Below are 57,671 nucleotides of genomic sequence, written 5' to 3' on the forward strand. Positions count from 1 at the left end.
TATTGTTTAAATCATACTTACCAGATTTCAATGCTTCAATAAGCTGCCCTACGACTATTATAGAAGGAAAACATGCATCGTTATTGACATATTTAAGCCCTTCTTCAACAGCCGGCTTATCTATAGATGGAAGAACCTCCAAGTTGTACCCTGATACATTGAAGGCTTCCTGTAAAAATTGGAAATGTATTGGCGACATCTGCGGTGCCAGTATAGTGTGCTTCTTCCTCATTTCGTCCGTAAACAGTATTCTTTTCATCGTATATGAAGTCTTGCTTCTTTTCTCATCTTTTCTTTCATTGATAGCGGCTATCAATGACCTTATGCGTATCTTTATAGAGCCTACATTTGTACCTTCATCTATCTTTATAAGCGTAAATATTTTTTCCCGGGAGCTTAAGATCTCCTGAACCTGATCGGATGTGACAGCATCGATGCCGCATCCAAAGGAAGTAAGCTGTACAAGCTCTAAGTTATCGCTGTCAGCCACAAAGCTTGCCGCCGCATAAAGCCTTGTGTGGTACATCCACTGGTCAACTACTCTAAGCTTTCTCTCAAGTTTGCCTAAATGCGCTACAGAGTCCTCCGTCAATACTGCCACACCCAACGATGTTATTATTTCCGGTATGCCATGGTTTATCTCTGGATCTATATGGTATGGTCTGCCTGCAAGAACTATTCCTCTTTTTCCCGTATCTCGCAGATATTTTAAGACTTCTTCGCCTTTTCTCATTATATCTTCTTTTACCCTTTTATCTTCATCAAATGCTTCTTTTAAGGCATTTTCCACTTCACCTTTTGATACGCCAAAAACTCTCAATTCTTCATAAAGCCTTTTGGCAAGTTTTTCTTTGTCATCCAATGCCAAAAATGGATTCATGAATAAAATGTCTTTTTCCTTAAGAACATACATGTTATTTCTAATTACTTCAGCGTATGACGACACAATTGGGCAATTGTAATGATTGTCTGCATCTTCAAATACATTCTGCTCAACAGGTATGCATGGATAAAATATCGTCTTTATGCCTTTATTTATTAAGTTGACTATGTGTCCATGGACGATTTTCGCCGGATAGCATGCGGAATCTGACGGTATAGTATCCATGCCTGATTCATAAAGCCTTTTTGACGACCTGTCAGACAATATAACCCTGAATCCAAGCCTTGTGAAAAATGTAAACCACAGTGGATAGTTTTCGTACATGTTCAAAACTCTCGGTATGCCAATGATACCTCTATACGCCTCGTCTTCACTTAATGGCTTGTATCCAAATATTTTTTTGTACTTGTAGTCGTAAAGATTTGGTATATCATTGTTAGTTATCTCTTTTCCTGCTCCTCTTTCACAGCGGTTTCCAGATACAAATACTCTGCCGTCATTGAATTTATTTATAGTTAAAAGGCATCTGTTTGTGCATTTATTGCACCTGCCGCTTGACACTTCTACACTAAAGCTTTCGAGCTTGTCTTTCGTAAATATTGTACTTATACCGCCACTGTACCTTTCCTTTGCGATAAGTGCTGCACCGTACGCACCCATTAGCCCTGCTATCTGAGGCCTTACGGCATTTCTACCTGTAATAAGCTCGAAGCTTCTCAATATGGCATCGTTAAGGAATGTGCCACCTTGAACGATTATCTTTTCTCCCAGCTCTTTCGGATCTCTTATCTTTATGACCTTGTATAAGGCATTTTTTATGACAGAATACGAAAGACCTGCAGAAATATCACCTAACGATGCCCCTTCCTTCTGTGCCTGCTTTACCCTTGAATTCATAAAGACAGTGCAACGAGAACCTAAATCGACTGGGTTTTGAGCTTTTAGAGCAGCTTCAGTAAACTCATCAATTGACATGTTGAGAGACGACGCAAATGTCTCTAAAAACGAACCACAACCCGATGAACATGCTTCATTTAGCATTATACTGTCGATTATGCCATCTCTTATCCTTATGCACTTCATATCCTGTCCGCCTATGTCAAGTATGAAGTCGACACCAGGCAAAAAATGCTCTGATGCCTTGTAATGTGCAATTGTCTCAATCTCACCTATATCCACCATCAAAGCTGCTTTAATAAGGTTTTCGCCGTATCCTGTGACAGTAGAATTAGCAATAAATGCGCTATCAGGCATCTTTTCGTATATGTCTAATAGCACTTTTATGACAGAATTTAGTGGATTTCCTTCGTTACTGCCGTAGTAAGAATAGACAATTGCACCATCCTCATCTATCACAACTAACTTTGTTGTAGTAGAACCTGCATCTATTCCTAAGAAAAGACCACCTTTAGCATCTTTTATGTCTTTCTCCAAAATATCAATGCCTTTGTGCCTATCTTTAAATTCATTGTACTCATTTTCATCTACAAATAGCGGTCTTAATCTCTCCACATCATTTTTCACTTTGTATGGAATCGTATGTACTCTATTGTATAAGTCTCTTAATGCAATGATCTCATCATTTTTTGCAGATAATGCCGCACCTATGGCAACTGCCAATTGAGAATTTTCAGGAACGATGACCTCTTCATCTTTCAAGTTCAATGTTTCTATAAATCTCTTTCTTAATTCCGGAAGAAAATATAAAGGCCCACCTAAAAATGCCACATTCCCTTTTATAGGCCGTCCACAAGCCAGTCCGCTTATGGTCTGATTTACAACTGCTTGAAATATGGAGGCTGCTATATCTTCCCTTGCGGTTCCTTCATTTAAAAGAGGCTGAATGTCCGTCTTTGCAAAAACACCACACCTTGCAGCTATTGGATATATGACTTTGTGGTTTTTGGAAAGCTCATTTAAACCTTGTGCATCAGTCTTTAAAAGTGATGCCATCTGATCTATAAATGCACCTGTGCCGCCTGCGCAACTGCTATTCATCCGCTGTTCGATAGTACCGTCAAAGTATGTAATCTTGGCATCCTCGCCGCCTAATTCTATGACCACATCTACATCCGGGAAAAACTTTTCCACCGTCTTGGTACCTGCAATCACTTCCTGCACAAACGGCATATTAAGCCACTCAGACACTGCCATACCGCCAGAACCTGTTACAGCAGCAGATACAACAAGGTCACCAAATTTAGAATACGCGTCATCTATCAAGTTTACAATAGTATCTTTTATGTTAGATAAGTGCCGCTCATATCTACTATAGATGATCTCATCATTTTCATTTAAGATGACTATTTTGGCCGTAGTGGAACCTACGTCTATTCCTAAATAGTGCAAATTTCTATTCACTTCAATTTCTCCTTCAGATATACGTATTGTAATTATTATATAATAGATAGATTTAATTATAAATAATTCCTTAAATTTATGTTAGCACTATTTAGTTTAAAAACAAAATTCCTATTTACACATTAATCCAGGCTGTATCTAAAGCCCAAAATAAATGATGGGCTAATTATTTAACAAATAATTTTTAATGAATTGATCTTTTCCTATGCTTGCCTCCCATCACATCAGAAACATCATTGATAGTGACAAAGGCATTTTCATCTTTATCATATATGATGGATTTGAGCTTCGCCACTTCTAGACGAGTGACGACAGAGTAAATGATAGTCTTCTGGTTCTTCGAAAATCCTCCTTTTCCCTCAATAAATGTGACGCCCCTGCCTAACCGTGCAGTTATGGCATCTGCAATCTCCTCACCATATTCTGAAATGATAATGACCGCCTTAGCTTCGTCCAGTCCTTCTATTGTTATATCTATCACCTTAAACGCAATAAAATAAGCGATCAGAGAATACATTGCTCTGTCCCATCCAAAAACTAATCCTGCACTGCTTAGAATGAATACGTTAAAAAACATCACCATTTCTCCCACTGAAAATGCCGTACGCTTATTTATTATGATTGCAACCATTTCAGTCCCATCAAGGGATCCGCCGTATCGAATAATCATTCCTACGCCAATCCCCAAGATTACTCCGCCGAAAACCGACGCAAGCAAAACATCATTTGTGATACCGGGTATAGGGTGTAAAATTGAAACCCATAACGACAGAGATAATAAGGAAAACAAAGATGACAAGACAAATGTCCGACCTATCTGATTGTACCCTATAAATAGAAATGGAAGATTATAAACGATTATGAATAAGCTAAGCGGCAATTTGGTCAAATAGCTTGAGATTATTGATATTCCCGTGATTCCACCATCAATAATGTTGTTGGGTATGAGAAATATTTCTAATCCTACTGCTGCTAAAATCGATCCTAAAAAGAGGAAAATGTATCTAATCATTTCTCGCACAATTGGATGATTTTTCGTCATATAATCCCTCCTTAAAATTAAAATTTATCACTGTTTAATTTATATGATAATCACTTAAGAACATTTACTTGGCATATCTTGTGTATTAACTTCATTGCATGAAATAAGCACATTTTAATAAATAACTTTTCTCACACAAAGTGCTTTACATAAAAAACCCATATTATTATACTATAAATGCTAATCTAATTGAAACCCAACATTATAGTGGGCGCCTCATGTGAACAGAAGACACTTTACTTTCCCCTATTTTTACCGCATACCAAAATTGTACATTAAGTTTACACATTAATCCAGGCTGTATCTAAAGCCCAACTCTACTGTCTTTCTTATATAATATCCATTTTCACCTGATTGAAAAACATTAAACCCAGACTTATTTAAAAGCCCTACCGTAAATATATTGGCTTTCATTTCTATCGTTGCAGTACCGCTTGCCTCGATTTCCTTTGAAGGAAAGACACCTGTTGTAGAAATCGCAGCCGCATGTGGATTTTTCAACTGCCAATCGCCATCATCAGCTTTCTCCCAATACGTCTTATCAATGCTTTTTATCTGTCTTAAGCTATCGGAATAAACCGTCAAAACTACGTAAAGTCTCACTACGGCAGAATAATCTTTGCGCTCTTTGTAAATTGTCACTTTTGATGCTTTATTGGTAAAACCCGATACATTTAAAGGCTCTTCTTTTACACCATAAGCTTCAATGAATTTTCCGTTGTCTTTGTCATAAACTTCAATCCTTGAAAATCCATCAGAATCCAACTTTGACTCAGATATATTGATATTATCTCGTGACACATCTATATGGCCATATTTCAATTTGATTGTCTTTGCTGGCATATTATCAACGTTTGTACTTTCAGTATCTTTCTGTGTATTGACATTTGATAAATCAAAAGCTATGATGACAAACAAAACCACAGCAATAAATGACAAAACATATATCATTTTTCTCAATCATACCACCACCAAATATATATTGCCAATATAAAGACCCTCTACATAAAGTGGAAGGCCTTTATATGTTTATCTTCGAATTGTTTTTACTTTAGTCTAACCGTAAAATCGCCTGATATGGGAGAGCCAATCTGTGGTCCATCATTTACAAAAGAAATATAGTAATTGTATGCGGGGTCCAAATTGTAAAATCTTGTTGTCCACCAGCCAGTATTAGAATCTGTTGAAAATTGATCCGAGCTCATTACAAACTTATTCGTGCCAGCTTGATAAACATTAATGTGCCATAACACATTAGCAGTATAATCAGCTCTTACATTCCAGTCCACATATAGCTGCGTGGAACCATTTGTGAAAAAATAGTAGTTTGAAAAAATCTCCGTGTTGACTCCACTGAAAGCACCATCATAAGGTAGATTTGTTCCTTTAGTCGGCCGACTAAGGGACATTGGATTAGCTGCATTTAAAGAAGCTACCTTTTGTGATGTCATTTTTGTAGTTTCAGAAGCCGGTTTGGCATTTTCTCCAGTTGAAATAGTTATTTGGTTACTGATTATATCTACATTTGAAGGAACTTGCCTCAAATATGTCATTTTTGTCGTCTCAGACGATGGTTTAAGATTTTCTACAATTGGTGCGGAAATTTGTTTACTACCTGTATCCACATTTCCTCCTCGTAAAGCAAATGAAGTTCCACTTAAGCTTAAACTTAAGATGAGTATCAAGATTAAACATATTGATATTCGAATTGATTTTCTGTTCACTTTAATTTCACCTCCTTTCGGTATTAAAATATTTCGCAAACATCATCAGTAAATCTTTGGTTTTATTATATGCTAATAATTTATATCTTCCCGGCCTGGAAAGTACATCAAATCTGCACCAAACTCTTTATACAGGTTTTTATCTTTTACATTGATTTCAGATGTGACTTTCTTATCAGGACCAATTACATCCCACGTATCATCGCTTTTTAGATGTATCGCACCTAATAGCTTATTATCTTTAAAGGCGCATATTAAAGGTTCTACATTTGTATCTGTACTTATAGGAAGGTTTAAAATCAACACGTCTTTATACTTTCCAACAGGCGTTATATCTTTAGAATAGTCTGGCTTAAAACTTCCCTCTTTCACGATGCTTCTACATTCTTTCGCAACATCATCAAGCAAAGTTGCTTTTTTGGTCTTAAGATCGACTTCACCTAAAGTTTTGAAACATTGGATGTAGTATTTAGAACCTACAAGCATTGTATTATTTGGACAAGGTGTATAAATAGCGCCACCTCCGGGAAGCCTTATCTCATCCCAGCTTATCTTGTCAATGTTGTCTACATTGCACTTGGCAACGTATATATTGGAATGTGTCTCAAATGGATAATAAAAGATAAATGTTATATCGCCTGTTTTGCTGTCATAATCTATAAAGCATGGTTGATTATATTCACCTACTGTAATATCATTGCCTTTGTCATCCTTCGTTTTATACAGAAATGATACATTCTTTTCCATTACATCGCTGCCATTGTGTAAGTATAATGTATAGTTTTTTACTTTTTTAATTGGTTCAGGATTGTCATCCACATTCCCTTTAGCCTCAATGTCCTTGCCGTATACCGTACCCACATCATTGCCTTTGACAAAATCTACTTTGTCTTTATATTCATCTGTTGGATAATACGTCTTCCTCAATACTATCCTGCCATCTCCATCCCAAAATAAAGGTGTGACAAAATTGGGGTCTTCTGAGATATAGACCGTCTTTTCAGTTAAATTTACTTTAGAATTATTCAAATCCCAATAAGCTAACATTGCCGAATGTTTATTATCTGGCTCATTTGTATATATCAAAAAAGGTATTTTTATCTCTTCAATGGCGCTTTTAGGGTTTTCTTTTTCTATAACTTTAGTATTGTCTGCAGTATAACAACCTGTAGCAATAAATATAAGTGCAAAGACCATCAAGAAAAACTTTTTCATAAAGAACAAAAACTCCTTCCTTAAACACTCATTAATCTTAATTCCAAAGAACATAATATTCATAGCCTGATACATTTGAGTAATTTACTTGATTCCTATCATTTGTATGTCCACTAAATTCCCTTGTTAAGAAGATTTCCAATTGATGATAAAGACAAACGACAAAAACAAAAGATTTAAAACTAATACAACCAAAATGATAGATAACAACCATTTGAAGAATTTATCCAAACCCATTCACCTCAGTTCTTCCAGACATCGCCGTTTCGAGTAACGCTTACTCTTAGATCAACATACTCATCTTGTATTCTGGAAAAAGCGTTTTTCCAAATCTTTTAATTTCGACCTTAAAATGCTTTCATCCATATGTTTTATCTCAGCAATCTCGCTAAATGTCATTAAAGACATGTCTATACCCCAACGCATTTTTAATAATTCTTTTTCTTCCTCAGAAAATTCTTTTGTTATCTCAGCAAAATTTTCTTTTATAAATTTCAACAAGTTTTCAAATCTATCCTTTTCATATGGTTCTATTGGCTGTTCATCTTCAGTTATAACTATATTTTCTGCTTCAATACCATTTTCTATTTTTTGAAGCATTACTTTTTTCCTTCCACAACCCTTAATCACGACTATACACCGCCTACATTTTTCATGGCCAAATATGTATTTGACTTGAGTACATAGTTCCTATAACTTCAGCATGTCCTGGTGCTGAAAGAACATAATAATTTCTACTCATATACGAGCCTATTGTCTTATCTAAATATAAATATAGAGGTGTATATATCGCAGTTCCCGTTCCATAATACGGTTTTTGAGTGGCTACTTGTTGCCAACTACTACCAAGCGCCCATAACAGACTCATAGTTAATTGAGCATTAATGGGGTAATCTGCTGTAACATCACCATTATAATATAAAATACCAGAACTTGTTAAAGTGACATAAGCGTCTACATACGCTACAACCGGAGTAATATCACTTGGAGCAATTTCACTATTATTAAGTGAATTATCTATTTTATCCAATTTGATGTCATCGTCTTTAACGTTGCTGGTAGGTTCAGGTAATAAGCATACTTTCACGCAATTCATAGCTAGTATATTCTTGTCATTATAATAGCCAGTAATCAATAAATTATTTTCATCAATAAAATTAAATTTAAGAACATCTATTTTTATTTTTTGTTTTTCTATTATATTATTTACTCTATTCATGCTCAATTTTATTTGCTTCTCTATATCTTTATTTATCTTTTTTTCAAAATCATCCGGTATATTCAAAGTTAGTGTGCCATCCTTTTCTTGCAAAACATATTTCGATAATTCTTCAACAATTTGTGTTTGATTATCTTCAACTGGTACATTCGTGTTTTGTAATTTTACTTTTGATGGATTTTTGTAAGAAGATTGGATAGCAGCAAAAGATGTAATACTAGCTGTTATAAATAAACATAGAGTTAATAATAACACTGCTAATTTTTTCATTTAAACCATCCTCTCATCATTTTTAATTTAAAGTAGCAATCCAAGTTTCAAATACCACCTCCATTTTTTATTCGTTCTGACACTTCTGCTGCTTTAAGTTATTCTGAAAAAATTGCCAGTCGATATTTGATTTCATTATATGTTTCTTCCAAAATTGTGTCAACTGACCAAAAGTACTAATTTTTTTAGTACGAAAGTACTAAAGCATATTACACCAAGTCCATCTTTGCCGCTTTGTATATACAGTCTTTTACATTTTTCACGTTTAATATTTCAAAGATCTTATTCTTGTGATATTTTACATTGCTTATTGATCTATTAATCATTTTTGCAATCTCTTCATCTGTCTTTCCTTCCGCTGTCAGTTTCAAAATCTTTAGCTCTACTTCTTCCAATTTTTCCTCTATCATTTCTTTTTTAAGTAATATAAAATTGTATTCTGTATATTTTGCCATCAAAAACGCCGTAAACACACATTCATCAAATAATCCACATTCAGATGATATGTCTACTATTCCTATTAATTGACAAGTATTGTCAAAGACAGGTACAGCTATGCAGTCTATCCCACTGAGGCACTTAAGATAATGTTCATTCTTTTTGACAAATGCAGTTTCTCCTTCATTTAAAGCAATCGATACTGCATTTATTCCTGCAAATTCTTCTTTTAACTGAACACCTATATTTAAATAAGAAAAACTACTTTTGTTAGGCACAATCAAATCTATTATGATGCCGTTTTCGTCTGTCAATAGATATGTATATTTTTTAAATTGGCCATTAATCTTAGATATTTCATGAATGCTTTTTCTAAAGGCTTTGATTAGCAACTTCTTCTCATCGGAAATGTAAAGATCTGATACAAACATAAATGGCTTTACATCTTGATTAAGTTCTCTTTTTATACACCTTCTCCTTGCCTCATCAAACAAAAATTTATGAGTATCATATTTTATGACTTCATACTTCATCTTGATCTCCCTTATTACAACAAAGTTAAAATATTAACAACTTTCAAAATGTCCAAGTTTATTATTGTATTTTTTCTATAATCATATTTCTACAAAAACTTTTGAATTCCTTTTTATGTAACCAAAACTTAACATTTCTTAATAAATTCTTAATGTTTTTAATAAATTTTTTAATTTTTATCAATAATAAACAAGGGACAGATTAATATCTGCCCTCCGGGAATAAGCATTAATTGTAAATCATATCTGATTATTCAATTTTATTTGCAACATTATTAATATAGTTCACCATAAAAGATACTTTTCTAATTCCTCTTTGAATCATAAACCCCAATATTAATCCAATAATATTCAATATAACATCATTGATATCAGATGTATGATTGGGGTATTTTGTCAAATAATCAATAGTAAATTGAGCGATTTCTATAAATACTGAAACACACAAACCCAACAATAACGTATAATTAAATTTGTTCATATTTCTATATATTATCGGTACAAAAAATCCAAGCGGTATAAAAAGTATAATATTCCCAACCACATTTTTTATAACTATATTAATTGGTTGTGATCTCATAAAAATTATTATATCTTTCATAGGAACAATATTTACATTTGGAGTATAATTAGGCATAGGTGGATAAAATGTGATCGGGAAAAACACTATACTTATTAGTTCAATTGCATATATAATAAACCCCGTCATAAATGTGACTATAACAATATTTTTTGTCGACTTAAATTGTTTTATAATAAGAGGAATGAAGAAAATAAACAAAATAGCTTTTAATCCTATCGGAAAATTTATCCCCAAAATAATCCATCTCCCGAATATAACTTAAATTATTTAGGCTCGATATTGTTTCATAATCTCCAGATGAAGACACAACAATAAAAATCTATTCTTAAATGCTTTTTAATTATCTCCTAAAACTAAATTACATAAATATGGCAGAACGTTCTCTCTTCTATAGCATTCGAAGAGAAAGTTTAGTTCATTTTTTCTTTTAGGTAAACGTCTATTAAACTCTTCAATAAATTCTTCTTTACTTAACTATAGATGAGAAAAATTAATAACAAATATTACCATCAAATAGATACACTCTGCCTATGCTAATTTTAGTTGTTCTAAAATTTCATCAATAGGTACATAGTTTTTAGCTTGTTCATATAGCCATTGAACATGCTGCTTTTGTACTTCTTTACGAACCATTTTTATTCCCTGCCCAAATTTGTAATATTCGTCGCCCGAAGTCGTACAATAAAGGTATGTCAATGATATAAGCCATAATAATCTATCTATTGATTTTGTTGAGATTTAGTCCAAGATTATTCTTTGTCTGTCTAAAAAATATTTCTATAGGCCATCTCTGACTATAGTATTTTAGAATAGTCTCAGTATCTAATTCAGTATCAGTACAGATAAATGCATGTAGAGCCTTCTGATTTTTAAAAGCTTTCTCAGTCCAGCACATTAGAACTACAGCATTATCTATCCCATTTAAGGCTCCTTCATAGCGATATACCCAGTACCTAGAACCATTCACTGTAACGAGGTGAACTTCGTTCTTTTCGATATATTGGGCAAAGTCTTTTATCTGAATTCTAATGCCTTGTGGATAGATAATTCTATTAGTTTTTAGTGCTCCTATGAGATGGTATCCTCTTTCAAAATGCGCTTCTATTACTTTCTTGTTTATGTACCATGAATCACATAGTCCATATGCTGGTCCTTTAGGTATTGGAAGCATAGATACCATTTCACATATTCTTTCGATTTTGCTTTTGCCACCTTTTTCATAGCGTTCGATGTAGTAAGGCAATACTACTTTGCCGCATGATAGCATCATGGTAAGAAGCTGATGTCCCCAAACTTGCTTCCCTTTTAAATGTGATTGATGGAATCCTGTTGCCTGGATAGTATGTTTAGCCTGTGACGAAGGCTTTGTCTTTTCAGCAATAGTATCATCAAAAATCACAAATATCGGCTTTTTGCAAGTTTGGGATAATTCAAGTATAATGCGAATAACTTCTCGCCTTATAGCTCTCCATGCATACTCTATATTCCAAACACCTTGGCTTAAGAATTTACCAAAGGTAGTTCTATGGCAGTTAGCAAAGCTTAAATTAACTATATCAGTAACAGTACCACTATAACCCTTTTGAGTGGCAGCAATTATAAATTCTACAATATGGCGAATAACAGGTTTAGTAAAATATAATGCAAAATTTAATTTCATTAAGTACTGGATTATTGATGAATTTTCTGTTATTCTTTTATTATGAGACATTTGCTCCACTCCTACGGTTAATATTGTTATAGTGCAACAACATATTAATACCATAGAAGTGAGCATTTGTCTCTATTTTTTATTAAATTTTTTCATGTAAGTTTATTATGGTAATTTATGTAAGCTAATTTTCTCATCTATAGTACTTAAATTATTTTCAATGCTTTTATTAAATGCCCACTTTAACAATCCCTCAAGTTCTTGTATTTCATAAGCTGTATATTTATTGAGAAGAGCATATGTATTTTAGACCAAGCCCTATTCCTTTTGCAATGCTATAAGGTACACCTAATCCATTCAGAAGACCCATTACTTGATCTTCAATCGCTTGAAGTGCCAAATCTCCCCATGTAGAAAACTCATCCAATTTATTTGCAATCTTGATAGAATATTTTCTTAGATATTTTGCAGCTTCTTTATTAATATAAGTTTCCATCCATCCAGCTATTTTATCTATCGCACTTGACCTTAACATTCCAGCAATTCTTTTTACAGATAGTTTTAAAGCTTTACCTTTTAAACCTTGTGGTTTAATATTGCCACTTTCTTCTACACTTGTGTCCTTTTGTTGTGCATATTCTGCAGTCATTGATCCATTCTCAACTTTTTGTTTGTCAATTGGATCATTTTCAATAGTTGTATATGCGCGGTTGTCATTAATTGATTTCTTTAAATTTGTATCATTGAACGTTGGATTAGCAGCATAAACTGAACTCAAAGTTGAAATTGAAAGAAGTGTTACAACTAAAAACAATGAAACGAATTTTTTCAAAGTTAAAAACCGTTTTATCATATATTAACATCTCCCTCCCTTCCTTTTAACATAAACTGTTATATGCTACCAGTAATTCTCTTAGCTTCATAATATATCCACTTCATAAATATGTCAACTGACCAAAAGTACTAATTTTTTTAGTACGAAAGTACTAAAACGGTACTTGTCGCATGAAAAAAGTTGTAATGACCTTATTATTATAATAAAATAGATGTGTAATAAACAATTTTTTTGCGAAAAAGCTTGTAAAATAATAGTCCATATCCTCATGTTAAAAACACTGTATTAATATGAAAAAAGACAAAAAAGAATATTATATATGAATACACAAAAACACACAAATATAAAAAGATTATTGAGGGAGATGTTTTTATTATGAAAATTAGATCTTTTTTAGTATTTGTTTTGATATTATCAATTATTATTGTTTTTGCAGGATGTAATTCGAGCCAAAAAATTACAACAACTAATCCTTTAAAAATTACTCAAAATGATAAAAAAATTATATTAAATTATCTGGATACAAAAACAAATGACATTGCTTATCCAAGTAAAGGAAAAATGTATAGTGCATTCGAGCTTTTAGGGACAGACAAAGACAAAATTTACATCTGGTTAGTTAAAGAAGAATATATAAAGACAGGAACTAATCTTGAAAGGGGGCAAGGTGTATCATTACCTGTAGTTCTAAAAATTAAAAAAAGCAGTAAAGGCATTTCAATTATCAGCCATGACTTTCCTAAAGATGGAGTAAACTATAATAAAGATGTAAAAAAATTATTTCCGGCTAATATTAGATTCCCAAATAATGAAGAAATCAAAAATCTTGTAAAAGTTACTGAAACTCGGGCAGAAGAAGGTTTGAAAAATAGTCTTACAAAATAACCGAATATAAGAATATTTTCTTATATCCGGTTATTTTTGGTGTATATAATATTTAGGTATGTTTCTAAAGACCTATAACTTAGCTCTATGCTTTTAATATTTAATAAGAAATAAATTCTATCTCGCTATAATTTGAGATTGCACTAAGTAATGGATAATTACGTCTATTATTTGAGTGTCCTGAAAGTAAAAAATCTTTATTTGTTGTATCATACCCAGAAATAATCATTGCATGTGATGGATAAGTAATCCAATTTGCTATTCCTGAGTAAAATATAACAGAATCCCCACGATATATTGGTAAGTTATAAATTGTTTCATGCCGAGTTACATAATCATCATGTGAGTAATAACTTACATTAGCTTTAGGAGTCCAAAATTCTGCAAACTGTCCAACACTGATCCAAGGGCTTGGATCAGATACGGACCAACTATAATTCAATTGATCTGCATTAATTGGACTCGGGTACGTAGAATTCTTCTTATAACAGTACCAATTTCCCTGCATTAGCATACCACCACCCACATGCATAGCTTGTGACACAAAATTTGTGCAGTCAGAATAACTGCCGTTTGGATTATTAAATGCTGGATAATCAGTGCTATATGTGTTGTAATGATTGTAAGCCCAATCAGCCGCTGCTCCTCCTGAATATGATCCAGCATACGATGAAGCAGTGATTGCCGAATTGGCATTTACAGACTCTTTATTTTGTTTGAGTAAATCTTCTTCTTTTTTTGTATTAGTTGATTTTATTGGTTGAATAAGTTTATTCAAAAATGAGATTGATACATTGTCCTTTGAATCCCTTGCGTATCTTTCTAAATATGCTACTAATATTTTTTTCTCATTTAGATCATTAACGGAAGGATATATTTTTTGTATAGCATGCATTACATTTATTTTGTCATTTTTTATTAATGATGTTGTTTCCTCAATTAATTTTGTATCCTGACAATATTTTTTTATGATATTAGCTACTTTTATATCTTCATTATAGTACTCGGTTAAAGTAGCTATAGATGTCTTTTCTTCTAATTGCGGATCAACCAATGTTTCCGAGGTTGCATTTTCCTGTAGCGACACATTTTCCGTTTTTTCTTTAAAGTACTGCTGTACATATGGATTTTGAGGTATATTTTCCAATGAACTTGCCGCTATGCTTATTCTTGCAGAAACAAATAAAATTGCAACTATTAAAATACTTCCTAAAATGTATCCGATTTTTTTCATACTAACCCACATTCCTTCCTTTTCACTCATGCACAAATAGTAATGTTAGTGTGCTACTAAGTGATATTTTCTGATACATTGTCATTATTAAAATTTTCAGAAATTTCATATGATGCTTTTTTTGTACGCGTAACGAGAACTTACCGGTGATTCTCTTGACTTCATAATATATCCAATTCATAAATATGTCAATTGACCAAAATTACTAATTTTTTTAATACGAAAGTACTAAGATGGTACTTGTCGCATGAAAAAAGTTGTAACAACCTCTTTTTCATAGTAAAATAGTTGTGTAATTATGAATTATGTTTAGGAAAGGGTCATTATGAGCGATCTTTTATGGGTACTTGAATCAACAAAAAGTGATAAATTTCCATACAGGCTTAGTATCAAAAAAGGCGATACAACACTTTTATCATTGTTTGTACAGAATAAATGGCCTGGTGCGGGAAGTCAGATATTTTGCCTTAAAGATACAAGCGAAGGTTCATCTGACAATTATGAAATCGTAGAGAAAGTTCCAATTATATCAATTGATCGATATGGGAAGCGTCTATCTGTAGTTTTAGACCGCGGTTTAAATAAAAGGTGCGAATTTCTATTCCTTAAAAAGAAATACAAAAATAAAGAAGGGTAATACGAACAGATATTTTGGAGAACACAGCAAGGCTTAAAGGAGCACAAGCCTCGTGTTAAATTGACTGCAAAAGGAAGCAACAACCTTCACATATTGATTGATGCAAATGAAAAATACCCCTGGAAATTTACCAATTGCATTGTTGAGAAAGTACAGTTGCCAGCAGGTGATTACGCATTATTTTACAATAATGAAATAGAGGCCATCGTAGAAAGAAAAAGCTTTGAAAACTTTAAAGCCGACATCGCCAATTTGCCAATTTTACATCAGAAGCTGGGTGAATTGGAAAAATATAAGCATTCGGCACTTGTCATTGAAGCCAACTACTCTGATTACTTAAATCCAGACAAATTAGGCGTCTATACGCCATCGTATATGTCAAAGGTGATAGCTGAGATTTTTGCATTTCATCCAAAATTTCAAATTATATTTGCTGGCAATAGAAAATTGGCCAATGAATGGACATTACGGTTTTTCCAAGCCATTGTATCACACGAAAGCGAATCTATACCTGATAGAGTCGCAGAAGAAATATCAGATTATCAAACGAAGAATGACTTTACAGGCGGAATTTACTACGCCATTAGAAAAGAAATTCTTGAAAACATCGATGGAGATTTTACAATAAACGATTTAAGAAATAGATTTGTTAATACAAAAGACTCTACAATTAGAAAGGTACTAAATGACCTTAAAAAAGAAAGTTTGATAATTAGTCATGGCAGAGGTAAAGGCAGCACTTGGACAAAAGTACCGTAAAAAGTCTATATGTACCTTAAAGTAAGCTTATCAATATTCTTTTAAGTTTTTGTCAACTTCAGCAATATAAGAAAAATCTTTGTCATCATGTAGAAGGTATAGATTATTTTCAATTGCAGTCTCTGCTATAAGCAAGTCAATGGTACTACGTATTGTAATTCCTTTCTTTCTGCAAACAAAATAAAGTTTTGCTGCTGCTTCGTAAGATTTCATACCATTTTTTAAATCATAAAACCTCTGTGTACTTAAATATTCTTTCAATAATTTAAATTCTCTATCTGATTTTGCTCCTTGCAAAACTTCCTGGTATATAAAAAAATTTATACCAAACGGCACACCATTTTTTATTACGTCTTCTAATTTTTCTACTTGCTTATTATTTATACCTTTAAAAAAAGCTATCAAAACTGATGTATCAACTAATATCATGATTTTCCCTCATCTTTTTATAATCATAGTTTTCGTCAAATTGTATTCTCCCTTTTAAATCCATTAGATTCTTCTTTTTATGGTTTTCTATTAACTCTTTTAAAGCTATATTGACAATTTCTTTCTTTGTCTTTATCCCAGTTATCTTCAAAGCTTCTTTAATAAGTTCATCATCTATAATGATATTTGTCCGCATAATAATACACCTCCATATGTGTATTATAATACACATTATGCTTTTATGTCAATTGCACAAAAATATTTATAAAATCATTTATATTTGAGGGTTTTATAACATTATTATATGTTTAAATCCTTTAAAAGATAGCAAAAAAATAAGATGCTAATGTAGTAACTGCATCTTAACTATTTTATATATGTAACCAAAAGTTTTAATATTTCTTCTGCAATTTTACGTTCCCTATCTGTACATTTATTAAGCAATTCTATTAGTGCATCCTCTTTTTCTCCATCATTTTTATTTTCTACTTCTCTTATCCCAAATAAGAGATAATCTGTACTTACATGGAGGCTCTTTGCAATACGCACAAATGTCTTTAAACTCATTACTCTTTGAGCACGCTCTATATGCCCAATATACATAGCAGAAACACCTACTGCTTCTGCAAACTGCTCCCTTGTCAAGCCCATCCTCTCTCTTTCCGCTCTTATACGCATTCCTAATTCTTTTAAATCAAAATCACCATTCACCTTTTCATTCACTCAACTTCCACAAAAATTTAATACATATATATATTATTCTGTATTACTGGCTTTATAAATAAACTAAAACGCACATATTTTTATTGCTTAATAGTTTACTTTTTTCTATAATTGCCTTATAATTTTGTATAAAAGTGTGTAAGGGAAAGGTGATATAATTGAAAATTATAGATTTTTGTATCATTTTTTTATTATTTTTAATTACTCTGATTACCTACTATACTGCCAATAGTATTGTTTTTATACTAATACAATTCTTTATCTGTATCATAATATGTATTTATACATATGTACTTAAAAGCAATGCAAGAATAGACAAGTTAACCAGTTTATACAACAGAAAATATTTCGACTATATTTTATCAGATGAATTAAAACGCTTAAAAGGTGGGACTAATTTGGCTCTTTTGATTTGTGATGTTGATAATTTTAAATTAATTAATGATACGTATGGACATGTAACAGGTGATACTGTACTTGCAGAATTAGCAGATATTCTAAAAGTAAATATAAGAAAAAGTGATACTGCTTATCGTTATGGAGGAGAAGAGTTTGCTATAATTATGCCTAATACAAATTTCAATGAAGCAAAAGTTGCAGCAATGAGAATTAAAAACGCAGTAGAAAAACATTATTTTAAAACAAATGTTACTGTTACAGTTTCTGTAGGTGTGGCAGTCACACATTATAGAGTAAGTGCTATAGACATTGTTATAATAGCTGATAAGGCACTGTACATAGCCAAAAAGCAAAAAAACACTGTTGTATGTTTAGAAATGTAAAAAAACATCACTTATGGTACGTCTCACCCTTCATTATCTTAAATGCCCTGTAAATTTGTTCTACCAATATAAGCCGCATAAGCTGATGTGGAAATGTCATCTTTGAAAATGACAGTTTCAAGTCTGACATAGATTTTATATCGTCGTGTAAACCTAATGACCCTCCTATCACAAACGTTATATTAGAATTGCCCGCTGTCATAACATCTTCTATATAGCGGGCAAATTCCACCGAATCCATTTGTCTACCTTCTATGCAAAGGGAAATTATAAAGCTTCCCTTTCTCATCTTATCGATGATCTTAGAGCCTTCTTTCAACATAATTGCTTCTTTTTCCTTTTCGCTTAGGCCTTCAGGAGCTCTTTCATCGTTTACTTCAATTATGTTTATATTGCAGTATGGCTTCAATCTTTTGACGTATTCCCGTATTCCATCTTCTATAAATTTCTCTTTTATCTTTCCAACTGCAATTACGTCTATATTCAAAATTCTCCCTCCATTATACGACAAGGTACTTAGGAATGTCATCGCAAAAATCGCACTTATGAGGTGCCAACCAATCAGTAAATGATACATCGTCAAGCATGTATATATCTGGCGGTTGCTCATATACATCTACAAACTCTTCAATGGCATCCTCCAAATGTTTTTCACAAACAACATACATAACAATATTCTCCTCATTTTCCTAACGTTATTGTAGTCATCCCGATATTCCCCGTCAATGTCCTGTATTTCACACTTACTTTGTCACCTATATTTTTCGAATATATTACAGTTTTAAGCTGTACCATTGTATCAACAGGTTTACCATCGACCTCTAAAAGTATATATCCTTTTTTGATACCAGCTTTTTCTGCCGGCCCTGCAGGATCTATGTCAGCAACGTATATCCCTTCCGCTATAACTATATCTGCATTTATATAGCTGGCTATCTCTCTGTCATATCCCACTATTCCTAAATAAGGTGCTTTAAATGTACCTGTTGCAATCACTTTTTTAATGATAGGCTTTACAATATTGATTGGTATGGCAAAGCCCAATCCTTCCGCTGTCGTAACCTTCGCCGTATTGATGCCTATTGCATTTCCTTGAGCATCCACTAAAGGGCCACCGCTATTGCCAGGATTTATCGACGCATCCGTCTGTATCAAATCCTCCATGATTTTTTGTTTGTTATTTTCCTCTATTGGCAAGCTTCTGTTTAAAGCGCTTATTATGCCAGATGTCACTGTCCTTTCAAAGCGAAGCCCTAAAGGATTGCCTATGGCTATCACCGTCTGACCAACTTGAACTTTATCTGAATCTCCCAAAGGTATGGTCGGAAGATTTTTGGCGTTTACCTTGACAACCGAAAGATCCAATGTAGAGTCAGACCACAAAACTTTACCAGGAAGCGTACTTCCATCGCTTAAATAGATGGTAAGTTTCTTCGACTCAGGACTTGCCACATGGTTATTTGTAATAATGTACCCGTTTTTGTCCACAATAAATCCGGATCCTACACCTTCTACCTGTTTTTCCAATATGTAATACTGCCTTTCATACTCGATAGACGATATTCCAACGACGGCCTGCGTATCTTTTTTCGCCACAGCTTCTGCTATCGTAGAAGGCTCTGCTTTAGGTATTATAACTTCTTTCTTAAGCGGAGCAGTATTTGTATATGGTAAAGGTATCACCTTCCCCCACAAGAATTTTGGAGCAATGTATGTAAAAACAAGTGAAGTAATCACAGCTATTATTACAACTGTCGTGAGATACGACGGTCTTTTTACATTTCTATCATCGCCGCTTTGCATCATATCACCTCACAATTATAATGTGTATTATGAGGTGATTTATTCTATATTTATGTACAAAAATAAGTCCTAATGAGGACTTATTTTACCCTTTTTATGTCTGCGCCTAATTTTTGCAGTTTTTTCTCCATCGACTCATATCCTCTGTCGATATGGTAGATATTCTTAACCTCTGTAGTGCCGCTGGCCGCAAGTCCAGCTATCACCATAGCTGCGCCAGCCCTTAAGTCAGTAGCTGTAAGCGGCGCACCAGTAAGCTTTTGAGTTCCTTCTATGACAGCTATGCGACCTTCCACCTTTGCATTGACGCCCATCTTCTTAAGTTCATCTAAGTATTTAAACCTGCCTTCATACACATTTTCGGTTATAACGCTGACCCCATCCGCAAGAGCCAATAATACTGCCATCAGTTGTTGCATATCTGTAGGAAAACCTGGATATGGCTGTGTCTTAATGTCTACTCTTTTCAACCTGCCATCTGTGGTAACTCTCAGTTCTTCATCATACTCCTCGATTTTCACACCCATTTCAGACATCTTCGCGATTATGGACTCTAAGTGTTTCGGTATTATGCCTTTTACAATGACATCCCCATGTGTTGCTGCCGCAGCCACCATATACGTACCAGCTTCTATCTGATCAGGTATGACTGTATGTTTACAGCCATGAAGCTTGTCTACTCCGACGATTTTTATGGTGTCTGTACCAGCACCTTTTATGTTAGCACCCATTGCATTTAGGAAATTTGCCACATCAACGACATGAGGTTCTTTCGCACAATTTTCAAGTATTGTAGTACCTTCAGCTTTACAGGCAGCTAACATCAAATTTATAGTAGCACCTACGCTTACAACATCAAAATATATATGATTCCCCACTAACTTATCTGCTTTTACCCTTATTATTCCGTGTTCTATAGTCGTTTTTGCGCCCAATGCTTCAAATCCCTTTATGTGCTGATCGATTGGCCTCACGCCTATATTACATCCGCCAGGCATGGCTATAGCAGCCTCTTTAAACTTGCTTAAAAGTGCACCTATAAGGTAGTACGAAGCCCTCATCTGACTTGCCAATTCATGGGGAGGGCAAAATGAGTTGATGCCTGCCGGGTCTATCGTCATCTCGTGTTCTTTCTTGATGGTTTTCCCACCAAGATACTGAATCATTTTGCTAAGCAATTCTATGTCGTTTATCTCCGGCAAATTGTCAATACTACTGGGAGTATCTGCTAAAAGAGCAGCAGGAAGTATGGCAACAGCAGAATTTTTCGCCCCACTAATCTCAACTGTTCCTTTAAGAGGTATTCCTCCATTTATAACAAACTTATCCACTGTTTAATCTTCCCTTCAACGAATCTAAAAAACTTCACAATCATACATATATACTTTAATACAATTTCAACAATTTTACAAGCGTTTTTGCAAAAACATCTTGCACAAAAGGAGAGGTAATTTTTACCTCTCCTCAAAGTTTCCCGTATACGCATTTATGTAGTACACCGTATTTTCCGTCGTTATCCTCCATGTAGGTATTGCTTCGCCGGTATCGGCATTTCTCCAGCTAAAAAAGTATACTGGCCTTATGTCTTTTACTACGATGCTTTTGCTGCCTTCATTTACATCTAAAAGCTTTAAAAGTGCACTTATTGGAGGTATGATCTCTTTTTTATCCTTCTCCTCTCTCAAAGGTATAAGCCATGTTGATTCAAAAGAAAATACATCTCCTGATATGACGCCTTTCATGTAGCTTACATCGACGTTAATGCCATTGTATTTTTCCGTATACTCAACAGTGTATTTGTCCCCATCTGTGTACTGCCTTAATGTTGAATACTCCTCTTTAAGTTTCTTGTCATTTACAAAGGATATTATGTAGTGAAAAGCTTCATCGCTACTCATCTTGGCAAACTTTTCGTCTTTAACCTGAAAATATAAAAAGCCGTTTTTAACTTCTAATGAGCCATTGTTAAATGTGTAAAGTGAACCATCGCCATTTGACACGTACTTTAAGCCTTTCAAAAAATTTTCCTCTATGTACCCTTTGCTGTAGTTTTTAAGCTTTACCAAAAGCATAGGCATAGGCTTGTAATCATCAGGTATTTTAGCATTCACCACAATGTTGCTTTCTTTCAAAATCTCCATCATTTTACTCATATCGGCAAAAGATGGAACAGAATTGTTAGTTTCTGCTATGCTTAAGTTTCCCATGTAAAGTATCAAATTTAGTACAGCAAATATAATAATCAAGATCGTTTTCGCCTTTGACCAGTCCATTTAAAACACCATCATCACATTATTTTCCCATCCAAAGCGCTGAAAAAATACTCATCTGTCTGAGTTTTTACATGCCAAGCGGGTATAAGCTCATTGCCGTCAAAAACATATACCATACTTACAAACTGTACGTCATCTACTTTGTGGTCCTTCAAAAGTTTGCCTATATCGTAAAATCCGCCATTGTATTCACCTGCGTAGTAAATATCCATATAGTTTACAATAGCAGATTTGATTGTCCCATTTGATACAGATACATATATTGGCTCTTTGATATCACCGTTTCTTAGTGCATACACATGGTAATCATAATCGTAATTGAAGGCAAAGCTGTAATCTCCGCTACTACCGCTGACTCCTGTCAAGTAAACATTTTTTTCATCTATGCCTAAGGCTTTTATGAATTCCACTGCTTTATCTAAAGACTCTACTCTGCCAAAAGTGAGTTTCGACGATGCGGTGGTAGTGTCAAAATATTCTATTAATCCATTTTTGTAAAGCCTCAATCCTCTCACACCATCGGTGTATATGTATGAACCACTGTTCTCTTTTATCTCCCGCACTACAGATATATTGACAAACACATTTTTGGTAATAGTCCTATATACTGTGTCATTTTCAAAGCCTCTATTTACATATCTTTTTAACTGAAAACTTTTTACCGCAAATGTGTTTTCACCGTATACATCGCCTGAGGTAGTGATAGAATAATTTATAGAACTTTGAAATTGCTTGCTTATAAGGCTTAAAAAATAGCTGGGATTTTTAAGATCTATGGCATAGTAACTGCTGTAATCCGTAAAGATAATTTGAGGCTTTACACCTAATTTTATGACTATCTCTTTTATCAAAGTGTCTTGCCCTATTTTCAAGATAGGTGAATCACTTAATTTTAAGGCATTTTTAAACAAATCCTCTGTTATGCCTTTCCCAAAATAAATATGTACAAAATCACCTTTGTGGTTTAAATCATTCTTTGAAAGTTGTGAAAGTGTTGTATCTTTAATCTCTTTTAAAATTTTTACCGTATTCATCCACACTGAATTTATATCGTTTGACGACGTTACATCCATAAATGTGCCGCTTGACTCTACAATGATAGAAGAAGGCCTCAATATATCAGAAATATCTACACTTACTGGTATAGACTTGGTCATAAAAAAGCTTTTCTGAGGAAAAGATGTCCAAAGCGTGTAGCTAAAATAAAGGCTTGTAGAAACAAGCAATATGAGTACAGCAGTCTTAATATGCTCTTTCATAATCACACCGCTTTATTTAAAAAGCTTATTCCACAAGCCTTCCAACGTATCAACCGTAATCTGAATAATGCCATTGTTGCTTTGCAATACAATATGACCCTTTACCACCTGCACCTGTCCGTCCTTGACAGCCTTTAAAGTTACATAGTTGTCCCCTAAAGCCAATGTTATAAGCTTGGCAAAGAGGCCAGTATCACCTATAATCCACTTGTCATTCAAATTGTCGTTTAATATAAGCTCCACGTAAGTATCCGGCTGCCCATTGCCTGATATGACAAAGTATTTGTTGCTTGTGGTGACATCGCTTATATCTGATTTTACAGTTATCAGATCATCAGCAAACCCGTAAGTCATAAAAAATGTCATAAACATCATGGTGGCAATAACAAGGGCTAAAACCTTTTTCAAAAGTACCACTCCTCATCATGAACTGACATAAATATATAAAATTTTACACATGATACCTAATATAACCATTATTCTATAAATTGATTATAGAGCATCATTATTACAATAATGTTACACAAATATTAAAATATAGTTACGGTTTGACTAATATTTAAGCTTTACGGTTACGGTAGTACCTACTCCAAGTTCGCTTTCTATGTTTATCTCCCCTCCATGGGCGGTGACGATCTCCTTTGCAATGGCAAGGCCAAGCCCAGTACCTCCAAGCTCTCTTGACCTTCCCTTGTCAACTCTGTAAAACCTCTCAAATATCCTCGGAAGATCCTTTTTGGGTATGCCAATCCCATTGTCAGTCACCACTATATATGCGGAATCGTCAAAGTACTTTGTAAAAACTCTAACATATCCCCCTGGATTCGTATATTTTATGGAATTTGACACTATATTTAAAATCACTTGCTCCATCTTGTCTTTATCTATGCTTACGCTTCTTATTTCTTCACCTGCGCAGAATAATAGTTTCTGATTCTTCTTCTGAGCCTCTATCTTTATTTTGTACAAAACCTCTTCCACAAATTCATTGAGATTTGTCTCAGATAAATTTAACTTTCCATTTGAATCCATCCTTGATAAGAGAAGAAGGTCTTTCACCAGCCTCGTCATCCTGTCAACTTCTTTATCTATTATGTACAAAAACCTGTTCCTCATTTCATCGTCAACGCCGTCATTGAGAAGGGTCTCTGTGTAGCTTTTTATGGTTGTAAGGGGAGTCCTCAATTCGTGTGAGACATTTGCCACAAACTCTTTCCTCATGTTATCAAGGTTTTGCTGCTCCGTTATGTCGTGCAGCACAAATACATTGCCATCTATGTTTTTGTCTACTTTTATAGGACTTACAAACGACTTTAAAATCTTTCCATTGCAGTATATAAGACTTTCAGTATTTTTTAACTGTCCCTGGGCTATCTTCTCTAAAGGCTCATCCATAGCTAACTTTTCGCCAATCATCTTTTCTGCAGCATCATTGAAAAGTATGATCCTATTTAAGTCATTTGTAGCAATTACTCCATCTGACATGTAGCTTATTATGGCTTCTACTTTGCTTTTCTCATTTTCCATCTCATTTAGAGTAGTCTTAAGCCTTTTTGACATGAAGTTAAACATGCTGCCAAGTTTGCCTATCTCATCATCAGATCTTATGTTTATGTGAACGTCGAAATTTCCTTCCGCCATCTCTTTAGCGTACTTCGTCACTTCTTTTATGGGATCTGTGATGGTCTTTGCCAATATATATCCTAAGATGACTGTTATTATCACCGCTATAAATGTTGCACTTAATAAGATGAAATTCACATCAGACAGCGTATCATATACGCTTTTTAAAGAACCGCTAACATACACGACTCCTGATATCTTCCCATCGCTGTCAACTACAGGCATGGCGATGCTTCTTAATTTACCGTTTGAATTGTTGTCATTTGTGGTCTCCATCCCTTGCTTGCCAGACAATGCTTTTATGACTGCAGGAGTTAGCATCTTGCCTTTTTCTCCTGTGGAGCTGGCTAATATGTTGCCGTCTTTGTCAAGTATGTACAAGTATTTTATGTAGGCATTAGGACCTAAATACATGTTTATTATGTTGTCTAAGCTTGTTTTGGAATTCATGTTGTCTTTCAATGTGAAGGCGATGCCTGTAGCTTGTGCTTCAATGTAGTTTTCGAAATTCGTCATGTGATAATTTTCTAAAGATTTGAAAAGGTATACCCATATTATCTCCATCGCCACAAGTATCAAAAGACCATATATGAGTATTATCTTCCACTGTATGCTTTTATAGTTCACTTTCTTCGCTAAAATAATAACCAACCCCTCTTTTGGTATGTATATACCTTGGGTTTGCCGGATCATCCTCAATTTTTTCCCTAAGTCGCCTTATTGTAACATCAACCGTCCTTACATCGCCAAAGTATTCATAACCCCAAACCTTTTCTAAAAGCATCTCTCGCGAAAATATAAGCCCTCGGTTGGCTACCAAAAATTTTAACAGGTCAAACTCTCTCGATGTAAGCTCGATGGGTTTCCCATTTTTCTCCACTCTGTACTTTGACAAATCGATGTTTAAGCTATTTACACTTAAAACATTTGACATAGTCTCACCATTGCTTATGCCGCTTCTTCTTAAATTAGCTTTTACCCTGGCAATAAGCTCTCTCATAGAAAAAGGTTTCGTCACGTAGTCGTCGGCACCCAGCTCCAATCCTAATACTTTGTCTACTTCCTCTTCCTTTGCCGTAAGCATCAATATGGGTGTAGTCATAGTCTGCCTCAATATCCTTAAAACCGTAAAACCGTCCATTTTTGGAAGCATGACGTCGAGGAGGATAAGGTCAGGATTTTTTTCTTGAGCCATCTTAAGACCTTCCTCCCCATCATATGCCTCTATCGTATTGAATCCATTTTTTTCTAAATTGTACTTCAATATCTCCACGATCGGCTTTTCATCGTCTACTATCAGGATTCTGCTCAAATGCCATCACCCCTTAACATTGTTGACAAATGTATCAAGCTTTAAGCCAGTTTCTTTGTAAAAGCTTGACTCTATACTCATTCCGCTTCCCAAATCTCTAAGCATCTCTCTTATAGTCTCCATGCCAAATTTATCGCTTATAGCCTTTGTCACCTGAAAAGCCCTTTTATACGCCAGCATCTCATCAAGTGAGTCAAAATTATTTTCCAATTGGTCAAAAGTATATGGTTTCCCATTATAGCTTAAGTCTTTGCCCCATTCATATCCATCTTGTCTGTACTCCTCTAAAAGGGCTATGCCTTCTGTAAACCACGTCGGATAATTGCCTTTAGCGATGTCGTCTACAACAAGATGCGTAAACTCATGCACAACAGGACCTTCGTATTGAAAAACTTTCGTCACATCCTGTCCTGAAGGTATCCAAAGGGCTGGAGATTCTATGCTTATTACACCATTTAGATATATTCCCATGGCATTTTCTCCTTTTGCAAGGGAAAAATCCTTATTCATTTCATCAGGATTGCTATAAACTATGATAACCGATTTATCTTTAGGTGCATATCCTAAATCTTTTATGACGCCATAATAGTGCTTTTCAGCCGTATCTATGATAAGCGAAACGTATTTGCTATCTGAATCTTGATATCTAACAATAAAATGTTTGCTTTCCTTAGTCTTAAAATTTTTTACGCTTTCTTCAATCTTGTCTTTGCCAATCACCTTATAAACCGGATATGCCTTTGTCAATATGCTTTCATTAAACAATAAAGCCAACACAAAAACAATAAAAACAATCGCCACAATGATTTTATTTTTCTTCATAGTGTATCACCTCACAAAATACTAAAAATATGTATATACTTAAATATATGAGGTAATACAATTACATTATAACCCAATGTCAAGCACATTGCAAAGTAAATTTAAGGAACAAAAAAGAGCCGTATTTCGGCTCTCATTTTAAGTACATCATAGGGTTTACTGGCACACCATTTTTTCTGACTTCAAAGTGGACATGTGGTCCTGTAGTATTTCCTGTCATGCCAACTAAGGCGATTTTCTGTCCTTTATTAACTTTGTCTCCCTTTTTCACCAAAAGCTTGCTGGCATGGCCATAATACGTCACATATCCGTTTCCATGATCGACCTCAACAAGATTTCCATAGCCATTTTCCCATCCTGCAAATACGACTGTGCCTCCATCCGCTGCATATATAGGATCATTCATAGATGCTGCTATATCTATGCCTGCATGAAGTCTTCCCCACCTTTGCCCGTACCTGGACGTTATCACTATATACCCTCGTATTGGATAATCAAGAGCGATTGTGGCTGAAGGGGTCTTAGTCCCTACAGATACAATCTCATCTGCTGGATCTTTTACCACCTCTTCGTTTATCACATCTTTTTCGGATATTTGCCCATTGTAATACTTCAAAACGGCAGTAACTATTTTGACACCATCTTCTCCATTTGCTACAACTTTGGAAGCGCCTGCAAACATGTCACCATCTTTTTGATAAACGGTTTCATGCGGAATGTCATCCATGTACACGATTTTTCTCTCTGATACTACAGTCAAAACAGGTTTAAGCTCTTTTACTTTTAAAATCTGCCCTTTAAAAATTGTAGTGGTAACCATAGGATTTAATTTATATATGTCGTCTAACGAGATGCTAAATTTTCTCGAGATTGACCAAAGAGTGTCATGGTCTTTTACAGTATAAGTCTCAACATCATCACCTTCCAGCTTTTTTAAGGCTTCTCCAACTGTCTCGATTTTAACTGTAGGGCTATCTACCTCAACCAGTTTTACATCATTTTTGAAATAGACTTTCATAGACCCGTTTTTGTACTTGTCAAGGATATCATTAAGTACCCACAATGCGTCTTCTCTATTCTTTAGCGTCACTACATTTAAGCCATCAACTACAATCGCTGTGGGTCTATCAATGCGCACAAATCTTCCCTGTTCTACGTTATATGCAAAATGATTTAAGCTTTGATCTTCCGTACTGAAAAATGCACTTTTGTCGATGCCCATGTAGAAAACTACGGCAAACAAAATCGTCAAAGTAGCAGTTAATATAAATCGCCTTTTAATTGAAACTTTTTTGATCAGGTTGCAACTAAAAGGGTTTGACTTATCTTCGTTATCCATCGTCTTCTCCTTTCATTTGCGCATAGATTGCATACAAAAATGCGTTATTATTTTTTGTTTTTTTACAAATTTTATGCATATCAAACTTAAAAAATAGACAAATTTGTCGTAATATATATTATATTCTTTTAAATTGATGGTTATGACACATCGTGTTATAATTAAACTTGAGGTGGTGTACATGAGCAGATGTAACTTTTCTAATGATTTTGATGATATGGGAAGCACCCCCGTTAGCAATTTTTTTATAAATCATTATATGTTGGAAGCACCAGGTGAATACGTGAAAGTATACCTTTTAGGACTTAAATATTCATATTACAACCAAAGCTTCTCAATGGAAGAAATGGCAGATAAGCTTTTTATGTCAGAAGATGACATAGACAAAGCTTTGAAATTCTGGGAAAGATCTGGCGTAATCAGGCTTAGGTATTCTGACAACGAATATTACATAGAATATCTTCCACTTGTCAAAAAATCTGATGATGTACACACATTGTCGATTGACGACACTGAAGTCAAGCAGATGTTTGAAACGGTAGAAAAGATGATAGGCAGACCTCTTTCACCAACTGAGATGAACACTTACCTAAGCTGGGTAGATGAGTACGGATTCTCTCTGGAGATTTTGACGATGCTTATAAGTTACTGTGTGTCGAAAAACAAGACGTCTCTTAAGTACATGGAAAAGGTAGCAATTGCATGGCATGATGCAGGGCTTAAGACAGCGCTTGACGTAGAAGCATACTTAAAATCAGAAAGCGAAAAGTGGATAAGATACAAAAAAATCTTAAGAGCGCTGGGATTAAAAGATGACGATGTAATGGAAGCCCACAAAGCCATGATGGACAGGTGGATGGACGATTTAGGCTTTGACGTCGATGTCATCATAAAAGCATGTGACGAATGCGTTTTAAAGATAAACGAACCCAGTTTTCCGTACATCAATCAGATACTCATCAATTGGTACAACGATGGCATAAGAACTGTAAATGACTTAGACAAAATAAAGAAAAAACCATACACTAAAAAGACTGCTCCCAACTACAAAGTCCCTAAAAATTACTTCAATGGATACTCTCAGAGGACATACGATGTAGACGAGCTGGAAAAGAAACTTTTAGCCCATTCAAGAGGTGAATTTAGTGAATAACTTGGTTCAAGAGGTTTTAAGAGAATACGACATGTTAAGGGACAAGTCCTTGAAAGAAGCCCTCAGTAGGCGGGAAGAAGTCTACAGAAAGATACCGCAGATATCGCAAATAGACGATAAAATAAAGGAAATCGGCATAGAGATATCGAAAGCCATTTTTCTAAATCCCCAAAACCAAAAAGAATTTTTAGAAAACTTAAGGCATAAGCTTGTTCACCTGAAAAAGGAAAAGGCTGAACTTCTTAGGCTTAACGGTTACCCTGAGACATACATGGAGCAAGAATATGAGTGCAATATCTGCAAAGATACAGGCTTTGTAAACAACAAAAGGTGCAGATGTTTTGAGCAAAAACTTATCAATATGTACTACAAGCAATCCAGCATAGAAGAAATAACTAAGATCGAAAACTTTGACAACTTTGACTATCACCTATACTCAGATAAACCATACAAAGGAAAAATGTCTCCGAGGGAAAATATTAAAAGCATAGTAGAAGTAGCCAGGGACTTTATCGACTACTTTGATGATGAAAATGAAAGTTTGTTTTTTTACGGAGATTCCGGACTTGGCAAGACTTTTCTTTCCCACTGCGTTGCAAAAGAACTTTTAGACAAAGGCAAAGTAGTCCTATACAGGACAGCTCCAGACCTTGTGGAAGGGCTAAGGCTTAATAAGTTGAATTCTGACAATGATTCGTACTATGAGTATACAGATTTGCTTAGAGAATGCGACTTGCTCATAATAGATGACCTGGGGACTGAACCTATTACGCCATTCAGCCTCCAGGAAATCTTCAGCATCGTCAACGCAAGGCTTTTGGCCAACAAGAAATTCATTATATCTACAAATTTGCCATTATCAGAAGTAATGAATATTTACCCAGAAAGACTGTGTTCAAGAATACTTGGGAATTTTAAACTTTTAAACTTCTACGGAGAAGACATAAGGATTAAGAGAAAAACTATAAATTAATCAAGCCATTCTTCGAAAAATCCTCCTGTATCCTTTCCAGTCACACTGTCCACTACGTCTATAAGGTTCTGCGTAGTGGCATTTTTATATTTGTACTCTGAATAGTACTTATCTAAGACCTCTTTAAACTTTTCATCTCCTATAAGGTTCCTGAGTTCATTGAATACCATTGCCCCTTTGTTGTACACGATATTTGTGTAATCATTCCAATCCTTAAATTGTCCTAATGTCTTCACCATTGCATCATCCTTATTAGTCTTGGAAAACTTATAAAATTCTCCTGAGATTATGGACTTAAACACCGCATCTGCCGTGGCTTTTCCGTAATACCGCTCAATATACATTATCGTCGTATACTCTGTAAGCCCTTCATCAAGCCACGCTTCCCTTACCTCATTATTCCCAACGACGCCATACCACCATTGGTGAGCCGTCTCATGTGCTATAACGTATTCTAAATTAAACAAATTGTCTTTTGAATAGAGATCTTTTGATATAAACACTAAATTGGGATACTCCATCCCACCCATGTAAAAATCAGACTCTACTACGCTGTACTCTTTGTACGGGTACTTGCCTATGTAACTATTGTAAAATCTTATGGCATCCTGTGCGTACTTTAAGGCTTTTAATCCTGAATCTTCATCAAAGTAATATGATTTGACCCTTATGCCGTCAACATCTCCTTCTGCTACTTTAAATTTAGAGCTCATGACGACAGCAAAATCCCTCACATCTGGAGCATCTATATTTAATACATCCATATCGCCTTGTCTTGTCTTAGACTTGACGACACCTGTTGTTGCAACTTCCATTCCTTTCGGCACAGCGAGTTTTACTTTATAATTTGATACATCGCTGTAAAATGGATCACCTAATGCGTAGTATGGATCATTGTTCCAACCGTTTTGGTCGTACACTGACAAAATAGGATAAAAATTTGTCACCTGAATGGTATTGTTGCCATAGCCGAATCTGCCGCAAGATGGAGGAATCTGAACTTTAAAACCTATAGCGAAGCTTATCCTGTCGCCTTTCCCCAATTTTTTAGGAAGAAGTATCTTTAAAATCTCGCCTGTTTTTTGATCAATGCTGTATGTAGCTTTTTCATTTTTGCCAAAAGTCACTCCATTTATCTCTATATACCCTGGCTTAAATCCATTTGGATATGCCAAGCCCATCTCTTCTTTTGTAAATGGAACCTTGCTTTTATCTTTAAATGCGTTGGGATACAAATGCATGTACACTTCACTTAAATTCACATCATCTGTGTTTATAAAATCTACAACTTCTGTTCCTATAATGGTCTTGTCTTTGTCGTTGTACTTAAGATCCATATTGTACACCGTTCTGTTGCTGTTTTTTATAGGCGCAAAATAGATGAGAAGCCCAATGGCAGCAACAAGGATCACCAGCCATATATATTTTTTGTTTTTCATTAAATCAGCTCCTCCATATTATTGTTCACTATATATTAATACGAAACCACAAATATTAGAACATAATTTGATTAAGCAAAACACATATTTACTTTCTCAACATATATTGATTATGAATCTAAAATAGGAGGGACAAAGAATGCACTTTATCTATTCACTGTTCATCGCTTTAGCCAATAATGTAGACAATATAAGCGTTAGAATAGCCTACAGCATAAGAGGAATTAAAATCACTGCGGTTAAAAATTTGTGGATATCCCTAATAACATTTATAATATCATCCATCGCCGCCATCTCTGGCAATATAATATCTGGAGTACTTAGTAAGCACATAAGCTCCATATTAAGCATGATCCTCTTTATCTCTATAGGACTTTGGATAGCAATTGAGCCGTATTTCAAAAAAAATAGCGATAGCCATTATGATATAGACGATAAAACGAAAAACATATACGACATATTGAAAAAGCCTGAGGAAGCCGATGTAGATGATTCTAAAGACATTGACTTTAAAGAAGCTACATTTCTCGGCATCGCCTTATCTATAAACAATATCGGAGGCGGATTAAGCGCTGGCATGATAGGCCTCAACTCTTTTTTTATAGGATTTCTGTCTGCTCTTATAAGTTTCATTGCCTTGTGGATTGGAAACTATGTGACAGACTTTTTAAATAGATGGAACTTTAGAAAAAAAGCAACAGTGATCGCTGGACTGATATTGATACTTATAGGCATAAAACAGATAATATAACCTTTATAAAAGGCGTCAGCAATGATGCCTTTTATATTTTAGTTTAACAATTGCGTAATAAACTTTTAACATATTTTACATACATATAATATCCATTTAACACAAAAGTATTATCATTTATGCAGTACCAAGAAGCAATTTGTAAGCTTCGAGACTTGTTGCGGCAGATTATAAACGTGAAGAAATCACATGAGGTCAATTAAACAAATCTTGACTAACGCCTATGTGTTTTGCAACAGAATATAGAATATTGATTTAAAACAATTTTTGTGATACAATTCAATTTAGTTTAATAATTGTTTTTTTTTCGGTTGAGCAATTTTTGCTTCAAGATTTTTGGCTTCCAGGGTGGGAAGCTCATCGTCACGATGAGTTTTCTGCCTTTTTATTTTTTATTACATGGACAAAATAAAGAAAGGTGATTTACATGATTAACGCTATTTTGTTTGCAATACTATTAATAATACTAACAGTGCCTTTTTTTGTAAAGGCAATAGAAGATAATATTGAATATTTTCTATTTGTCATGGGCATCATCGCAGTTACCGTATCAGGTGCAATGTCACTTGATCTTTTATCACATATATTAAAAAACCATCTTTTGTACATTATAACGGCTGCCGTCTTTATAAGTGGTTTTCTATTTGAAACTTTTAAAAATAAAATCAAAGAATTTGTAAAGTCAATTTTAAAACACATATCGCTTAAAATTTTTGTCTTTATTTTAATAGTCGTATTAGGGCTTACGTCAAGTATTATAACTGCAATTGTTGCCTCGTTAGTTTTAGTTGAAATAGTCCACATCTTGCCAATACATCACAAAGACAAAGTGGTCATCACTGTAATCGCATGCCTTTCGATTGGCTTAGGAGCAGCTCTGACACCTGTAGGAGAACCTTTATCAACATTGGTAATATCTGCTTTAAAAAAGGATTTCTTTTATCTTCTAAGGACGATTGGTATTTACATTGTACCTACAATTTTTGTAATGGGTATTTTAGGTGCTTTTTATGTGAATAGATTTACAGATAATGCAAAACCAAAAAAAGAGGAAGAATATTTTAAAGAAGAAGAAATGGAAATTAAGCAAATAGAAAATATTAAGTTTATCGTCATCCGTTCAATAAAAATCTTCATATTTTTGCTGGCTTTAGAGCTTTTAAGTGCAGGATTTAAGCCGTTGGTTGACAATTATGTGATGCACATGAACGTTCGGCTTTTATACTGGGTAAACATGATTTCAGCAGTATTAGACAATGCCACATTGGCAGCAGCAGAAATAAGCCCTGCTATGGATCCTGAGCACATCCGCGCTATTCTGATGGGACTTTTAATTAGCGGCGGAATGTTGATACCCGGAAATATACCGAATATCATATCAGCAGGGAAGCTGGAAATAAAAAGCAAGGAATGGGCCAAAATAGGGATTCCCATATCTATGGCTGTTTTAGTTGTCTGTTATATATTTGTTTTCATTTAGCTGGTTTTTATATTGACCAAAAAAGGTATGCTAAAGTCAAGCATACCTTTTTCTTATCGTTTATCACGCTTCTTTTTCGTCTGTGTCAAATACACTAAGCTCTTTTAATTGTGCAAATTCGAAAATTGTAAGAGGCACATCTTGTAAAACTTTTATACATTCATCCAAGTTGTTTCTCAAATTTATATGGCGCTCAGACAAAATTGCCTCCAGCGATCTATTCTCCCATTCGGCCCATTTTACAAATCTTTCTCTCTCCCTTACATATCGCTCTTTAATTTCATCATCAGTCACCTTGCTCATGACCTCGTCGCAGATGAAAAAATTGCAGACATAGTTGCGATAAACAGGAGGTAGTGTGCACCCAAAACCACTTTTCACAAAGGGACAAGCTCTAAAAAATATCGTCTTGTCTTTTATTCCACTGTCATCATCGTTTGTCTTTATATACTTTTCATATCCTTCCTTGTCAAAATACCCCTTTGCGTGAATGTAATAACTATACACTACTGTTCCTGGATTATCAATTATCCTGTTTAGCACATTAAGGCCTTCGGCTGATTTAACCATCCTATGAATATCAATAAGCTCAAATTTCGGAAAATACGAACAACATCCTCTCATCTTAATGCTGCAATAACTTATACCCATTTTGCTTTCACAGTGATAACATGATGTACATATATAGCGAGCATATCCATAAGAATCAAATCGTTCTAAACAGATTTTATCCATTGTATCACCTTTTTGGTAAATTTATAAAAAATTGAGGGTGAGTATTGCGCTCACTCTCAATTCTATACAGCATATTAGTTTTTCTTCTCTGACTCGTTTTCTTTCTTTGCTGTGCTTATGCCAAAAATTTTATAGAGAGGGCAAAAGCCAAACGCAGCCGTAAGTATAGGTATTAGTCCAAGGAGTCCCCAATATCTGGCATTGCCTTTTAAGATAAATAACAAGAGTAAAAAAATTATTCCGATTACATATCTGACTATTTTGTCAACACTGCCTACATTGGATTTCATGCTAACACCTCCTTTTTCCCTTATCTAATTATAATTATAATCCAAATATTAAAAAAAACAAATAAATTGCTTGCACTTTTATAATTAATTTTATTTCCTACAGCATCAGTATATAAATTTATTATTCCGTATTTCCAGTCTAACGTATTTTGTTCTCCGAATAAGTAGCCTAAACTATTTGCCATTTTCGATTTCTTTTCGTATATAGCAAAATACCTACGTACCCAAGTACGAAGTCAATATATAGGCATGACAATTTGCAAATGAGATTAAGACTAATCCTTCATCTGTGTATAACACTGCCTTAATGAAGTTGTAGAATAAAGACATTTTTACGCATTAAAATAACCCCTTGAATAAAGTGGGGCATGAAATATACTTTTACGCAATAACTGCGCTATTTATTTGAAACGTAGGAATGTTTTTTTCGCGTTTGTCCTACATATGGTCATCAGTCTTTAAGATTATATATTTAATTTTTTTTATCTTCCACGTTACGCACAGGTAGGTTTAAATTATAAATTATTGACAAAATTCTTATGATAAATACAATTGCACAACAAATGTATAATGATATTATATCTGGCAAGTATCCATGAATATAATAGAAGCATAAGGCACCTACAATTGATGCCACAGCATAGATTTCTTTTTTTAAAACTAGCGGAACATTTTTGGCAAGAACATCTCTTACTATGCCTCCACCAATTCCTGTACTTAGCCCCATAGTAATTACTATAAAGGCGTTACTGTAGCTGTGTGTAATTGCAGTTCTACAACCAATTGCCGTGAAAACCCCAAGTCCTAATGCATCTGATATCATTATCATTGTTTCAAACTTATTTATTTTTTCATAAAAGAAAAATACTACAATTGCAGTTATAATACTTATTATACAAGATGTGGGATTAACATAAGCTGTTGGGGGAATATTTCCTATTATTATATCTCTAAATATCCCACCACCTACAGCTGTTGTAACAGCTAAAAAAGTAACCCCGAACAAATCAAGCTTCTTTTCAATTCCAACTAAAGCACCTGAAATAGCAAAAGCAATGGTTCCTATTATTTCAAAAGAATTTATTAAAAACATTTTTTCACCTCTTTTATACGCTTAGCGCTTCCTTAAAGATTATTTATTTCTTTGTAGATTTGTGGTATTTCATCTACATAAGAAATTTTTTAGGCTGCAGCAATTATTTTTTCACCGGCTACTTCTATTTGTTTCAAAGCAAGTAATAATTGTACTAAATTCTTTATCAGAGTGTTTAAATATTCACCTTGCATACACATTTGATCAAGCAAATAGCTAAGATGCTCAAAGAAAAAAAACTGCCTTCCAAAACAATTCAAGCAGTACTTCAATATTGGGAACTTCCCCTAAAGCTGTATTATAAGCCATCTTAAAATTCAAATATGTGTTTTCAATTAGTCAAATCAATGATCCACCTAAAATATCTATAATACGTACCGTTGCAAAATAAGTAATACCAATTATCTTAGAAGTAGTTTCAGCTAGTAACAACGCATCTGGTATTAAAAACATTGCTTGCTGCAGCATAGTTTTTTACAATAAAATTTCTGTCGTAGCAGTTAAAATAATATTCACTATAATTATCGTAAAACCATGAGGCAGAAATTTTCAGATTACAGTAGCTATAATCACTCAAACAATTATGCCTCATGAATGCTGAATTGCACGATTGAAAGTAGCATAATAGTTGATACTATACTATTCATTTAAAAAGTCCAAAGCAAATTGTACATATAATGCTGTACCATACTTTAAGTAGTCTTCATCAATCTTGAACTTCTCATGATGCGGGAAGTATATAGCTTCTTTTTCCTCATTTCTATATCCAATGAATGCATAAACTCCTTTAGCATGCTGGAAATAGTATGGCATATCCTCTGAACCCATATATCTAGGTAAGGTTTTATTTTTCCCTTTTCCAAAGACTTTTGTTGCAGACTTGTCAGCTAGTTTTGCTAATTCTGGATCATTATAAAGGCTGAGAGCACTTTCCTCTATTCTTACGTCAACTTTAAGCTCATAGGCATCCGCAATGGCCTTTGCATGTCTTTTTATTGCTTCATGAACTGTTTCCCTAACTTTTGGGTCAAAGTACCTCATTGAAATTTCAATATCTGTATATTTACTAATAACATTGGCCTTTGTACCCCCAATGAACTTTCCTACAGAAAGTACTATTGGCTCCTGAGGATTAACATTTTTAGCAACTATTCCTTGGAGATCTGTAACAAAAATACATGCAGGATGAATGGTATCCTTTGCAAGATGCGGTGCTGAGCCATGGCCTGATACTCCTTCAAACTTAACATAAATAGTATCACAACCTGCCATTCTATATCCTGGTTCAATATTTACATATCCTGTTTCTAATTCTGGCATTCCATGCATGCCCAAACATGCATCTACCCCGTCCATTTCGCCTGCTTCTATTATTTTTTTCGCGCCAGAGAATGTTTCCTCAGCTTCCTGAAAGAAGAATCTTATCTCACCTGGTATTTCATCCTTCATTTCTGATAAAATTTTTGCAGCCCCAAGAAGCATAGAAGCATGGGCGTCATGACCACAAGCATGCATCACTCCAGGAGTTTTAGATTTAAATTCAACATTTGTTTCCTCGTTTATCGGAAGAGCATCTATGTCTGCTCTTAAAGCTACGGTTTTTCCACTTTTTCCACCTTTTAATGTAGCTATTAAAGAGGTATTTCCCGCTTTCTTATATGGTATTCCTAACTTATCTAATTCTTTCATAATCTTTTCTTGAGTTTTAAATTCCTGTCCACTAAGTTCAGGTTCCTCATGTAAACTTCTTCTGAAACTTATAATATAATCTTCAATTGATTTAGCCTTATCTAATATATTTGACATAAAAAACACCCCTTTCTATATTTTAAATATTCTCATTTACTTGTAGCTGTAAATATCTTCAGTTTCCTTTGGTACCAGCGCTAAAATAACAAGTGATGATATTGTTCCAACAGTCTTGTTTCTGCATTTTATCGCTATTTTCCTGCTTTTTTACTTAAAAAGACTTTACACTAAGTACCTGTTTCTACATATTTTTTACTGCCTGCAAAAACAATTAGCTAAGTTTCTTAATATTAGTTTAATTTATTTAGTTCTACTGCAATTTTTGCACCTACTATGGCATTATTCTTTACTAGTTCAATATTTGCTTTTAAGCTATCGCCAGATGTTATATCCTTGATTTTCTCCAAAAGAAATGGTGTTAATTTCTTACCTTTAATATTGTTTGCATCTGCTTCTTCCAAAGCTTTATATATTGCTTTTTCAATATATTCTCTATTCATTGAATACTCTTCAGGTATAGGATTTGCGATGATTAATCCACCTTTCAATCCAAGATCCCACTTAGCCTTTATAATTTTAGCTGCTTCGATTTCATCATTTATCATATAATCAACTTTAAGACCACTATTTTTAGTATAAAAAGCTGGCAGTTCATCTGTTTTGAATCCTAAAACAGGGACACCATGTGTTTCAAGATATTCAAGCGTTAATGGCAAGTCAAGTATAGCTTTTGCACCAGCACATATCACAGCTACGTTTGTTTTTGCAAGCTCTTGTAAATCTGCGGAAATATCAAAAGTATGTTCAGCGCCTCTATGCACTCCACCAATTCCTCCAGTTACAAATATCTTTATTCCAGCCAAGTTAGCACAAATCATTGTTGCAGAAACAGTTGTAGCAGCGCTTAAACCTTTTGCTATTATTGATGGAATATCTCTTCTACTAGCTTTTAAAATGTCCTTTGATGTTGCTAAAAATTCTAATTCTTCTTTATTTATTCCAATCTTTATTTTACCATTAATTATGGCTATCGTTGCCGGAACAGCACCATTATCCCTGATTATATCCTCCAGCATATTTGCTGTTTTTATATTTTCTGGATATGGCATTCCATGTGAAATAATGGTTGATTCAAGAGCAACTACTGGAAGTCCTTTATCAATCGCACTTTTAACTTCTTCACTTATTTCTAAATATTTATACATATTCATTCTCCTTTACAATTTTATCTAAAATTTTTTTATTAAGAAATGGATTTACAGTTTCAGATGATGATAATGTGAATGTTGCAGCAGCTATTCCATATCTTGCAGAGTCTTCTATAGACATATCATTAATAATACCATAGATGAAACCAGCTGTTAATGCGTCACCTGCGCCAGTCGCATCAATGACATTGACCTTATATGAATCTAGATATCCTTCATAATCATCTGAGCTTATATAAACACCTCTTTCACCAAGTGTCACAATAACATTTTTTGTACCCAATTTTCTTATTTCCTTTGTCGCTTTTATCATGTCATCATCGTTAATTATCTCGGTTTCCAACAGTGACCCTAATTCATCTCTATTTGGTGTAATATAATCTATATTGCCCAGTACTTCTTTCAATTTTTTTGATTTATCAATAGAAACTGGTTCAGCAAGTACAGGTATATTCTTTCTTGCACATGCATCAACAATATATTCAATAGATGCTTCAGGAATATTTGCATCTATGACTACAATTCTGCTGTTATTAATAATATCTATTTTTTTTTCAAGATATTTAATATTCAACTCTTCTAAAATTTCCATCCCTGATAATGCAATATCCATGTCCCCTGTATTATCGATAATTGCTAAATATATTCCGGTGTGTTTTGCATTAGAGATAGCAATATGTTCGCAATTAACACCCGTTTTTCGTGTCTCTGTTATAATTCTTTTACCTTCATCGTCACTTCCTACTATACTCAAAAAAGTCACAGGAACATCTAGTAATGCAAGGTTATTGGCTATATTTCTTCCAACTCCACCAAGAGTAATTTCGACATGGCCAGGATTTGAAGTATGCTTTTTTAGAGTATCAAATGTCATACCTTTTATATCAATGTTAGCTCCACCTATTACAGTTACGCCCTTTTTGTCGTTTACTACATATCCTCTTCCGTTTATATAGCCTTTTTTAATCAAATTGGCAATATGACCCGCGACAGCTGAGCGGCTAATACCAACCGTATTTGCAAGTTCTTCCTGTGATACCATTGGATTTGATTTAATGTGCTCATATATTTCCTTTTCTCTTTTAGTTAATGACACTTTATCACCTCCATTCAACATTTGTTTGTTTATCAAACACTTGCAAGTATATTATACCACTATACTTATAACACATCAATAAAAATAATTTACTTCAATCATTAATACGGTTGTCTATAATGCCTCCATCTGTCAAGATAATTTTTTAAAATCTAAGTTAGATTTTCTTACCACCTTTTATTTAGATAATTTTATATAAGTTGTAAGTCAGATAGATGAACTAAAATTATTTAAGTGTTTAGCCTTATTACAATAAGTGTATACCATTTCAGATATTTAAACCAACTTGTACAAGAATATTAGAGGCGTTCAATTTCCTAATGCCTGTGTGATTTCTATTCAATATAGTACGGAAATAAATGGGAATATTAACACCAGAGAAAGCCAAAAAGTTTTTAGAAGCTTATGCTTATAAAGAAACTTCTCAGAAAAGAAGATTTGTCCGATATAAGATTATATGACTTAAGGCATACATGTGCTACCCTATTATTAGCAATAGGTGAAAATCCAAAAGTAGTTAGTGAAAGATTAGGTCATGCTAGCATTACATTAACGCTTGATACCTATTCTCATGTACTACCAGACATGCAGAAACAGGCAACAGATAAACTTGAAAAAATGTTATTTTAATTTCGCATACAAAAAAGGGTATCGATCAAATCTCGATACCCTGAAATCCTCTTAAAATGAGAGCTGGCGAAAGGAATCGAACCTTCAACCTGCTGATTACAAGTCAGCTGCTCTGCCGATTGAGCTACGCCAGCATTTATCGCCCTGACAGTTATATATTATACCGGGTAAGTTTCACTCTGTCAACACCTTTTTTAAAATTTTTGAGAGGAACTGATGGTTATTTCATCAGTTCTTCTCTTATTATTGTCTTCTCCCTGCCGGGTCCTACAGATATTATAGAAGCGTTTATACCTGTAAGCTCTTCTATCCTTTCTACATATTTCTTTGCGTTTTGAGGCAAGTCCTCAAATCTTTCTACATTTGTGATGTCTTCAGTCCATCCGTCCAATTCTTCGTATACAGGCTCACAAATAGCTAAATCTTTCAGGCTGGCTGGAAATGTGTTTATTATCCTTCCATTTAACTTATATCCTACGCATATCTTTATCTTTTCAAATCCAGTGAGAGTATCAAGCTTAGTAAGGGCAAATGACCTTATGCCAGAAAGCCTTATGGCATAATTTACTATGACAATGTCAAGCCATCCGCATCTTCTCGGTCTTCCCGTCGTCGTGCCATACTCATGCCCTTTTTCTCTTAGAAAATCACCTTCTTCATTTAAAAGCTCTGTTGGAAATGGTCCTTTTCCAACCCTTGTAGTATATGCTTTCACAACGCCTACTACATCATCTATCATTGTTGGACCAACTCCTGCTCCAACTGTTACTCCACCAGATATTGGGTGTGATGCTGTAACATAAGGATATGTTCCTAAATCTATATCGAGAAGCGTTCCTTGTGCACCTTCAAACAATACTTTTTTCCCTTCTTTTATTAAATCGTACAATAGTGAAGTCGTATCTACGATGTACGGTTTAAGTATCTTTGCATATTCAAGGTATTCTTCGTATATTTCTTCGAAGCTCATTTCAGAAACACCGTATATCTTTTTGAATATCTCATTTTTCTTCTTGACATTTATCATCAATTTTTCTCTTAACACTTCTTGATCTACAAGGTCACAAGCTCTTATCCCTATTCTCTCCGATTTATCCATGTAACATGGTCCAATTCCTCTTTTTGTTGTGCCAATGTCATTCTCGCCTTTTGAAGCTTCTTCTAATTCATCAAGTTTAATGTGGTACGGAAGGACTATATGGGCTCTGTCACTGATTTTGAGATTTTTCACATCTACTCCTTGACTTTTCAACTCATTCATCTCAGAAATCAAAGAACCAGGATTTAAAACGACGCCATTTCCTATAATGCATATCTTGTCAGGGTACAAGATGCCGGACGGTATTAAGTGAAGTTTATACTCAACACCATCTTTTAAAACTGTGTGCCCTGCATTGTTTCCGCCTTGATATCTTACAACCACATCAGCCTTTTCAGCAAGGTAATCAGTTATTTTGCCTTTTCCTTCGTCGCCCCACTGCGAACCTACTATTACAAGCGTTGACATTATTTTGCCCCTTTCTTTACTTTACTCTATTTAAAATTTCCCTTGCCACAACGATGCCTGATACAGACGCTTGTGCAAGTCCTCTCGTGATGCCTGCACCGTCACCGGCAGCAAACAAATTCTCTATCTGAGTCTCAAATTTATTTGTAAGTTTCACCCTCGAAGAATAAAACTTAACCTCAACACCGTATAAAAGCGTATGTTTCGAATAGATGCCTGGCGATACTTTGTCGAGAGCCTTAAGCATTTCAACTATAGACTGGAGAAATCTGTACGGCAGCACAAGGCTTAAATCACCAGGTGTAGCATCTTTTAACGTAGGCTCTACAAGCCCTCTCTTTAGCCTTTCCGGAGTAGATCTTCTCCCAGACAAAAGATCTCCAAGCCTTTGTACAATGACGCCATCTCCCAACATATTTGCAAGCGATGCGATATACTTCCCGTAAGCTATAGGTTCTTTAAAAGGTTCCGTAAATTCCTTGCTTACAAGTATTGCAAAGTTTGTATTGTCTGTCTTTATGTCTTTATAGCTGTGTCCATTTACTGTTTTTAGACCATCGTTGTTTTCTACTACTACTTTTCCATATGGATTCATGCAAAACGTCCTGACCCTGTCATCAAATGATTTGGAGTAGTATATAAACTTTGACTCGTAGACGACATCGGTTATATCCTCCATCACAACAGCAGGAATCTCTACTCTTACGCCAACATCAACCGCATTGTTTTTAGTCTCCAGCGACAATCTTTCAGATTCCTTTTTAAACCAGTCTGCTCCTTCTCTGCCAGGCACTACTACCACATACTTTGAGTAGTACTTCTCACCATCCTCTGTGACGACTCCACACGCCTTGCCACCGTCTGTCAATATCTCTTTAACCATCTTTTTAGTCTTTATCTCTATTTTATCCATCAAGTAATCTTCAATATTTTTTATTATGTCATAGCACTTTTCAGTCCCTAAATGCTTTATGACGGCAGGGATTAACTTCAAGTCTGCCGCAGCAGCTCTTTTTTCTATCTCCCTTATTTTTGCTTTATCAGTGCCATGGACTTCTTTCGTTCCACCAAAGTTTACGTAAATATCATCTACATACTTTATAAGCTCATTTAGCTCACCTTTTGGTATATACTCGTCCAATACTCCACCATAATCAGATGTCAAAGTAAGCTTTCCATCGCTAAATGCACCTGCACCACCTATGCCACAAGTTATAGAGCACGGTTTGCAGTTTGCACACTTTGAGCCATACTGGCTTATAGGGCAAAGTCTACCTCTTATGTCTCTTCCCTTTTCCAAAAGCAATATGTTAAGTCCACTATTTTCCTTCACCAATTCCAGGGATGCAAAAAGTCCTGCCGGACCACCGCCGACTATTATTACATCGTATGATTTCATTCAAAACACTCCTTTTTGATAGTATAACAACATCCCCTTTAGTATATTATCAGATATCATCATTTTAATCAACTAAATTTACGAATTATATTCATTATTTTTTATATAAAGTTCGTTTTTTATCGATTTTTGCCTCAGTTTTTCGACAAAATATCGATAAAATTTTAAATACTTTTTTTCATTAACACAGTAAAGCCAAATTCATCATTTTTTTATAGCTTAAAATAATATATAATAGTCTTGTGATTTCAGATATGAAAGGAATGTGTACAATTGAACCATGAAGATCTCCTAAAATTCGCCGTAATAGCCGGAAAAACAATACTTGAAAACGGCAGTGAAACGTATAGAAGTGAAGATACCATAGAAAGGATGCTTAATAATAAAGTTGAGAGAGTGGAGACATTTGTAACACCTACTGGAATCTTTGCTTCTATTGAAAACAACGGAAAAATAGAGACGACGATAACTAGAGTCAAGCAGAGGGATAGCGACTTAAACAAAGTAGCTCTTGTCAACGATTTGTCCAGAAGATTCAGCAAAGAAAGTTTAGATACGCTTGACTTTTCAAAATACGCAGATGAACTTATAAAAATTAGGTCAAAAGGCAAATACAGCTTTTTATTGAGAGTTTTCTTTGCAGGCGTTGCTGCAGCATCATCTGGCATGCTTTTAGGCAGTACCATAAGAGATTTCATTCCTACGTTCATAACAGCTACAATACTGCAGTGTATTGTAACGTATTTTGAATGGCTGCGCCTTTCTACATTCATAATAAACATCATAGGCAGTGCATTTGCAGCATTATTAGGCTTAGCCTTTTCTCACTTCGCAATAGGCACTTTAAACGGCATAATAATAGGATCAATTGTCACATTGCTGCCGGGAGTGGCCATAACGAATGCAGTCAGAGATGCTATATGGGGTGACTTGATTTCAGCCGTATCAAGAGGCGTTGAAGCCGGAATGTCTGCCATAAGTATAGCTGCTGGAGTAGGATTCGTTCTAAATATTTGGTACGTGATTGGAGGCAAATTATGATACAGCAGATTTTCTTTGGATTTTTAGCAACAGCAGGATTTGCATTTTTATTCAATGTGCCGCTTGATGCCATTGTTGTATCGGGACTTTCAGGTGCAGTGGGATGGGCAGGTTACCTGCTTGTCATGAAGATATACCCTTCAACCATCGCCGCTACATTTATAGCATCGCTTTTTATAGGCATAATGGGGGAAATATTCGCTCAGAAGAAAAAGTACCCCACCACCATATTTGTCATTCCAGGCATAATACCTCTTGTTCCTGGTGCGTATTCTTATAAGACTGTCCTTGCCATAATTCAGGGCAATAATAAACAGGCCTTTGATTTAGGCCTGCAAACCATCGGCATCGCTTTGGCAATAGCCGCCGGACTTATGTTTGTGATCTCATTTGCCAGGATTATGAGACGGTGATCTTTGAAAGCTCCTTGTCAAGCTCTCTTACAGTAACCAATAAGCCTTCAAGATTATCTTTTATGTCTTGTATAAACTTAGACTGCTCCTCTGTTGATGCCGATACCTCTTCCGTCGATGCAGCAGTTTCCTCTGAAACTGCAGATATATTCTCAATTGATGATATTATCTCATTTTTGTACTCAGTAAGACCTGCTACAGCATCATTCAAGACTCGAGTATTTTTCGTTATTGTATCAATAGAGGACTTTATTTCGTTAAACGCTTGTGCTGTAGTTTCAACTTGATTCGATTGCTCATCGGCTATTTCTTTAACAGCGCTTGCTTGCTGCACTGTAGCATCTGTCTTCTGTTTTATAGTGCTTATTATCTTTGCTATCTCAGCCGCAGCTTCTCTCGACTGTTCAGCCAAGTTTCTCACTTCTTCAGCTACGACCGCAAATCCCTTGCCTGCTTCACCAGCTCTTGCAGCTTCAATGGCTGCGTTCAAAGCCAGCAAGTTTGTCTGATCGGATATACCTGTGATTACTTCTATGATCTTCTCTATCTGCCTTGAGTTAGACTGCAATTCATTTATTTCTGTCACGACGCTGTCGATGGAGTTTTTCGTCTCTGCCGTCTTTTCCTTAAGTGAATTTATGGTCTCTATGCCGTTTTGGCTTACCCTATTGGCATTGTTTGTAGACTCTTCAACAGCTTTAAAGTAATTTGCAGATTCGTCTATGTTTTGACCCATCTTTTGAGCCATTTCTGCTGCATTTGAAGCATCTTTCGCCTGTTCAGAAGAGCCTTGCGCTATTTCTTCTACTGCTTTGGCTATCTGAGTAAAAGTATTGTTTGCTTCCTCTATTGACTCTGTAAACTTGCTTACTGTAGCTTCTGCACTCTTTGCAAATTCAGTGACATTTTTGATTATACCTTTAACCTTATCCACCATCTGATTGTAGCTTTCTATCAAAGAGCCAATCTCATCATTGCGGCCTTTTGCAACATTGGCATTGAAATTGCCATCTGAAAGCTTCTTAAATCCTTCTTTAAGCCTTGCTATAGGCTTTGTAATCGTAAAAGATATGTATATTGAAAATAATATTGATAATAAAAACGACGCTGCAGCTACAAAAATAAACACACCGGCACTTTTGTCATCCAATACGTAGTGATATGTTCCTGCAAGAGGAATAAGGGCTACAACTATAAATGAAAGCATCAGTCTCCAAAATACACTTCTCATCCATATACCCCCTAACTTATATTATTTCCCCTACTTTGAGAGTCTTTTAAGCTACCTGCCTAAAAGCCTCATCAGATAGACAAACAACTGGCCGCCTAAGTATATGCCTACGATTCCTGCAATACCTGGAAGAACGTTTGGCGCAGGCAATGGCAGCTTTAAAAATGAAAAAATCACGCCTACCAAAAAACCCGTAAATAATGCTAAAATCGACGCTTTCAATTTAACACCTCACTTACCATTATCGACATTACTCTTACAAACTTTAGAGCTTTTATATTATACCACAAAAATTATTTACCTACACAGCATTTAGTTTTATCAAAAAGCATACGCCACTATCTGTATTAAATGCTTCTATTGTACCGTCATGCCATTCGATTATTGCTTTAGTTATAGCCAGTCCTAAGCCTGTCTCGCCTTCATCGCCTTTATAAAATCTTTCAAACATGTTTTTAAGCTCTTCTTCAGTAAATTTCCTTCCGTCGTTTTTTATCTTTACCTCTACATAATCCTTTATATTCTTAATTTCTATATCAATAGACGTCTTTGCATACCTTACGCCATTGCTTAATATGTTCATAAAAGATTGCATAAGCTTTGTTCTATCGCATTTTACGTTTGCATCGTCTCCAGTTAAGCTTATTTTTATGTTTTTCTTGTTTAGCTGAGGCATTATCTTTTCTATGCATTCCTCAAAAATGTCCTTTAAATACTCTTTGTGCTTTTTTATGCCTTCTTGATGTGTTTCGATTTTTGTAAGGTACATCAAGTCGTTTACTATATCTCTCAACCTTTTGCTTTCATCTATGATTATGTCAAGAGATTTTGGTATATCGTCTTTTTCTATGACGCCGTCTTTTATGCCTTCTGCATATCCTTGTATAGACATAAGTGGGGTCTTTAGCTCATGGGAGGCATTTTGCAAAAACCGCCTCTGTGATGTGTAATAATTCCTAAGCTCCACAGACATCTCATTAAAGGCATCTGCCAAAAGTTTTATCTCTCCATCTGACTTTATGTTTACCTTCTCTCCGAACTTCTTATCCTTTATTTTCTCCACCACTTCTGTAAGCTTTGCGATGGGGGCAGAGATCGACCTGGAAAGAAAGTAACCTATTATCAATGATACAATGCCAGAAAGCAAAATACCTTTTAGCAAGACGCCTACTATCTGAAGGGATGCTATCTTTATGCCTTTTACAAGCGTGTACATGACGATAGAGCCGATGACTTTTCCGTTTAAGTTGCTTATTATTGGAAAGACTGCAGCTACCACATCTGTGTTTCCAATCTTTATGCTGTTGTAAGAGCCTTCTTTTGTTATTTTGTCAAGTATTGCGTATTCTATCCTATTCCCTCCACCGAAGGGATTTTGCCTTGATGAATACACGATATCGCCGTTTAAATCCACAACTATAAGGTCGCCATCCAAAATCCTTCCTCCCACCCAAAACTTAGGCATGTACCTTATGGATTGCAGCGCCTCTGGAGTGCTTATCCTTCCATTGTAAAGTCGCTGAATGACAGATCCTTGCCTTATGAGGTTTTGCCTGGCTTCATTTATCAAAAAATCCCTTATCATCAGATTGAAAAATACACCTATTATAGAGAAAGAGATGAATACCAGCACCATATATGAAATTATAAGTTTAAACCTGATAGACATTACGATTCCACCTTATACCCATATCCCCAAATGGTCGATATGTTAAATTCGCACCCGTAGCTTTGCAGTTTTTTCCTTATCCGTTTCACCATGTCATCTACAGCCCTCGTCTCAGTGAAAGAGTCGTACTTCCACACCTTCTCTAAAAGCTGTTCTCTCGTGAAAGCTTTATTTGCATTTTTGGCTAAAAACTGTATAAGCTCAAATTCCATAGAAGTAAATCCTATTTCTTCGCCATTGTATATTACTTTTCTCTCATCAGGCACTATGACGATATCCTTTATCCTTATCTCATCGTTTCTCTTAGGCGTTTTAACCCTTCTAAATACAGATTTCATCCTCGCTATAAGCTCTCGCGGTGAAAATGGCTTTGCGATGTAATCATCTGAGCCTAACTCCAATCCCAATATTTTATCCAAATCTTCATCTCTCGCTGAAACGATTATTATCGGTACATCGCTTTTCTTCCTTATTTCTCTACAAAGCTCATATCCATCCATGCCTGGCATCATTATGTCCAATATAAGCATGTCAGGCTTGTCTTTTTCAAAATTATCTAAAACCGATTCAGCATTTTCAAATGATTTGACAGTATAACCTTCCTTTTCGACGTACTTAACCATGAGATCTCTTATATTCTTGTCATCGTCGACTATATATATAAGTTCTGGCATATTATCACCTCACATCTAATTTAACATCATAAGATATCAAAAACAATATCGTATACTATATATTTTAATCATATTGTCAAAAAAAATAAAAGGCGGTTTCCCGCCTTCTTTGCTTATCTTATATTTTAAACAAATGAAAAAACCATGAGGATGGCAGTCAATGATATCAATACTATTGTGGTAGTCCATCCTATTAAATTTTTCACCGGGCTATTTACGTATTTCCCCATTATCTCTTTATTGTTGACAAGAAGCATCATGGAAATCAAAACCACCGGCAACAAGATTCCATTTAAAACCTGCGTCCATATAGTGATTGTAATAAGCGGCGCATGTGGAATCAATATAATCGCAACGGCTATTATTATTATAGCTGTAAAAAGCGTATAAAATTCTGGCGCTTCATCAAGCCTTTTGTCTATGCCTGCTTCAAAGCCAAATGCTTCACAGATGTAAAATGCCGTAGCAACTGGAAGTATAGCGGCGGAAAAGATAGATGCTATAAAAAGTCCAAATGCGAATACGCCTGATGCCAGCTCACCAGCCAGCGGCTTTAAAGCCATGGCTGCATCCTTTGCCTCATTTATTTTTATGCCATTCACATTGAGAGTTGATGCACAAGCAATTATTATGAAAAAAGCTACGACAACTGTTGCGATACAACCTATCACAACATCCCAGATTGTGTACTTATAATCGTCTATCTTTATGCCCTTTTCTATAACCGATGATTGCATGTAAAATTGCATCCAAGGAGCTATCGTAGTACCTACAATTCCTATTACCATGCTTAAATAGTCTGTTTTAAATGACATGGTGGGTTTTATAAGGGACTCACCTACAGCCTTCCAATCTGGATGTGACAGAAGAGCTGATATGACGTATGACAACAAAAAAACGCTGAATATCAAAAACACTTTTTCCGCTACAGTATAATTTCCTTTGACGATTAAAAACCATACAGCTAAAGCAGCCAATGGCACCATTATATACTTGCTTATGCCGAAGATTTCCATGCTGCCTGCCACACCTGCAAACTCCGTAGCAGTATTCCCAATATCTGCAATAAGCAGTCCGAGAAAGATGAAAAACGTCACTCTTACGCCGAAGTTTTCCCGTATGAGATCTGCCAACCCTTTTCCTGTCACGACCCCCATTCTGGCGTTCATCTCTTGAATGACGATTAAGACGATAAATGATGGTATCAATGTCCAAAGAAGTTTATATCCATAGGTAGCCCCTGCCACAGAATACGTGGTTATGCCACCTGCATCATTGTCAACACTTCCTGTGATTATACCAGGCCCTAAAATCGACAAAAATATCAATAAATTTGTAAGAAAAGTCTTCCTCTTTGTCACTTCCCACTACCTCCTTGCGAATGTCTTCCCACTTCTCATAAGTTCGTATATTATATCATTTATAAGGACAGTTCCTAATAGCTTCATATCTTCATCTACGACAGGAATCGCTACCAAATTGTACTTTGTCACTGTCTTTATAAGGGATTTTATTGAATCCATATCACGAGTATAGATGATGTCTTTATTCATGATTTCATTTAATAGGGTATTAGGCTCTGAAATCACCAAATCTCTAAGTGTAACCGCACCTAAAAGCCTATTTGATTCATCAACTATATAGATGTAATAAATGATGTCTTCATCTGGTTTTAAAAGCCTAAGCTCCTTTATTGCCTCCTCTACGGAAAGCGTATTTTCAAATGCCACAAAGTCGGTTGTCATCAAGCTTCCAACAGCGTACTCAGGGTACTCCATCAGCTCTCTGACTTCCAACGATGCATTGTTCTCCATCTCATTTAAGAGCTCTTCTACTTTTTCTTCATTCAGATCATCCAGTATGTCTGCAACTTCATCTGCAGGCATTTCTTCCAAGATGTCCGCAGCTTTAGAAACAGGCAGCTCGTTTAATATGCTTCTTTGAGTGTCTGTCTCCATTTCCTCCAGCACGTCTGCAGCTCTTCCATGTTCTAAGCTGGAGAATATATCTATGCCGGCCTTTAAATCCAGATCCTCTATGATGTCCGCAAGGTCAGAAGGGTGAAGTGTGGCCAATTTATGATACGTCTTTGACAGCATTATGTTTTCTCTCGAGCGAGTAATCGTCTCTATATCTTCCCAAAGTATGAATTTACTTGATATTGTTTTTCCAAATCTCTTTAAAATCCTCTTTAAAGGCTTTGCAAGGCCAAGTCTTCTCAATATGCCTTCAATGCCTATGTCGACAGCAATTGCAAACAAGCCTTTATCTAAAAGCGCCAACCTTATGTCATTGACTCTTACTACTTTCCTTCCATTTACGTCGATAATCTGTTTGTCTAAGACATTTTTTGACAAGTACAAGACATCTTTAAGGTTATGCGCCTCTACTGGATTAGTGCACACAAGTTCGTACTGCCCAAATTTTTTCGTTATCTTTATGTTTTCCCACTTGTACTCTTTGACGCCAGACTTTGTCTTTACCAACATGGATATTGCAATTGGATGCGTCAATGCCGTTGAAACTCCAACATCCTTAAGTTTACCTAAGATTTCACCGTTTTTAAGCAATATCTTATTGCCTAAAATTCTGCTTAAATAAAGACTTAAAATTGGCATTTCACTACCTCCTTTTCTAAGGGAGGAGTTTTAAGGTAAGATAGACTCCTCCCTCATATTCTTTTTTGAATTATTAAATTTTATTCGCTTATGACTATAAGGGCCAGAGTCCATCATTACCACCTGCCTTTAAAAAATTTAAGCCTTTTACAAAACGTAAAAGGCTCTAATCTCAACACACTCGTTGGGTTTTAGCACTATGCGGCATAGGTAGTACCGGCTGAATTAGATTAAACCTTGTAACGGTAGAATCTGTTGACCCATTGGCATCTCTCGATGTTTCCGGGCATCAGCATGTATCCGCATAGGAGCCTCACTTAACGAACTTTATTCAATTGCATATAAATTATAACACACATTGAATATAACTACAACAAATTTATGACAAATTTTTTAATGCATTTACATCTTTTATTACTATAGCATGTCTTTCAAGCTTTATGACACCTTCTTTGTCTAACTGGCTTAAGATTCTTGTCATATTTTCTCGAGACGTGCCTACCATGTTAGCAAGATCTTGTCTATTTAAGTTTAATTCTATGGCTATGCCATCTTTGCCTTGTATGCCTTTTTCCCTGGCAAATGTCAAAAGAATAGAAACCGTCCTGCCAAGGGAATCCTTAAGAGCTAAGTTTTCTATTATGACCGCCACATTTTGGAGTCTTTTTGCCATGAGTTTTATTATGCCTAAGGCTACTTCATTGTTGTTCAGTATCAAATTTTCTATATCTTTATTTTTAAGCACGATAATCTTTGAATCCTCTATGGCCTCTGCAGTGGCTGGATACTTACCACCTATAAACAGAAGGGATTCAGCAAAAATATCTCCATCCTCCATTATTCTTATTATATGCTCTTTTCCCTGTTGTGATATTTTAGATATCTTGACTTTCCCTTTTTTTACAAAATAAATGGCGTCACCTTCATCGCCTTCGTAAAAAATAACGGTATTTTTCTTGTACTCCTTCTCCAAAGCTATTTTATTGATCTCAAATAGAGATTTCTCGCTTAAGACATTGAAATACGGTATCTTTCTTAAATAATCGTAATCACCCATAAAAATACCCTCTTGACTACTCTGTCCTGTATTTATCTATACTTACAAATTTCGTGTACTGGCCCATCCATAGAAGCTCTATGGTACCTGTAGGACCGTTTCTGTGCTTTGCTATAATAAGCTCTGCGATGTTTTTCTTTTCAGAATCCTTGTTGTAGTAATCATCTCTGTAAAGAAACATGACTATATCAGCGTCCTGCTCAATCGCACCTGACTCTCTTAAATCGCTTAAAATCGGTCTATGATCGGATCTGGCTTCAGGTGCACGGGATAGCTGCGAAAGCGTTATTATAGGAACTTGCAGCTCCCTCGCAAGCCCTTTTAATGACCTTGATATTTCAGAAACCTCCTGCTGCCGGCTTTCCGAGTTTCCCCTTCCTTGCATAAGCTGCAAATAGTCTATTAACACTAAAGACAACCCCTTCTCCAGCTTCAGTCTTCGACACTTTGCCCTTATGTCCATGACTGATATGCCAGGTGTATCGTCAATGTATATAGGCGCTGTAGAAAGAGGAGCCATCGCAGCAGCAAGCCTTGGCCAGTCGTCGTCATCTAAATTTCCCGTTCTAAGCTTTTGGCTGTCTATGTTTGCCGTAGAACATATTAGCCTACTTACAAGTTGCTCTTTAGACATCTCAAGGCTAAATATGGCAACAGGTTTTTTCAGTGCCAATGCGGCATTTTCCGCAATATTTAAGGCAAAGGAAGTTTTACCCATAGATGGCCTTGCAGCAAGAAGTATAAAATCAGATGGCTGAAAGCCAGACGTCTTCAAGTCTAAATCGGGAAAGCCAGATGGCACACCAGTAAGATGTCCTTTATTTTTATAAAGATTTTCTATGTTGTAAAATGTGTCCATCAACACATCTTTAATAGGATAGAAGTTTTCGGTGTTTCTGCCTTGTGCTATGTCAAATATCTTCTGCTCAGCCGTATCCAACACATCGTGAAGATCGCCGCCTTCATAGCTTAACTCCATTATCTCTGATGAAGCTTGGATAAGGCGCCTCAATGTCGCCTTCTCTCTAATCATCTTTGCATAATACGACACGTTGGCAGTAGTCACTATGCTGGATGACAGATTCGTTATGTAGTCAAGCCCTCCTACCGCCTCCAACATATTTTGCCTTCTCAGCTCATCAACCACCGTAACCAAATCGACAGGTATATTCTTTTCAAACATATCCATCATTATGGTAAAAAGCTTTTTATTTGACTCCTTGTAAAAATCATCTGCTTTTACTATCTCTGATGCATCGATTATGGCATCTCTGGACAAAAGCATTGCACCTAAGACAGCCTGTTCTGCCTCTATATTTTGAGGAGGGATTTTATTCCACTCCATCTCATTCCCCCCTTAAAAGTCCAAAACTTTGTGTATTTTTCACTCCAAGTCCTGAATAAACTTGAGTAATTATTGTCCTACAACATCTACTTTTACCTTTGCTTGTATGCCGGGGTATATTTTGATGTCTACGTTATAAGTGCCGATTGTCTTTATAGAATCCGGAAGATTTATCTTCTTCTTGTCAATATCATATCCTTTTTTATTAAGCTCATCCTGTATGTCTTTTGACGTTATAGATCCAAACAATTTGCCGTTTTCGCCCGTTTTTACTTTAAGCACGATGGACTCCTGCGAAAGCTTTTTAGCCATCTCTTGTGCAGCTTCTACCTCTTTCTGCCTTTTCTTTTCCTCCGCTTTTTTCTTTTCATTGAGAACATTTATGTTTGACTTCGTGGCATCTATAGCAAGTCCACGAGGCAAAAGATAATTTCTACCATAACCGTCACTTACATTTACTACGTCGCCTGCTTTGCCTATACCCTTTACATCCTTTTGCAAAATCACTTTCATTACGATTCACCTTCCTTAAAATATTCATCTATGGCTGTCTTCAAATCATCTACGACATTTTTAATAGGCTTTTTGACCTGAGCACCTGCCACAGTCAAATGACCGCCGCCGCCCAATTTTTCCAGTATTACCTGAACATTTATATCCCCTATCGATCTTCCGCTTATGGCCACATCGTCATGCCTTTTAAATACGACAAAAGATGCCTGAACGCCTTTTATGTTGAGAAGTTCATCTGCAGCTTGTGCAGCTATGACATTGTCCGTCTCATCAGGGCTTACTGCAATCGCTATTCCTTCTTCTGTTATCTCAGCATTTTTTACTATCGTAGATTTTATTATATACGATTTTAAGTCATTTTGAAACAGCATCTTTACAGATATAGTATCGGCACCCTTTCTTCTAAGATAAGATGCAGCTTCAAATGTCCTTACACCTGTCCTAAATGTGAAATTTTTCGTGTCAACCGTTATTCCAGCCAAAAGCGCTTCTGCTTCTATCGGCTTTAAATCAATCTTGTCTTTTATATACTGTGATATCTCAGTTACAAGTTCACATGTAGATGATGCATATGGCTCTAAGTAAATAAGCAATGCCTTGTCGATAAATTCTTTTCCTTTCCTATGGTGATCGATAACTACTATCCTATCCACCATGTTTATTAATTCGGGGTACGTAAGATAGCTGGGTCTATGGGCATCAACGACGATAAGAAGCGTCTTTGGATTAACCATGCTCTTGGCATTGCCTACATCGATAAAAGGATTTGCGTACTCCTCGTCTTTCTCTATCTTCTCTAAAAGGGTTTCTATAGCCGGATTTGATTTGTCTAAAATTATCTTTGCATCTTTGCCGAAAGACACAGCACACCTATACATGCCTATTGCGGCACCTAATGAGTCAAAATCCATAAAATTATGCCCCATAAGCAAAACATTTGACGAATCCTCAATCAGTTCTCTTATGGCATGTGCCACAACCCTCGCTTTGACCTTTGTCCTCTTTTCTACAGCCTGTGTCTTTCCTCCATATATGAGGATTTTCTCACCTTTTTTGACTACGGCCTGATCACCGCCTCTGCCTAATGAGAGATCAATGGCAGAAACTGCGTACTCGTTTAATTTTGCAAACTCCGACGAATCTGCACCAACACCTATGCTTAACGTAATCGGTATTTTGTTTCCTACATTTATATCTCTTATAAAGTCAAGTATCTCAAATCTATTTTCTTCAAGATTTTTCAAATCCGCCTCTTGCGTCACAAAGATGTACCTGTCATTGGCGTACTTTATTATATAGGCATTCATTGATTGAATCCAAATGTTCAATCGCCTTTCTATTTCTGCAGCCACAACAGGCTTATTTAGATCATCTGCAGACTGCAAAGCTTCTTCGTAATTATCTACAAGTATGTAGCCTAAGACAGGTTGAGAGCTTACAAGCTTTTTCGATATTTCCATGTAATCAGTTTCGTCAAAGATGAAGACATTGTAGTAATTTTCACCGTCTTTGGGTTTTCTCTTTCTAGTTTTAGAGATGATGCTTATCATGTAGTAGTATTTATTGCCAATCCTGAAGTGATACTTTTCATCCTTTTTCGACTTTGCGTATTTTAAAAAAACATTGTTTATATCCTTTTTATCCTCAAAAGTTTGGGCAAAACAAGAATTGTACCAGACGATATTCCCATCTTCCCTCATCAATGCTACAGGTATAGGCAAAAGCGGTAGTACATTGCCTGATGCCTTATCGACGCTAAAAAAGAGCCTTTCAACGTACTTATCAAATTCTGTCCGCTTCTTTTTTGCCCCTCTGTACTCCACGTACAAAATGTACGCCAAAAGAACCATTGATACAATGCTGATGTATACATTATAGTACAAGAGTACAAAAGCAAGCACTGCCGATAAAATGATGCTTAATAAGCTTACAGAGGATATTAACTTATAATTCTTTTTATCAAACATGAATACATCCCCTTAAACCATGATACAAAAACCATATCACGTAAATCTTCGCAAGTTCATGCTTGTATCTATGACCCCCAGTAGCGTCATCAGAGAAAAAGTAATCGGAAACATAAACAAAGCCACTAATATCACATCGCTTATTAAAGAGCTTACATTAAATCTCTTTGCCATAAAGTATTTTACATATGAAAGGCCGCTTACGGTAAACCCAATAGATAGAAGCAACAGCAGATTAGATGCCACAGCGCTGGAGTTTACAAAATACTGATACAAAAGAGCACCTATAAAAATCCATCCCGTCATGTAAGGCATCCTCCAAAACATGAAGGGAGGTAATTTCTTTACTTTGCCTTCCCTTGCCAATATCCTTGAAAGAAGCATGTAGTTAGCTAAGACGATAAGGGCAATCATTATGACAAAAATAGATGGCATAAGCATCTTTAAAGACTCTAATGTATAACTTATCATGCTTTTTACATAAGCTGCATCAGGCGAGTTTTTATATATGTCTAATACCTGATTTCCAATCTGCTGATAGTCACTTAAAATACTACTTATTACATTTATACCAAATATTTTAAGAACATACAATACTCCTACAAAGCCTGCCAAAGATATTGCACCAGTTTCAACCACCACATCCTGAGGAGTGCTGCCACTTTTTATAAAATATCCCATTGCAATACCTACAGCGCTTAACGCAGCCACAATTGAAGCTGTGATTATGTCTGTAAACAAAAATGTAGCAATAAAAATTAAAGCTGTAGTCAAGATGCCGTACAGCAAACTATTGCTCCTTATTATCACCACGCTTACAGGTACTGCCACAAAAAACAATACGAAAAAAAGCGGCGGTACATATGACCCAATCAAAACCATTATAACCGCTACAGCCACCATTAAAGCTCCATTTACCATGTTTTTGCTGCTCATTTTTTATCCTCCATGCACTATCTTACCTTTTTTTAAGGTACTCCGCCAGTTTTCTGTAATTTTGAGAGTC

At 35.4% G+C, this 57,671-nt stretch carries 58 protein-coding genes, 1 tRNA gene, 2 pseudogenes, 1 riboswitch and 1 other annotated feature (2 of these 63 cut by a window edge); of the genes and pseudogenes, 11 read left to right on the forward strand and 50 right to left on the reverse strand.

The genetic code is table 11. The annotated features are described in order from the left end of the window. The 11 genes and pseudogenes from ACZ42G_RS13390 to ACZ42G_RS13440 form a co-directional block, all read right to left on the reverse strand. Nucleotides 1-3,244, reverse strand: the 5' portion of a protein-coding gene (locus ACZ42G_RS13390) for an acyl-CoA dehydratase activase-related protein (protein WP_274893632.1). Its footprint begins 1,019 nt before the window's first position; only the first 3,244 of its 4,263 coding nucleotides appear in the window; it begins with the start codon at nt 3,242-3,244; its stop codon lies beyond the left edge, outside the window. A gap of 184 nt (nt 3,245-3,428) precedes the next feature. Further along, complete coding sequence (locus ACZ42G_RS13395; RefSeq protein ID WP_085113422.1) at nt 3,429-4,286, reverse strand: YitT family protein; 858 nt, start codon at nt 4,284-4,286, stop codon at nt 3,429-3,431. Nucleotides 4,287-4,574: 288 nt separating this feature from the next. Next, entirely contained in the window at nt 4,575-5,237 is a 663-nt protein-coding gene (locus tag ACZ42G_RS13400; RefSeq protein WP_274894089.1) for a hypothetical protein, read from the reverse strand. Nucleotides 5,238-5,332: 95 nt separating this feature from the next. Then, the gene (locus ACZ42G_RS13405) at nt 5,333-6,010 is read right to left on the reverse strand and encodes a hypothetical protein (protein ID WP_464850832.1); all 678 of its coding nucleotides are present in this window, start codon (nt 6,008-6,010) and stop codon (nt 5,333-5,335) included. 72 nt (nt 6,011-6,082) lie between these two features. Continuing rightward, entirely contained in the window at nt 6,083-7,225 is a 1,143-nt protein-coding gene (locus ACZ42G_RS13410; RefSeq protein ID WP_464850834.1) for a hypothetical protein, read from the reverse strand. A gap of 297 nt (nt 7,226-7,522) precedes the next feature. Next, a complete protein-coding gene (locus ACZ42G_RS13415) occupies nt 7,523-7,855 on the reverse strand; it encodes a hypothetical protein (RefSeq protein WP_094044146.1) in 333 nt (110 codons plus the stop codon). Nucleotides 7,856-7,877: 22 nt separating this feature from the next. Further along, the gene (locus tag ACZ42G_RS13420) at nt 7,878-8,714 is read right to left on the reverse strand and encodes a hypothetical protein (protein ID WP_464850835.1); all 837 of its coding nucleotides are present in this window, start codon (nt 8,712-8,714) and stop codon (nt 7,878-7,880) included. 209 nt (nt 8,715-8,923) lie between these two features. Beyond that, nucleotides 8,924-9,685: a helix-turn-helix domain-containing protein gene (locus tag ACZ42G_RS13425; protein ID WP_274893637.1), complete on the reverse strand. Its 762-nt coding sequence runs from the start codon at nt 9,683-9,685 to the stop codon at nt 8,924-8,926. A 250-nt stretch (nt 9,686-9,935) separates the two neighbouring features. Beyond that, nucleotides 9,936-10,502: a VanZ family protein gene (locus tag ACZ42G_RS13430; RefSeq protein WP_274893638.1), complete on the reverse strand. Its 567-nt coding sequence runs from the start codon at nt 10,500-10,502 to the stop codon at nt 9,936-9,938. 294 nt (nt 10,503-10,796) lie between these two features. Beyond that, nucleotides 10,797-11,979: pseudogene (locus ACZ42G_RS13435) on the reverse strand (IS701 family transposase). Between the two features lie 223 nt (nt 11,980-12,202). Further along, the gene (locus ACZ42G_RS13440) at nt 12,203-12,772 is read right to left on the reverse strand and encodes a hypothetical protein (protein ID WP_274893639.1); all 570 of its coding nucleotides are present in this window, start codon (nt 12,770-12,772) and stop codon (nt 12,203-12,205) included. A 357-nt stretch (nt 12,773-13,129) separates the two neighbouring features. On the opposite strand from ACZ42G_RS13440, the gene ACZ42G_RS13445 reads away from it, so the two are divergent. Continuing rightward, on the forward strand, nt 13,130-13,639 hold the full coding sequence (locus ACZ42G_RS13445) for a hypothetical protein (protein WP_303263248.1): 510 nt from the start codon (nt 13,130-13,132) through the stop codon (nt 13,637-13,639). A gap of 100 nt (nt 13,640-13,739) precedes the next feature. On the opposite strand, the gene ACZ42G_RS13450 is transcribed toward ACZ42G_RS13445, so the two are convergent. Next, complete coding sequence (locus tag ACZ42G_RS13450; protein WP_464850838.1) at nt 13,740-14,903, reverse strand: amidase domain-containing protein; 1,164 nt, start codon at nt 14,901-14,903, stop codon at nt 13,740-13,742. Nucleotides 14,904-15,198: 295 nt separating this feature from the next. Here ACZ42G_RS13450 and ACZ42G_RS13455 point away from each other — a divergent pair, with 295 nt between their 5' ends. Together ACZ42G_RS13455 and ACZ42G_RS13460 are read left to right on the forward strand one after the other, a co-directional pair. Beyond that, a complete protein-coding gene (locus tag ACZ42G_RS13455) occupies nt 15,199-15,510 on the forward strand; it encodes a hypothetical protein (RefSeq protein WP_464850840.1) in 312 nt (103 codons plus the stop codon). A 60-nt stretch (nt 15,511-15,570) separates the two neighbouring features. Further along, nucleotides 15,571-16,269, forward strand: a complete 699-nt coding sequence (locus tag ACZ42G_RS13460; protein ID WP_464850841.1) for an ERCC4 domain-containing protein — start codon at nt 15,571-15,573, stop codon at nt 16,267-16,269. A gap of 30 nt (nt 16,270-16,299) precedes the next feature. Here ACZ42G_RS13460 and vapC read toward each other — a convergent pair whose 3' ends face one another. The 3 genes from vapC to ACZ42G_RS13475 all read right to left on the reverse strand — a co-directional run bounded on the left by vapC (nt 16,300) and on the right by ACZ42G_RS13475 (nt 17,421). Further along, nucleotides 16,300-16,698 (reverse strand): type II toxin-antitoxin system VapC family toxin, encoded by a 399-nt coding sequence (gene vapC, locus ACZ42G_RS13465; RefSeq protein ID WP_013299076.1) that lies wholly within the window; start codon nt 16,696-16,698, stop codon nt 16,300-16,302. After that, entirely contained in the window at nt 16,685-16,894 is a 210-nt protein-coding gene (locus ACZ42G_RS13470) for a type II toxin-antitoxin system VapB family antitoxin (RefSeq protein ID WP_464850843.1), read from the reverse strand. The genes vapC and ACZ42G_RS13470 overlap by 14 nt, the downstream gene beginning before the upstream one ends. A gap of 170 nt (nt 16,895-17,064) precedes the next feature. Continuing rightward, nucleotides 17,065-17,421: a helix-turn-helix domain-containing protein gene (locus tag ACZ42G_RS13475; protein ID WP_014757384.1), complete on the reverse strand. Its 357-nt coding sequence runs from the start codon at nt 17,419-17,421 to the stop codon at nt 17,065-17,067. Between the two features lie 158 nt (nt 17,422-17,579). On the opposite strand from ACZ42G_RS13475, the gene ACZ42G_RS13480 reads away from it, so the two are divergent. Continuing rightward, nucleotides 17,580-18,203 carry a GGDEF domain-containing protein gene (locus ACZ42G_RS13480; RefSeq protein ID WP_464850845.1) on the forward strand — a complete coding sequence of 208 codons (624 nt, stop codon included), beginning with the start codon at nt 17,580-17,582 and terminating at the stop codon, nt 18,201-18,203. A 7-nt stretch (nt 18,204-18,210) separates the two neighbouring features. On the opposite strand, the gene rlmH is transcribed toward ACZ42G_RS13480, so the two are convergent. The 12 genes and pseudogenes from rlmH to ACZ42G_RS13540 form a co-directional block, all read right to left on the reverse strand. Beyond that, nucleotides 18,211-18,690 carry a 23S rRNA (pseudouridine(1915)-N(3))-methyltransferase RlmH gene (gene rlmH / locus ACZ42G_RS13485; RefSeq protein ID WP_464850847.1) on the reverse strand — a complete coding sequence of 160 codons (480 nt, stop codon included), beginning with the start codon at nt 18,688-18,690 and terminating at the stop codon, nt 18,211-18,213. A 13-nt stretch (nt 18,691-18,703) separates the two neighbouring features. Then, nucleotides 18,704-18,871: a CxxH/CxxC protein gene (locus ACZ42G_RS13490; protein WP_013789054.1), complete on the reverse strand. Its 168-nt coding sequence runs from the start codon at nt 18,869-18,871 to the stop codon at nt 18,704-18,706. A gap of 13 nt (nt 18,872-18,884) precedes the next feature. Beyond that, nucleotides 18,885-20,006 carry a S1C family serine protease gene (locus ACZ42G_RS13495; protein ID WP_274893646.1) on the reverse strand — a complete coding sequence of 374 codons (1,122 nt, stop codon included), beginning with the start codon at nt 20,004-20,006 and terminating at the stop codon, nt 18,885-18,887. An 80-nt stretch (nt 20,007-20,086) separates the two neighbouring features. Continuing rightward, on the reverse strand, nt 20,087-21,337 hold the full coding sequence (locus ACZ42G_RS13500; protein WP_464850850.1) for a UDP-N-acetylglucosamine 1-carboxyvinyltransferase: 1,251 nt from the start codon (nt 21,335-21,337) through the stop codon (nt 20,087-20,089). 123 nt (nt 21,338-21,460) lie between these two features. Continuing rightward, on the reverse strand, nt 21,461-22,279 hold the full coding sequence (locus ACZ42G_RS13505) for a two-component system regulatory protein YycI (protein ID WP_464850852.1): 819 nt from the start codon (nt 22,277-22,279) through the stop codon (nt 21,461-21,463). Between the two features lie 14 nt (nt 22,280-22,293). After that, nucleotides 22,294-23,538: a two-component system activity regulator YycH gene (gene yycH, locus ACZ42G_RS13510; protein WP_464850853.1), complete on the reverse strand. Its 1,245-nt coding sequence runs from the start codon at nt 23,536-23,538 to the stop codon at nt 22,294-22,296. A 12-nt stretch (nt 23,539-23,550) separates the two neighbouring features. Next, a complete protein-coding gene (locus ACZ42G_RS13515) occupies nt 23,551-23,946 on the reverse strand; it encodes a hypothetical protein (protein WP_085113433.1) in 396 nt (131 codons plus the stop codon). A gap of 144 nt (nt 23,947-24,090) precedes the next feature. Next, nucleotides 24,091-24,609 carry a sensor histidine kinase gene (locus tag ACZ42G_RS13520; protein WP_464852179.1) on the reverse strand — a complete coding sequence of 173 codons (519 nt, stop codon included), beginning with the start codon at nt 24,607-24,609 and terminating at the stop codon, nt 24,091-24,093. Between the two features lie 12 nt (nt 24,610-24,621). Further along, nucleotides 24,622-25,854, reverse strand: a pseudogene (locus tag ACZ42G_RS13525) (HAMP domain-containing protein); the annotation flags it as partial. Next, nucleotides 25,778-26,473 carry a response regulator gene (locus tag ACZ42G_RS13530; protein ID WP_085113434.1) on the reverse strand — a complete coding sequence of 232 codons (696 nt, stop codon included), beginning with the start codon at nt 26,471-26,473 and terminating at the stop codon, nt 25,778-25,780. The pseudogene ACZ42G_RS13525 and the gene ACZ42G_RS13530, both read right to left, overlap by 77 nt. A 6-nt stretch (nt 26,474-26,479) precedes the next feature. Beyond that, the gene (locus ACZ42G_RS13535; protein WP_085113435.1) at nt 26,480-27,295 is read right to left on the reverse strand and encodes a peptidase MA family metallohydrolase; all 816 of its coding nucleotides are present in this window, start codon (nt 27,293-27,295) and stop codon (nt 26,480-26,482) included. A gap of 133 nt (nt 27,296-27,428) precedes the next feature. Further along, nucleotides 27,429-28,634, reverse strand: a complete 1,206-nt coding sequence (locus ACZ42G_RS13540) for a peptidoglycan DD-metalloendopeptidase family protein (RefSeq protein WP_274893652.1) — start codon at nt 28,632-28,634, stop codon at nt 27,429-27,431. A gap of 181 nt (nt 28,635-28,815) precedes the next feature. Between ACZ42G_RS13540 and ACZ42G_RS13545 the strand changes: the two genes are divergently transcribed. Together ACZ42G_RS13545 and ACZ42G_RS13550 are read left to right on the forward strand one after the other, a co-directional pair. After that, nucleotides 28,816-29,787: a DnaD domain protein gene (locus tag ACZ42G_RS13545; protein WP_464850856.1), complete on the forward strand. Its 972-nt coding sequence runs from the start codon at nt 28,816-28,818 to the stop codon at nt 29,785-29,787. Continuing rightward, nucleotides 29,780-30,760: an ATP-binding protein gene (locus ACZ42G_RS13550; RefSeq protein WP_464850858.1), complete on the forward strand. Its 981-nt coding sequence runs from the start codon at nt 29,780-29,782 to the stop codon at nt 30,758-30,760. The genes ACZ42G_RS13545 and ACZ42G_RS13550 overlap by 8 nt, the downstream gene beginning before the upstream one ends. On the opposite strand, the gene ACZ42G_RS13555 is transcribed toward ACZ42G_RS13550, so the two are convergent. Further along, nucleotides 30,757-32,199: a M1 family metallopeptidase gene (locus tag ACZ42G_RS13555; protein ID WP_464850859.1), complete on the reverse strand. Its 1,443-nt coding sequence runs from the start codon at nt 32,197-32,199 to the stop codon at nt 30,757-30,759. The genes ACZ42G_RS13550 and ACZ42G_RS13555 overlap by 4 nt on opposite strands. A 139-nt stretch (nt 32,200-32,338) precedes the next feature. Here ACZ42G_RS13555 and ytaF point away from each other — a divergent pair, with 139 nt between their 5' ends. Then, nucleotides 32,339-32,950, forward strand: a complete 612-nt coding sequence (ytaF, locus tag ACZ42G_RS13560; RefSeq protein ID WP_085113440.1) for a sporulation membrane protein YtaF — start codon at nt 32,339-32,341, stop codon at nt 32,948-32,950. Nucleotides 32,951-33,259: 309 nt separating this feature from the next. Further along, nucleotides 33,260-33,308: a sequence feature (sodium ion sensor (DUF1646 type); this cis-regulatory element may regulate processes involved in with the transportation of sodium ions), on the forward strand. Between the two features lie 69 nt (nt 33,309-33,377). Then, on the forward strand, nt 33,378-34,430 hold the full coding sequence (locus ACZ42G_RS13565; protein ID WP_464850861.1) for a DUF1646 family protein: 1,053 nt from the start codon (nt 33,378-33,380) through the stop codon (nt 34,428-34,430). A 63-nt stretch (nt 34,431-34,493) separates the two neighbouring features. On the opposite strand, the gene ACZ42G_RS13570 is transcribed toward ACZ42G_RS13565, so the two are convergent. From ACZ42G_RS13570 to ACZ42G_RS13600, 7 genes are all read right to left on the reverse strand, one after another. Continuing rightward, entirely contained in the window at nt 34,494-35,165 is a 672-nt protein-coding gene (locus tag ACZ42G_RS13570; protein ID WP_274893658.1) for a hypothetical protein, read from the reverse strand. A 74-nt stretch (nt 35,166-35,239) separates the two neighbouring features. Beyond that, nucleotides 35,240-35,455 (reverse strand): YgaP family membrane protein, encoded by a 216-nt coding sequence (locus ACZ42G_RS13575; RefSeq protein ID WP_464850863.1) that lies wholly within the window; start codon nt 35,453-35,455, stop codon nt 35,240-35,242. Between the two features lie 472 nt (nt 35,456-35,927). Then, on the reverse strand, nt 35,928-36,548 hold the full coding sequence (locus ACZ42G_RS13580) for a trimeric intracellular cation channel family protein (RefSeq protein ID WP_085113534.1): 621 nt from the start codon (nt 36,546-36,548) through the stop codon (nt 35,928-35,930). A 418-nt stretch (nt 36,549-36,966) separates the two neighbouring features. Further along, nucleotides 36,967-37,125 carry a hypothetical protein gene (locus ACZ42G_RS13585; protein WP_168170209.1) on the reverse strand — a complete coding sequence of 53 codons (159 nt, stop codon included), beginning with the start codon at nt 37,123-37,125 and terminating at the stop codon, nt 36,967-36,969. Between the two features lie 62 nt (nt 37,126-37,187). Continuing rightward, nucleotides 37,188-38,354 carry an amidohydrolase gene (locus ACZ42G_RS13590; RefSeq protein WP_274893659.1) on the reverse strand — a complete coding sequence of 389 codons (1,167 nt, stop codon included), beginning with the start codon at nt 38,352-38,354 and terminating at the stop codon, nt 37,188-37,190. A 233-nt stretch (nt 38,355-38,587) separates the two neighbouring features. Next, on the reverse strand, nt 38,588-39,502 hold the full coding sequence (locus tag ACZ42G_RS13595) for a pseudouridine-5'-phosphate glycosidase (RefSeq protein ID WP_274893660.1): 915 nt from the start codon (nt 39,500-39,502) through the stop codon (nt 38,588-38,590). Continuing rightward, nucleotides 39,495-40,601, reverse strand: a complete 1,107-nt coding sequence (locus ACZ42G_RS13600; RefSeq protein ID WP_274893661.1) for a carbohydrate kinase — start codon at nt 40,599-40,601, stop codon at nt 39,495-39,497. Before ACZ42G_RS13600 ends, ACZ42G_RS13595 begins: the two co-directional genes overlap by 8 nt. A 405-nt stretch (nt 40,602-41,006) precedes the next feature. Between ACZ42G_RS13600 and ACZ42G_RS13605 the strand changes: the two genes are divergently transcribed. After that, nucleotides 41,007-41,231, forward strand: coding sequence for a tyrosine-type recombinase/integrase (locus ACZ42G_RS13605; protein WP_274893662.1), 225 nt, complete (start codon nt 41,007-41,009; stop codon nt 41,229-41,231). Nucleotides 41,232-41,292: 61 nt separating this feature from the next. Here the strand turns inward: ACZ42G_RS13605 and ACZ42G_RS13610 are convergent. The 3 genes from ACZ42G_RS13610 to ACZ42G_RS13620 form a co-directional block, all read right to left on the reverse strand. After that, nucleotides 41,293-41,365, reverse strand: a tRNA-Thr gene (locus ACZ42G_RS13610). A gap of 86 nt (nt 41,366-41,451) precedes the next feature. Continuing rightward, nucleotides 41,452-42,738, reverse strand: coding sequence for an adenylosuccinate synthase (locus ACZ42G_RS13615; protein ID WP_464850866.1), 1,287 nt, complete (start codon nt 42,736-42,738; stop codon nt 41,452-41,454). Nucleotides 42,739-42,754: 16 nt separating this feature from the next. Then, a complete protein-coding gene (locus ACZ42G_RS13620) occupies nt 42,755-44,137 on the reverse strand; it encodes an NAD(P)/FAD-dependent oxidoreductase (RefSeq protein ID WP_085113215.1) in 1,383 nt (460 codons plus the stop codon). Nucleotides 44,138-44,410: 273 nt separating this feature from the next. Here ACZ42G_RS13620 and ACZ42G_RS13625 point away from each other — a divergent pair, with 273 nt between their 5' ends. Together ACZ42G_RS13625 and ACZ42G_RS13630 are read left to right on the forward strand one after the other, a co-directional pair. Then, the gene (locus tag ACZ42G_RS13625) at nt 44,411-45,178 is read left to right on the forward strand and encodes a threonine/serine exporter family protein (RefSeq protein WP_464850867.1); all 768 of its coding nucleotides are present in this window, start codon (nt 44,411-44,413) and stop codon (nt 45,176-45,178) included. Beyond that, nucleotides 45,175-45,591, forward strand: coding sequence for a threonine/serine exporter family protein (locus ACZ42G_RS13630; RefSeq protein ID WP_085113217.1), 417 nt, complete (start codon nt 45,175-45,177; stop codon nt 45,589-45,591). The genes ACZ42G_RS13625 and ACZ42G_RS13630 overlap by 4 nt, the downstream gene beginning before the upstream one ends. On the opposite strand, the gene ACZ42G_RS13635 is transcribed toward ACZ42G_RS13630, so the two are convergent. The 12 genes from ACZ42G_RS13635 to ACZ42G_RS13690 all read right to left on the reverse strand — a co-directional run. Next, the gene (locus tag ACZ42G_RS13635; RefSeq protein WP_085113218.1) at nt 45,578-46,822 is read right to left on the reverse strand and encodes a methyl-accepting chemotaxis protein; all 1,245 of its coding nucleotides are present in this window, start codon (nt 46,820-46,822) and stop codon (nt 45,578-45,580) included. The genes ACZ42G_RS13630 and ACZ42G_RS13635 overlap by 14 nt on opposite strands. Before the next feature lie 51 nt (nt 46,823-46,873). Beyond that, a complete protein-coding gene (locus ACZ42G_RS13640) occupies nt 46,874-47,044 on the reverse strand; it encodes a XapX domain-containing protein (protein ID WP_014757462.1) in 171 nt (56 codons plus the stop codon). Between the two features lie 79 nt (nt 47,045-47,123). After that, the gene (locus tag ACZ42G_RS13645; RefSeq protein WP_085113219.1) at nt 47,124-48,491 is read right to left on the reverse strand and encodes a sensor histidine kinase; all 1,368 of its coding nucleotides are present in this window, start codon (nt 48,489-48,491) and stop codon (nt 47,124-47,126) included. Continuing rightward, complete coding sequence (locus ACZ42G_RS13650; RefSeq protein WP_085113220.1) at nt 48,491-49,165, reverse strand: response regulator transcription factor; 675 nt, start codon at nt 49,163-49,165, stop codon at nt 48,491-48,493. Before ACZ42G_RS13650 ends, ACZ42G_RS13645 begins: the two co-directional genes overlap by 1 nt. A 125-nt stretch (nt 49,166-49,290) precedes the next feature. Continuing rightward, entirely contained in the window at nt 49,291-50,526 is a 1,236-nt protein-coding gene (locus ACZ42G_RS13655) for an Nramp family divalent metal transporter (protein ID WP_464850868.1), read from the reverse strand. 6 nt (nt 50,527-50,532) lie between these two features. After that, nucleotides 50,533-51,783, reverse strand: coding sequence for a magnesium transporter (locus tag ACZ42G_RS13660; RefSeq protein ID WP_085113222.1), 1,251 nt, complete (start codon nt 51,781-51,783; stop codon nt 50,533-50,535). Nucleotides 51,784-51,952: 169 nt separating this feature from the next. Further along, nucleotides 51,953-52,115, reverse strand: a riboswitch (M-box (ykoK) riboswitch). 47 nt (nt 52,116-52,162) lie between these two features. Continuing rightward, a complete protein-coding gene (locus tag ACZ42G_RS13665) occupies nt 52,163-52,840 on the reverse strand; it encodes a Crp/Fnr family transcriptional regulator (protein WP_085113223.1) in 678 nt (225 codons plus the stop codon). A gap of 16 nt (nt 52,841-52,856) precedes the next feature. Next, the gene (gene dnaB, locus ACZ42G_RS13670) at nt 52,857-54,185 is read right to left on the reverse strand and encodes a replicative DNA helicase (protein WP_013789101.1); all 1,329 of its coding nucleotides are present in this window, start codon (nt 54,183-54,185) and stop codon (nt 52,857-52,859) included. 69 nt (nt 54,186-54,254) lie between these two features. Next, on the reverse strand, nt 54,255-54,698 hold the full coding sequence (gene rplI, locus ACZ42G_RS13675) for a 50S ribosomal protein L9 (protein WP_045411044.1): 444 nt from the start codon (nt 54,696-54,698) through the stop codon (nt 54,255-54,257). Continuing rightward, nucleotides 54,698-56,665, reverse strand: coding sequence for a DHH family phosphoesterase (locus tag ACZ42G_RS13680; protein WP_464850871.1), 1,968 nt, complete (start codon nt 56,663-56,665; stop codon nt 54,698-54,700). The genes rplI and ACZ42G_RS13680 overlap by 1 nt, the downstream gene beginning before the upstream one ends. Before the next feature lie 36 nt (nt 56,666-56,701). Continuing rightward, nucleotides 56,702-57,601: a YybS family protein gene (locus ACZ42G_RS13685; RefSeq protein ID WP_464850873.1), complete on the reverse strand. Its 900-nt coding sequence runs from the start codon at nt 57,599-57,601 to the stop codon at nt 56,702-56,704. A 22-nt stretch (nt 57,602-57,623) separates the two neighbouring features. Beyond that, nucleotides 57,624-57,671, reverse strand: partial view of a MazG-like family protein gene (locus tag ACZ42G_RS13690; protein WP_085113226.1) — the 3' end only. 249 nt of this gene lie beyond the right edge of the window; the window shows 48 of its 297 coding nt (coding positions 250-297); its start codon lies off the right edge, out of view; it ends in the stop codon at nt 57,624-57,626.

Source organism: Thermoanaerobacterium calidifontis, assembly GCF_055381745.1.

What these genes read in the sequence shown, in the direction of transcription:
- ACZ42G_RS13395 (WP_085113422.1), bottom strand. Translation starts at nt 4,286, where the DNA reads ATGACGAAAAATCATCCAATTGTGCGAGAAATGATTAGATACATTTTC.
- ACZ42G_RS13400 (WP_274894089.1), bottom strand. Translation starts at nt 5,237, where the DNA reads ATGATATATGTTTTGTCATTTATTGCTGTGGTTTTGTTTGTCATCATA.
- ACZ42G_RS13410 (WP_464850834.1), bottom strand. Translation starts at nt 7,225, where the DNA reads ATGAAAAAGTTTTTCTTGATGGTCTTTGCACTTATATTTATTGCTACA.
- ACZ42G_RS13420 (WP_464850835.1), bottom strand. Translation starts at nt 8,714, where the DNA reads ATGAAAAAATTAGCAGTGTTATTATTAACTCTATGTTTATTTATAACA.
- ACZ42G_RS13425 (WP_274893637.1), bottom strand. Translation starts at nt 9,685, where the DNA reads ATGAAGTATGAAGTCATAAAATATGATACTCATAAATTTTTGTTTGAT.
- ACZ42G_RS13440 (WP_274893639.1), bottom strand. Translation starts at nt 12,772, where the DNA reads ATGATAAAACGGTTTTTAACTTTGAAAAAATTCGTTTCATTGTTTTTA.
- ACZ42G_RS13445 (WP_303263248.1), top strand. Translation starts at nt 13,130, where the DNA reads ATGAAAATTAGATCTTTTTTAGTATTTGTTTTGATATTATCAATTATT.
- ACZ42G_RS13450 (WP_464850838.1), bottom strand. Translation starts at nt 14,903, where the DNA reads ATGAGTGAAAAGGAAGGAATGTGGGTTAGTATGAAAAAAATCGGATAC.
- ACZ42G_RS13455 (WP_464850840.1), top strand. Translation starts at nt 15,199, where the DNA reads ATGAGCGATCTTTTATGGGTACTTGAATCAACAAAAAGTGATAAATTT.
- vapC (WP_013299076.1), bottom strand. Translation starts at nt 16,698, where the DNA reads ATGATATTAGTTGATACATCAGTTTTGATAGCTTTTTTTAAAGGTATA.
- ACZ42G_RS13470 (WP_464850843.1), bottom strand. Translation starts at nt 16,894, where the DNA reads ATGCGGACAAATATCATTATAGATGATGAACTTATTAAAGAAGCTTTG.
- ACZ42G_RS13490 (WP_013789054.1), bottom strand. Translation starts at nt 18,871, where the DNA reads ATGTATGTTGTTTGTGAAAAACATTTGGAGGATGCCATTGAAGAGTTT.
- ACZ42G_RS13495 (WP_274893646.1), bottom strand. Translation starts at nt 20,006, where the DNA reads ATGCAAAGCGGCGATGATAGAAATGTAAAAAGACCGTCGTATCTCACG.
- ACZ42G_RS13505 (WP_464850852.1), bottom strand. Translation starts at nt 22,279, where the DNA reads ATGGACTGGTCAAAGGCGAAAACGATCTTGATTATTATATTTGCTGTA.
- yycH (WP_464850853.1), bottom strand. Translation starts at nt 23,538, where the DNA reads ATGAAAGAGCATATTAAGACTGCTGTACTCATATTGCTTGTTTCTACA.
- ACZ42G_RS13520 (WP_464852179.1), bottom strand. Translation starts at nt 24,609, where the DNA reads ATGACGAGGCTGGTGAAAGACCTTCTTCTCTTATCAAGGATGGATTCA.
- ACZ42G_RS13535 (WP_085113435.1), bottom strand. Translation starts at nt 27,295, where the DNA reads ATGAAGAAAAATAAAATCATTGTGGCGATTGTTTTTATTGTTTTTGTG.
- ACZ42G_RS13540 (WP_274893652.1), bottom strand. Translation starts at nt 28,634, where the DNA reads ATGGATAACGAAGATAAGTCAAACCCTTTTAGTTGCAACCTGATCAAA.
- ACZ42G_RS13545 (WP_464850856.1), top strand. Translation starts at nt 28,816, where the DNA reads ATGAGCAGATGTAACTTTTCTAATGATTTTGATGATATGGGAAGCACC.
- ACZ42G_RS13555 (WP_464850859.1), bottom strand. Translation starts at nt 32,199, where the DNA reads ATGAAAAACAAAAAATATATATGGCTGGTGATCCTTGTTGCTGCCATT.
- ytaF (WP_085113440.1), top strand. Translation starts at nt 32,339, where the DNA reads ATGCACTTTATCTATTCACTGTTCATCGCTTTAGCCAATAATGTAGAC.
- ACZ42G_RS13565 (WP_464850861.1), top strand. Translation starts at nt 33,378, where the DNA reads ATGATTAACGCTATTTTGTTTGCAATACTATTAATAATACTAACAGTG.
- ACZ42G_RS13570 (WP_274893658.1), bottom strand. Translation starts at nt 35,165, where the DNA reads ATGGATAAAATCTGTTTAGAACGATTTGATTCTTATGGATATGCTCGC.
- ACZ42G_RS13575 (WP_464850863.1), bottom strand. Translation starts at nt 35,455, where the DNA reads ATGAAATCCAATGTAGGCAGTGTTGACAAAATAGTCAGATATGTAATC.
- ACZ42G_RS13580 (WP_085113534.1), bottom strand. Translation starts at nt 36,548, where the DNA reads ATGTTTTTAATAAATTCTTTTGAAATAATAGGAACCATTGCTTTTGCT.
- ACZ42G_RS13590 (WP_274893659.1), bottom strand. Translation starts at nt 38,354, where the DNA reads ATGTCAAATATATTAGATAAGGCTAAATCAATTGAAGATTATATTATA.
- ACZ42G_RS13595 (WP_274893660.1), bottom strand. Translation starts at nt 39,502, where the DNA reads ATGTATAAATATTTAGAAATAAGTGAAGAAGTTAAAAGTGCGATTGAT.
- ACZ42G_RS13605 (WP_274893662.1), top strand. Translation starts at nt 41,007, where the DNA reads ATGCTTATAAAGAAACTTCTCAGAAAAGAAGATTTGTCCGATATAAGA.
- ACZ42G_RS13615 (WP_464850866.1), bottom strand. Translation starts at nt 42,738, where the DNA reads ATGTCAACGCTTGTAATAGTAGGTTCGCAGTGGGGCGACGAAGGAAAA.
- ACZ42G_RS13620 (WP_085113215.1), bottom strand. Translation starts at nt 44,137, where the DNA reads ATGAAATCATACGATGTAATAATAGTCGGCGGTGGTCCGGCAGGACTT.
- ACZ42G_RS13630 (WP_085113217.1), top strand. Translation starts at nt 45,175, where the DNA reads ATGATACAGCAGATTTTCTTTGGATTTTTAGCAACAGCAGGATTTGCA.
- ACZ42G_RS13635 (WP_085113218.1), bottom strand. Translation starts at nt 46,822, where the DNA reads ATGAGAAGTGTATTTTGGAGACTGATGCTTTCATTTATAGTTGTAGCC.
- ACZ42G_RS13645 (WP_085113219.1), bottom strand. Translation starts at nt 48,491, where the DNA reads ATGTCTATCAGGTTTAAACTTATAATTTCATATATGGTGCTGGTATTC.
- ACZ42G_RS13650 (WP_085113220.1), bottom strand. Translation starts at nt 49,165, where the DNA reads ATGCCAGAACTTATATATATAGTCGACGATGACAAGAATATAAGAGAT.
- ACZ42G_RS13660 (WP_085113222.1), bottom strand. Translation starts at nt 51,783, where the DNA reads ATGCCAATTTTAAGTCTTTATTTAAGCAGAATTTTAGGCAATAAGATA.
- ACZ42G_RS13665 (WP_085113223.1), bottom strand. Translation starts at nt 52,840, where the DNA reads ATGGGTGATTACGATTATTTAAGAAAGATACCGTATTTCAATGTCTTA.
- dnaB (WP_013789101.1), bottom strand. Translation starts at nt 54,185, where the DNA reads ATGGAGTGGAATAAAATCCCTCCTCAAAATATAGAGGCAGAACAGGCT.
- rplI (WP_045411044.1), bottom strand. Translation starts at nt 54,698, where the DNA reads ATGAAAGTGATTTTGCAAAAGGATGTAAAGGGTATAGGCAAAGCAGGC.
- ACZ42G_RS13680 (WP_464850871.1), bottom strand. Translation starts at nt 56,665, where the DNA reads ATGTTTGATAAAAAGAATTATAAGTTAATATCCTCTGTAAGCTTATTA.
- ACZ42G_RS13685 (WP_464850873.1), bottom strand. Translation starts at nt 57,601, where the DNA reads ATGAGCAGCAAAAACATGGTAAATGGAGCTTTAATGGTGGCTGTAGCG.